Below are 57,671 nucleotides of genomic sequence, written 5' to 3' on the forward strand. Positions count from 1 at the left end.
TCGTCCCGCCCGGTTCCTGGGGATCGACGGTCCACGCTGGTTCCTGCGGGCGATCCTCACCGGCAAGGCGCTCGGCGACCCGGAGCAGTCGCGGACCTTCGAGACCCTGGTCTCCCGGCTCGTCGTCGTCCGCGGCGGCGAGGCCATGGCGCCGCAGGAGCTGATCGGGCTCCATCTGCCCGGCCAGCGCCCCGGACTGAGCCAGACCGCAGCCGGCCCGCTGGACCCGCTGGCCCGCGGGCCCGAGATCACCGAGGTCGGATGAGCTCCGCACCCGGGGGTGCCGGCTCCCCGAGCCCTTCGCGCGATCAGCACAGCGGTTCCGGCGGCGCGGCGGACGAGCCCGTCGCGCCGAGCACCGGGACCTCGGGCACCGGGACCTCGGACACCGAGACCTCGGGCACCGAGGTGCCGGACGCCGATCCGGCCGCGGGACGCGGGCTCGGCGGCGTCCTGCGCCAGGATGAGTTCTCGGTCGCCGACGCGATCGGCGGGCCCCGCGGGATCATCGAGTCGGCGCTGCCCACGCTGCTGTTCATCGTGCTGTTCGTCGCCACCGGCTCGGTGACGGTCGCCTCCGTGACGGCCGTCGCCGTCGTCGCCGTGTTCCTGCTGGTGCGCATCGTCCAGCGTCAGAGCCCGTCCACCGTGATCGGCGGACTGCTCGGGGTCGGCCTCGGCGCGGTGCTCGCGATCCGCTCCGGCGACGGCACCGACTTCTACGCGCCCGGCATCGCGATCAACGCCGTGACGCTGCTGATCCTGCTGATCTCCCTGATCGCCCGGCGACCACTGATCGGTCTGGTGATCGGTGTGCTGGACACCCGGGTGCAGGACTGGGCCGAGGACCGCGACGCCCGCACCGTCTACACCCGGGCGACGCTGCTGTTCGTCGTGCTGTACGCGGCGAAGCTCGCCGTCCAGGTGCCGCTGCTGCTGACCGGGCACGTCGCCGCCCTGGGCGTGGCCAAGCTCGCGATGGGCCTGCCCGCCTTCGCGGTGATCGCGTACCTGGTCTGGCTGATGCACCGCGCGCTGCTGGCGCGCCGCGACCGCGGGTGATCAGCCGGACCCGCCCGGGATATGCGGGTACGGACCGCCTGGTGAGACACTGGGACACGACGACGCCCCGCCCCCGGCCCCGGCCGCGGTCGGAGCACACCACGAGACCGAGACGCAGCGGTCCGCGCGGCAGGCCCGCCGCGGACCCAGAGGGAGCGGACCGATGAGCACGGACCCCCGACGAGTGCCGAGCACCCCCGCCGTGCCGGGCCGACATCTCACCCTCACCGTCGGGCCCCCCGCGGCGGGCGGCACCTTCGTCGCTCGGCACGAGGGTCGCGTCGTCTTCGTGCGGGGGACGGCCCCGGGAGAGACGGTCACCGCCCGTCTGCTGGACGACCCCGAGAAGCAGGCGGACGCCCGCTTCTGGCGGGCCGAGGCGATCGACGTGCTCGAGGCCGGGGTCGACCGGTTGCCGACCGTCTGGGAGGAGGCCTCCGTCGACGGCGTCGGCGGGGCCGAGTGGGCGCACATCGCCCTGCCCGCCCAGCGCCGGATCGCCAGCGAGGTGATGCAGGAGCTGCTGCGGCGGGCCGGCGTGACCAGCTACCCCATCGAGGACGTCCAGGTGGAGCCCGCTCCCCACGACATCGACGGTCTCTCCTCCCGCACCCGGGTGCGCTTCGCCGTGGACGGCGACGGCCGGGTCGGGATGCGCCCCTGGCGCTCCCACGAGGTCCGCGACGCCGGGGAGAATCCGCTCGCGGCCGCCGCGATCCGCGACCTGCGGCTGGGGGAGTGGACCGCCCCCGAGGGCACCGAGGCGATCGACGCCGTCGCCCCCTCGGCCGGGCCCGCCTCCGTGGTGCTGATCGGCCGGGAGCTGGACCCCTCCGCGATCGAGATCCCCGAGGCCTGGGGCGACGCCGACGTGGCCGTGCGCACCGGGCGCGGCCTGATCCCCCTGCGCGGCGACGGCACCGTGCACGAGCGGGTCGGCGAGCGGATGTTCACCGTGAGCGCCACGGGCTTCTGGCAGGGCCACCGTCGGGCCGCGGAGCTGCTGACCGACGTGGTCGAGACCACCCTGCGCGCTCCGCGCGGCGGCAGCGCCTGGGACCTCTACGGCGGGGTCGGGCTGTTCGCCGCGACCGCCGCCGAGCAGGTCGGCCCCGACGGCGCCGTGATCACGATCGAGGGCAACCGGCGCGCCTCCCAGCTCGCCGGGGAGAACCTCGAGGACCTGCCCCAGGTCTCCACGGCCACGGCCGACGTCGTCGACTGGGTGCGCGCGCGCCGCGGCGGCGTGGACGTCGTGGTGCTGGACCCGCCTCGCACCGGGGCCGGGGTCGAGCTGATGGGCCTGCTGGCCCGCGCCGTCCGCCAGCGCATCGTCTACGTCTCCTGCGAGCCCTCGACCCTCGCCCGCGATCTCGCCGCGATCGAGAAGGCGGGGTGGAAGATCGTCGACCTGCGCGCCTTCGACCTGTTCCCCCACACCCACCACGTCGAGTCGGTGACGGTGCTCGAACGCGCCTGAGGCGCCGACGCCGTGAGCGGCGGCACTGGGGCGCGCCGGCCGAGGCGCTGTCAGAAGAGCGCATCGGGTCGTGGTAGACTTTATCTTGACTTCAAGATAACTACCGGAGACCACTCCGGAGACCCCTCGGCCCCAGGTGCGTCCCGCATCCGATGGTCGTCGCGTTCGTCCGCCCGCCGTCGCGGGCGCGCCTACGATGAAGGGGTCATCCCACCACCCGAGGAGTTCGCCCCGTGAGCACAGCCGACTCATTCTCCGCGAAGCAGGATCTCACCGTCGGCGGGACCGACTACGAGATCTTCGCGCTCGACGCCGTCGAGGGCGCCGACAAGCTTCCCTACAGCCTCAAGATCCTGCTCGAGAACCTCCTGCGCACGGAGGACGGCGCCAACATCACCGCCGATCACGTGCGTGCGCTGGCGGCCTGGGAGCCGGCGGCGGACCCGTCGGTCGAGATCCAGTTCACCCCCGCCCGCGTGATCATGCAGGACTTCACCGGTGTGCCCTGCGTCGTCGACCTCGCCACCATGCGCGAGGCGATGCGGGACCTCGGCGGTGACCCCGAGAAGATCAACCCGCTGGCCCCGGCCGAGATGGTCATCGACCACTCCGTGATGATCGACGTGGCCGGTCGTCTCGACGCGCTCGAGAAGAACATGGAGCTGGAGTACGAGCGCAACCGCGAGCGCTACCAGTTCCTGCGCTGGGGACAGACCGCCTTCGACGACTTCAAGGTCGTTCCCCCGGGCACCGGCATCGTCCACCAGGTCAACATCGAGTACCTGGCCCGCACCGTCATGACCCGCGAGGTCCCCAGCAGCACCGGTGACGGCACCGTCCTGCGCGCCTACCCCGACTCCTGCGTCGGCACCGACTCCCACACCACCATGGTCAACGGCCTCGGTGTGCTGGGCTGGGGCGTCGGCGGCATCGAGGCCGAGGCCGCGATGCTCGGCCAGCCGGTCTCCATGCTCATCCCGCGAGTGATCGGTTTCAAGCTGACCGGGGAGATTCCGCCCGCCGCCACCGCCACCGACGTGGTCCTGACGATCACCGAGATGCTCCGCGAGCACGGCGCGGTCGGCAAGTTCGTCGAGTTCTACGGCGAGGGCGTCGCCCAGGTCCCGCTGGCCAACCGCGCGACCATCGGCAACATGAGCCCCGAGTTCGGCTCGACCTGTGCGATCTTCCCGGTCGACGAGGTCACCATCGACTACCTGCGGCTGACCGGTCGCAGCGAGGAGCAGCTCGCGCTGGTCGAGTCCTACGCCAAGCGCCAGGGCCTGTGGCACGACCCCTCGAAGGAGGCCGCCTACTCCGAGTACCTCGAGCTGGACCTCTCCACCGTGGTGCCCTCGATCGCCGGCCCCAAGCGCCCGCAGGACCGCGTCGTGCTCTCCGAGGCCAAGGAGTCCTTCCGGGAGGTGCTGCCCACCTACGCGGGCCACCACGAGCCCGCGGGCAACGGCGTGGACACCGCCGGCACCTTCCCCGCCTCGGACCCGGCCGCCCAGGACTCGGACAACGACTCCGGCGGCAGGGCCCCGCAGCATCAGCACGTCCTCGGCCGTGCCTCGAACCCGGCGCAGGTGCCCGGCCAGGACTACTCGATCGACCACGGCATCGTCTCGATCGCCTCGATCACCTCCTGCACGAACACCTCCAATCCCTCGGTGATGATGGCGGCGGGACTGCTGGCCCGCAACGCCGCCGACCGCGGCCTGACCTCCAAGCCCTGGGTGAAGACCTCGATGGCGCCCGGCTCCCAGGTGGTCACGAACTACTACACCCGGGCAGGCCTGTGGCCCGCGCTCGAGGAGCTCGGCTTCCACCTGGTCGGCTACGGCTGCACCACCTGCATCGGCAACTCCGGGCCCCTGGACCCGGAGATCTCCGAGGCGATCGCCGAGAAGGACCTCGCCGTCACCGCGGTGCTCTCGGGCAACCGCAACTTCGAAGGCCGCATCAACCCCGACGTGAAGATGAACTACCTGGCCTCGCCGCCGCTGGTCATCGCCTACGCGCTCGCGGGCACGATGGACTTCGACTTCGACAGCGACGCGCTGGGGCAGGACAAGGACGGCCAGGACGTCTACCTCCGCGATCTCTGGCCGAGCCCGACCGAGGTCGAGAAGGTCATCGGCGAGTCCATCTCCCAGGAGATGTTCACCGAGGACTACAAGGACGTCTTCACCGGCGATGAGCGCTGGCGGAGCCTGGACACCCCCGAGGGCGCGACCTTCGCCTGGGACCAGGAGTCCACCTACGTGCGCAAGCCCCCGTACTTCGAGGGCATGGGCCAGGATCCGGAGCCCGTCGAGGACATCGCCGGAGCCCGCGTGCTGGTCAAGGTCGGCGACTCGACGACCACCGACCACATCTCGCCCGCCGGCTCGATCAAGCTCGACTCCCCGGCCGGCCGCTACCTGCAGGAGAACGGGGTGGCGCGCAAGGACTTCAACTCCTACGGCTCCCGGCGCGGCAACCACGAGGTGATGATCCGCGGCACCTTCGCCAACATCCGCATCCGCAACCAGCTGCTCGACGGCGTCGAGGGCGGCTACACGAAGAACTTCCTGACCGGTGAGCAGGAGTTCATCTACGACGCGGCCCAGGCCTATGCGGAGCAGGACATCCCGCTGGTGGTGCTGGCCGGCAAGGAGTACGGCACCGGTTCCTCGCGTGACTGGGCGGCCAAGGGCACCAAGCTCCTCGGCGTCCAGGTCGTCATCGCCGAGAGCTTCGAGCGGATCCACCGCTCCAACCTCATCGGCATGGGCGTGCTGCCGCTGCAGTTCCCCGACGGCGAGTCCGCCGAGTCGCTGGGTCTGGACGGGACCGAGACCTTCTCGGTCTCCGGCGTGACCGCCCTGAACGAGGGAACGGTCCCGAAGACCGTGGAGGCCGTCGCCACCAGGGAGGACGGCACCGAGGTCCGGTTCGACGCAGTCGTCCGGATCGACACGCCCGGCGAGGCGGAGTACTTCCGCAACGGCGGCATCCTGCAGTACGTGCTGCGCCAGCTCGTCACCGCGGCCTGATCGCGACGCGGCGGCCGCTGTGACCAGCGGCCGTTGCGGCGACGGGGAGCGCCCCCGGACCCTGATGGGGTCCGGGGGCGCTGTGCGTCCTCGCTGCAGCGGGCGGTTCGGGCGCTCAGCCCAGCGAGCTGCGCGGGGCGGGATCGTCCGCGCGCGCGGTCAACACGACCGGCGCGCCGTCGGTGACCTGCAGCGTGTGCTCGGCATGCGCGCCGCGGGAGCCGTCGACCGACAGCTGGGTCCAGCCGTCCCGTTCGTCGACCACCAGCTCGCTCGTGGTGGGCACCAGGAACGGCTCGACCGTGATCAGCTGTCCGGCGACCAGCTCCGTGCCGCTTCCGGGGGTGCCGTGATTGGGCACGAACGGCGCCTCGTGCATGGTGCGCCCCACGCCGTGGCCGCCGAAGCGGTCGTTGATCGCGTAGCCGAGGTCATGGGCGGTGGTCATCACCGCGTGGCCGATGTCGCCCACGGTCGCGCCGGCGCGCACCTGGTCGATGCCCGCCCACATGACGAGCTCGGTGTCGCGGATCAGCTGCTGGTCCTCGTCGCGGGGCGTGCCGACGCCGATGCTCAAGCAGGAGTCGGCGACCCAGCCCTCGACCTCGACGGCGAAGTCCAGCGAGAGCAGGTCCCCATCGGCGAGCACGCGATCGTAGGGCCGGCCGTGGAGCACGCCCTCGTTGACCGAGGTGCAGATGACGTATCCGAAGGGGGAGGCGCCGAAGACGGGGTGGTAGTCGATGTAGCAGCTGGTCGCGCCGGCCTCCCGGATCAGCCGGTGGGCCTCGGCGTCCACGTCCAGGAGGTTCCAGCCGACGTCGACGACCCTCCGCAGGTGCGAGAGTACGGAGGCGACGAACTCGCCGGCCGGACGGGCCTGGTCGAGGGTGGGCAGCTCCTGCGTCGCGCTGCGACGGCGGCGGCCGAGGATCATCGCGAGGCCTTTCCGATGGGGGCGGGCGGCGTCGGGCGGTCCGTGCCGGTCGCAGGGTCGGCCGCACCGGCGACGGTCTCCGTGTCCTGCCACGTGTACAGGGAGACGGCGACCCAGGCGACGCCGGCGGCGAGCAGACCCGCACCGAGCATGTGGAGACCGACCAGGACCTCCGGCAGGCCGGTGAAGTACTGGGTGTAGCCGATGACGGCCTGCAGCGCGGTGACGACGACCAGGCTCCAGGCGGCCCGGCGCGTCTGCCGCGCCGCACCGATGAGGTGCAGCGCGATGAGCAGCCCGACCAGCAGGCCGCAGAAGAGCATCACGGAGTCCGCGTGCAGCCAGGAGATGGTCCGGGCGTCGAAGGGGAGACGCTCGGGGTGCACGTCGTCCCCCGAGTGGGGGCCGGTGCCGGTGACCAGGGTGCCGAGCACGAGGATCGCGAAGCCGATGACCGCGAGCGCCCCGCTCATCCAATGCATGGCGCCCGGGACGAGCGAGCGCCGCCCGGCGGCGTCCCCGTCGTACAGCCGGAACAGGAGCACGGTGGAGACCGCCACGAGGATCGGGGAGATGAGGAAGTGGGGGCTGACGACGCCCGGGTGGAGGTCCGCGTAGACGACCACCATGCCGACGATCGCCTGCACCGCGGTGCCGGCCAGCGGAACCAGGGAGAGCCACAGCAGGCTGCGGCCCTTGTGGCGCAGCCAGAGCAGGGAGACCAGCAGCAGGGCGACGGCGAAGACGCCCAGGACCCCGGTCAGGGTGCGGTTGCCGAACTCGATGAAGGGATGGATCCCGGCTTCCATGGTCAGCTCGGGGGTGAACTGGCCCGGTTCGCAGTTCGGCCAGGTCGAGCAGCCCAGCCCGCTGCTGGTCAGGCGGACGACGCCGCCGGAGACGATGATGCCGATCTGGCAGACCAGATTCCCCCAGAACACGACGGCGGCGATCCGGGCGCGGGCGGCCGCGGTCAGGCCGAGGGTGCGGTCTCCGGACAGGGAGATCCGTCCGACGAGCTCGCGACGTGGGGTGGGAGCCGGATGCTCGTCGACGGCCGGCGGAGAAGCGTTCATGGCATCGATTGTAGGAACGTCCCCTGGGCGTCTCCTCGTCGCGGCGACGGCTTTCACATCGGGGCCCGCCCCCGCCCCGGGGCCCGCCCTTCCGTCCGCGACGGCGAGGGCGCTCTCAGCTGTCCGTCCAGCGGAACCAGCGGATCACGGCGAGGGTGCCGAGCACGGCCCAGGCCAGCAGCACCAGCACCGATCCGATGCTGAACACGCCGCCGGCGAGGCAGGCGCGCAGCAGCTCACCGAGCGCGCCGGAGGGCAGCAGGTCCACGAGGCCGCGCAGGATCCGCGGATAGGTCTCGGCGGGGAAGGCGACCCCACCGGCGGCCACCAGCAGCACGAACACGAGGTTGGAGACCGCGAGCACGGCCTCGGTGCGCAGCAGCCCGGCGACCAGGAGCCCCAGCGCGCCGAAGGCGACGGTGCCCAGCAGCCACACCGGCACGGCCGCCAGCAGCTCGAGCAGGCCGGGCCGCCAGCCCAGGATCAGGCCGAACAGTCCCAGCACGAGCACCTGCACGGCGTGCACGAGCAGTGTTGCCAGCACCTTCCCGGCGAGGTATCCGTCCCGTCCCAGGGGGGTGGTCGCGATCCAGCGCAGCACCCCGTTGCGCCGGTCGAAGCCGGTCTGGATCGCCTGCGACGTGAAGGAGGTGGAGATCAGCGCGGTCGCGAGCGTCGCCGCCAGGGCGGTGTCGATCGGCTCGGCGCCCTCCAGGCGGCCGATCGGCAGCAGACGCAGACCGATGAGCACGAGCGCCGGCAGGACGATCGCGACCATCAGCTGCTCCCCGTTGGACAGCAGCACGCGGGCCTCGAGGGCGGTGTGGGCGAGGACGCGGCGCAGGCGCGGGGCCGGCGCGGGGCCGGGTCGGGGTGCCGCCGCGGGCGGGGCGGAGTCCGGGGGCGCGGCGGGACCGTCGGCGGTCGTGCTCATCGGTCCGTCCCTCCCGGGCTCGCGGGGGTCGGGGCGGCGAGGTCCGTGGCCCCCTGCTGCCCCGCGGGATCGGGCTGCATGAGGTCCAGCAGCACGGCCTCGAGGTCGGCGGCCCCGGCCCCGGTGAACTCGAGCCGCGCCCCGTGGCGGGCGGCCGCAGCGTGCAGATCCGCCTCGAGGACGTCGACCTGCTCCCGGGCGACGCCGTGGGCGACCGCGCGGACGGTGACCTCGCCCTCCTGCTGACGGTGCTCGGTGATCACCTCCTGCACCGACCCGGAGGCGACGCTGCGGCCCCCGGCGATGACGCAGACGGCATCGGCGAGGCCGACCACGTCGTCCATCATGTGGGTGGTCAACACGACCGCGCTGCCGGTGTCGGCCAGGGCCCGGATCAGCCGGCGCACCCGGCGGCGGATCGCCGGGTCCATGCCGGCGGTGGGTTCGTCGAGGAAGATCAGTTCGGGTCGGCCGATGATCGCCAGCGCGAGGGCCAGGCGCTGGCGCTGGCCACCGGAGAGCCGGCGCACGAGGGTGCCGGCGAAGTCGTCGATCCCCAGGTGCTCGGCGACCTCGTCGACGTCCAGCGGATGGGCGTGCAGGCTCGCCCCGTAGCGCAGCAGCTGCATCGCCCGGGCTCCGGAGGCGAGTCCGCCGTCCTGGATCATCACCCCGACCCGGGCACGGTGCTCGGGGCCGGCGCGCCAGGGGTCGCGGCCCAGCACCGTCAGGACGCCGCCGTCGGGGCGCAGCAGCCCGGTGGCGCAGGAGACGGCCGTGGTCTTGCCGGCACCGTTGGGGCCCAGCAGGGCGGTGACCTCTCCGCGGTGCGCCCGCAGCGAGAGGCCGTCGAGGGCGCGGACGGGGCCGTAGGAATGCGCGAGGCCCTCGGCGACGAGCGCCGGCTGTGGGCGGGAGTGGTCAGTCATGGCGGACCCATCGTAGGCGGCGACGGTGAGAAGGTCCCGAGCGCACGAGGGGCGGTCGCGGCCGATCGCGGCGAGCGGCGACCGGCCGCGGGGCCGGGAGGGTCAGCGCCCGGTCACGGACAGCGGGGTGTGAGCGGGATCGACGACCTCCGCGGCCGGCGGGGCCGCGGGGGCGGTGCCGCCGTCGCCCCAGGTGTTCGTGGTGAGGCGGTCGCGGTCGTGGGCCTCCAGCAGATGACTCATGTCCGGACCGAGCGGCACGACCTGAGTGGGGTTGATGTCCTCGTGCACGAAGTAGTAGTGCGTCTTGATCTGCGTCAGATCGACGGTGTCGCCGAAGCCCGGGGTCTGGAACAGGTCCTTGGTGTAGTTCCACAGGTTCGGCATCGTCGCCAACGGCTGACGGTTCGCCTTGAAGTGGCCGAAGTAGACGGGGTCGAAGCGGATCAGGGTGGGGAACAGACGCACATCGGCCTCCGTGATCGACGGCCCCATCAGGTAGCGACGGTCGCCCAGGCGCTCCTCGAGCTCATCCAGGGCCGCCCACAGCTCGCGGTACTCCCTCTCGTAGTCCTCCTGAGAACCGGCGAAGCCCACCTTGTAGACCCCGTTGTTCACCCGATGCAGCATCCACCGGTTCAGGGCATCGATCTCCTCCCGCTGACCCTCCGGATAGAGATCCGGGGCGCCGTCGCGGTGCAGCGCGGTCCACTCGGTGGCGAAGTCCAGCGTGATCTGCTGGAAGTCGTTGGTCACCACGGCCTTCGAGGGGATGTCCACGACGGCCGGAACGGTGATGCCGCGCGGATAGTCGGGGAACCGGGCGAAGTAGGCCTGCTGCAGGCGCTCGTAGCCCAGGACCGGGTCGACGCCGTCCTCGTCGAGGTCGAAGGTCCAGGAGCGACGATCGTGGGTGGGGCCGGGCATGCCGACCGAGATCGCATCCTCGAGCCCGAGCAGGCGCCGGGAGATCAGCGTGCGGTTCGCCCAGGGGCAGGCGCGGGCGGCGATCAGCCGGTAGCGGCCCTCCTCGACGGGCCAGCCGTCCCGGCCGTCACGGGTGATGCGGTCGTCGATGTAGGTCATGTCCCGATCGAAGGGCTTGCCCTTGTGGACGTAGGAACCCTCCGTCGAGTGCTCGGCGGTGGTGCGGTCCTCGGCGGTCATGGTGTCCCTTCTTCGTTCTCCGGTGGGGCGCGGTGGTGGCGGCGCTGAGGCCACCAGAGTAGTTGAAAGCGGTAGTAAATGGAAGCGACGTTCGTTGAACCGGCCCGATCCGGTTTGACCGGTTCGATCCGGTCTGCTCCGGTCCGACCTGGCCGACAGGATGATTTTGCAGGTAAGGGCAGCCTTGGTGCTGTGGTGCACACCTTGCGGGACCTATTTGGCAAGCCGTATGTTGTAAAATAACAAGTGGTCGACGGGAGAGGGTGATGACATGACCGCACCAGATCTGGATCCAGCGGGTCCGCCGGCCACGCGAGACCGTCTCGTCGAGGCGATCTCGGCGCACGGGCCGATCACCGCACGCCAGCTGGCGGAGCGTTTCGGGCTCACCAGTGCGGCCGTCCGGCGTCATCTCGCGGCGCTCGAGGCCGAGGACGTCATCGCCGAGCACGAAATGCCGGTCGTCAGTCGCGGACGCGGACGCCCCAGCAAGGCGTTCGTGCTCTCGAAGGCCGCGCACGAGAACCTCCCCGGCGGCTACGACGAGCTGGCCGTGATGGCGGTCGAGGAGCTCGCCCGTCGCGGGGGCGAGACGGCCGTGTCCGAGCTGGCCGAGCGTCGGGTCGCCGACTGGGAGACGGCCCTGGCCGAGGTCGTCGCCGCACGAGAGGCGGCGGGGGAGCAGGTCACCCTCGCCCGCAAGGTCGAGCTGCTCGCCGACCTGCTGACTTCCCGGGGGTACGCCACCACGGTGCGCCCTCTCCACGTCCCCTTGCCCACCCCGGGTGCACGAGAGGGCGCGACCCCGCGTACGCTCGTCACAGCGCAGCTGTGCCATGGTCACTGCCCCGTCCTCGACGTCGCCGCGGACCATCCTGAGCTGTGCGAGGCCGAATCCCGAGTCATCTCCCGAATCATCGGAGCGCCCGTCCAACGCCTGGCCACCCTGGCGCAGGGCGCCCATTGCTGCACGACACACATTCCGCTCACCGAGGGAAGGACACCATGACGACCGCACCAGAAAAGCTCTCCCAGGACGAGATCATCGATTCCATGGGCCAGTACGCCTATGGCTGGCACGACGAAGACACGGCCGGCGCCACCGCCCGGCGCGGCCTGAGCGAGGACGTCGTCCGCAACATCTCCGCGCTGAAGGACGAGCCGGAGTGGATGCTGAAGCGCCGCCTGAAGGCCCTGAAGCTGTTCGACAAGAAGCCGCTGCCCACCTGGGGCCCGGACCTGTCCGGCATCGCCTTCGACACGATCAAGTACTTCGTGCGCTCCACCGAGAAGCAGGTCACGGACTGGGAGGACCTCCCGGCCGACATCAAGGAGACCTACGACCGCCTGGGCATCCCGGAGGCCGAGAAGCAGCGCCTCGTCGCCGGTGTCGCCGCGCAGTACGAGTCCGAGGTCGTCTACCACCAGATCCGGGAGGACCTCGAGGAGCAGGGCGTCATCTTCGTGGACACCGATACGGGTCTGCGGGACTACCCCGAGCTGTTCGAGGAGTACTTCGGCACCGTGATCCCCGCCGGGGACAACAAGTTCTCCGCGCTGAACACCGCCGTGTGGTCGGGCGGCTCCTTCGTCTACGTCCCCAAGGGCGTCCACGTGGAGATCCCGCTGCAGGCCTACTTCCGGATCAACACCGAGAACATGGGTCAGTTCGAGCGCACCCTGATCATCGCCGACGAGGGCTCCTCCGTGCACTACGTCGAGGGATGCACCGCGCCGATCTACCAGTCGGACTCGCTGCACAGCGCGGTCGTCGAGATCGTGGTGAAGAAGGACGCCGATGTGCGCTACACGACCATCCAGAACTGGTCGAACAACGTGTACAACCTGGTCACCAAGCGCACCACGGTCGAGCAGGGCGGCTCCATGGAATGGGTCGACGGCAACATCGGCTCGAAGGTCACCATGAAGTACCCGGCCGTGTGGCTGATGGGCGAGCACGCTCGCGGCGAGACGCTCTCGGTCGCCTTCGCCGGCGAGGGCCAGCACCAGGACACCGGCTCGAAGATGGTGCACATGGCACCGCACACCACGAGCTCGATCGTGTCCAAGTCGGTCTCGCGCGGCGGCGGTCGCAGCTCGTACCGCGGCCTGGTCCAGGTGATGCCGGGGGCGGAGCACTCCGCCTCGACCGTGCTGTGCGATGCGCTGCTGGTGGACCAGATCTCCCGCACCGACACCTACCCCTACGTCGACGTCCGCGTCGACGACGTGCAGATGGGCCACGAGGCCACCGTCTCCAAGGTCTCCGAGGAGCAGCTCTTCTACCTGAGGAGCCGCGGCATGGAGGAGACCGAGGCGATGGCCATGATCGTGCGCGGGTTCATCGAACCCATCGCGCGCGAACTCCCGATGGAGTACGCCCTCGAACTGAACCGCCTGATCGAGCTGCAGATGGAAGGAGCAGTCGGTTGATGACCACCTCCGACATGACCGAACTCAAGGATGCGGAGTACGCAGGTGATCCTGCGGCCGACGAGAACGCCGGCCACGCCGCGGGCGCCGCGCCCATGGCCGCCCGGGATGCCCTGGCCGCCGGCGGCGAGGACTCCGCGGCCGCCGCGGAGCTCGAGGACGAGGGCATGACCCTGACGGACGAGCAGTCCGCCGCGCACGGCGCCCACAACCGCGGCGACCGCGCACGCTCCTTCGAGCTCTCCGACCACGAGCGGCCCACCAGCGACATCGAGGAGTGGCGCTTCACCCCGCTGCGCCGCTTCGCCCCGCTGCTGACGGACACCGCCACCGACGATCGCGAGGGCGACCCCGCGGTGGACTATCAGGTGGAGGTCCCCGAGGGGGCTCCCGAGGTGTCCACGCTCGCCGTCGGCGAGGCTCCCCGCGGCACCGTGCTGGTGCCCGAGGACCTTCCCTCCGCCGTCGCCTCGGTGCGCAGCGAGCAGGCCCTGCACCTGGTGGCCCCGAAGAACACGGACCTCGCCGAGCCGTTCCGGGTCGAGATCACCGGGCGCGGCGCCGACCGTCGGGCCAACGCCCACGTCGTGCTGGAGACGAAGGAATCCTCCTCCGCGACCTTCGTGCTGAACCACACCGGGTCGGCGCAGTACGCGCAGAACGTCGAGATGGTCGCCGGCGACAACTCGCAGATGACCGTCATCTCCCTGCAGGACTGGGACGACGACGCCCTGCACATCGCCACCCACCACGGGGCCATCGGTCGCGACGCGAAGATCAAGCACATCGTGGTCACCCTCGGGGGCAGCGCCGTGCGGGTGAACACGATCTCCGATCTCGTCCACCCCGGCGGCGAGGTCGAGAACCTCGGCCTGTACTTCTCCGACGAGGGCCAGTTCCTCGAGCACCGCCTGTTCGTGGACCACACGGCCCCGAACTGCACCTCGGACTCCGCCTACAAGGGCGCGCTGCAGGGCCGGAGCGCCCGCTCGGTGTGGGTCGGCGACGTGCTGATCCGCAAGGAGGCCGAGGGGACCAACACCTACGAGCTCAATCGCAACCTGGTGCTCACCGAGGGCGCACGCGCCGACTCGGTGCCGAACCTGGAGATCGAGACCGGGGAGATCGAGGGTGCCGGCCACGCCGCCGCCACCGGTCGCTTCGACGATGAGCAGCTGTTCTACCTGCGCGCCCGCGGGATCCCGGAGAAGGAGGCCCGCCGCCTGGTCGTGCGCGGCTTCTTCGCCGAGCTGATCCAGCGGATCGACGTCCCGGAGATCCGCGAGCACCTCACCGAGTCGATCGAGACCGAGCTCTCCCGGAGCATGAGCTGATGTCGGACGCCTTCCTCCCCGTCGCCACCCTCGCCCAGCTCGATGCCGGCGAGGCGATCGATGTCGTCGCAGGCGGCATCGAGATCGCCCTGGTGCGCGACGAGGACGGAGGCGTCCACGCCCTCGAGGACGTCTGCTCGCACGAGGAGATCCCGCTGAGCGACGGCGACGTCGAGGGCTGCACCATCGAATGCTGGAAGCACGGCAGCCAGTTCGACCTGGTCTCCGGTCGTCCTCTCCAGCTCCCGGCCGTCCTTCCCGTGCGGGTCTTCCCCGTGCGGGTCGACGAGAGCAGCGGCGAGATCCTCGTGGATCCGACCGCCGCCGCCGACACCTGATCACTGCGGGCGCCGCGCCGCGATGCCCGCCCCCGAACCCACCATTCCCTGGTCAAGGAGAACCGCACATGTCTGTTCTGGAGATCAAGAACCTCCACGCCACCGTCGAGACGCCCGAGGGCACCAAGGAGATCCTCAAGGGTGTCGACCTGACCATCCGCTCCGGGGAGACCCACGCCATCATGGGCCCGAACGGATCCGGCAAGTCGACCCTCGCCTACGCCATCGCCGGCCATCCCAAGTACCAGATCACCGAGGGCGAGCTGACCCTCGACGGTGAGGACGTGCTGGAGATGAGCATCGACGAGCGCGCCCGCGCCGGCCTCTTCCTCGCCATGCAGTACCCCGTCGAGGTCCCCGGCGTGACCGTCTCGAACTTCCTGCGCACCGCCAAGACCGCGATCGACGGCGAGGCCCCCTCGCTGCGCACCTGGGTCAAGGACATGAAGGGCTCGATGGAGGACCTGCGCATGGACCCGGTCTTCGCCGAGCGCAACGTCAACGAGGGCTTCTCCGGCGGCGAGAAGAAGCGCCACGAGATCCTGCAGATGCAGCTGCTGAAGCCCGCGATCGCCATCCTCGACGAGACCGACTCCGGCCTCGACGTCGATGCGCTGCGCATCGTCTCCGAGGGCATCAACCGTGCCAAGGAGACCACCGACGTCGGCATCATGCTGATCACCCACTACACCCGCATCCTGCAGCACGTGACGCCGGACTTCGTCCACGTCTTCGTGGGCGGCAAGGTCGCGGAGCAGGGCGGCCCGGAGCTCGCCGAGCGCCTCGAGGCCGAGGGCTACGACCGCTACCTCGTCGGCGCCGCCGGCTGACGCCATCTCCCGGACCGGCGCGGGAGCGATCCCGGCGCCGGTCCGGACCCACCTCATCCGCGGTCCGCGATCGCGGCCCGCACCTCATCGGGAGGAAGCCATGACCGACCAGCAGACCCCGGCAGCGACCGTGAGCGCCGAGGACGTCATCGAAGCGATGAAGGACGTGATCGATCCCGAGCTCGGGATCAACGTCGTCGACCTCGGTCTCGTCTACGGCGTCACCGTCGAGGACGGCAACGCCGTCGTCGACATGACGCTCACCTCCGCCGCCTGCCCGCTGACGGAGATGCTCGAGGAGCAGACGTTCGCGATGCTCGACCCCATCACCGAGTCCCACCGCATCAACTGGGTGTGGATGCCGCCGTGGGGCATGGAGAAGATCACGGAGGACGGCCGCGAGCAGCTGCGCGCGATCGGCTTCAACCTCTGAGGATCTGAGACCCCGCCACGACCGCCGCGCCCCGCGGTCCGGCGCAGGGATGTCCCTGGGACCGGTGCGACGATTCGCACCGGCCCCAGGGACATCTCTCGCTCTCGGCCCGGTCGGCTGTGCACCGCCTCGGCCGAGCACTGCCTCAGCCGAGCACTGCCTCAGCCGAGCACCGGCTCAGCCGAGGACCTGCTCCGTCGCGGTGACCTCGAGGCCGTGCGCCTCGCCGGTGCCCTGGTGCGTGAGGGCGCCCTCGTGGGTGTGCAGGCCCTTCGCCAGCGCCGGATCGGCGCGCAGGGCGTCGCGCCAGCCGGCGTCGGCGACCTTCAGCACGTAGGGCAGGGTCGCATTGGTCAGCGCCGAGGTCGCGGTCACGGGGACGGAGCCGGGCATGTTCGCGACGCAGTAGAACACGGTGTCGTGGACCGCGAAAGTGGGGTCGTCGTGGGTGGTGGGATGAGAGTTCTCGAAGCAGCCTCCCTGGTCGATCGCCACGTCCACCAGCACCGAGCCGGGCTTCATGGTTGCGACCATCTCGTCGGTCACCAGCTTCGGGGCCTTCTTGCCCGGGATCAGCACGGAGCCGATCACCACGTCGGCCTCGCGGATCTTCTGGGCCAGCTCCAGGGTCGTGGAGTAGCGGGTGAGGATGCCGCCGTGATGCATGGTGGCGATCTGTCCCAGACGCGAGACGTCGAGGTCCATGACCGTGACGTCCGCGTGCAGGCCGTGGGCCATCATGGCCGCCTGCTCGCCGACCATGCCGCCGCCGATGATGAGCACGTCGGCCTCGTCGGTGCCGGGCACCCCGCCCATCAGCATCCCGGAGCCGCCCACGGGAGCCATCAGGTGGTAGGCCGCGACCTGGGTCGCGAGGCGCCCGGCGATCATGGACATGGGGGCGAGCAGGGGCAGGGAGCGGTCCGGACGCTGGACCGTCTCGTAGGCGATCGCCGTGACGCCCGAGGACAGCAGCGCCTCGGTCAGCGCCTTGTCCGCCGCCAGGTGCAGATAGGTCAGCAGCACCTGGCCGCGGCGCAGCAGCGGATACTCGGCCTCCAGCGGCTCCTTGACCTTGACGATCATGCCGGAGCGCTCCCAGATCTCCTCGGCCGTGGCCAGGATCTCCGCGCCCGCCGCGCGGTAGTCCTCGTCGGTGATCCGGGCTCCCAGCCCGGCACTGCTCTCGACCGCCACCTGGTGGCCGCGGACGACGAGCTCATGGACCCCGGCTGCCGTCAGGCCCACCCGGTTCTCGTTGTTCTTGATCTCCCGGGGCACCCCGATGAGCATGTCGAAGCCTCCTCGCTCCACGCGTCGTGACCGGCCGCCCGCGGCGACCGCTGATCACCAGCATCGCACCTCGGTCCCGCGGATGGCGGACGGACACGGTGACCATCCCGTGTGGGCCGGCCGCCATGACTGCGCACTGTGGTCCGTGGCACCGTCGGGCGGAATTCGGAGGCTGTCGGGAGGCTGCGCACCTAGACTCGTCCCGGCTCCGTCCCGGGTCGCCACCGCTGCTCGGGCCTCGGGGCCTGCGGGCCACCGCCCGCTCCGACGACCTTGCGACCTCGAGGAGAACGATTCTGTGATCACCGTGCACGACCTCGCCATCCGCGTCGGTGCCCGGCTGCTCATGAGTGACGTCTCCTTCCGGCTCACCGACGGCGACCGCGTCGGCCTGGTGGGGCGCAACGGCGCCGGCAAGACGACCCTGACGAAGGTGCTCGCGGGCACCCTGGAGCCCTCGGAGGGCTCGGTCGAGGTGACCGGCGAGCTCGGCTACCTCCCCCAGGACACCCACAGCGGCGACGACGTCGAACCGGTGATCGCCCGCATCCTCTCCGCCCGCGGCCTCGACGGCGTGCTGCGCCGCCTGCGCCGCGCCGAGGAGGAGATGGGGGACATGAGCCTGACCGAGGCCCGCCGCGAGAAGGCCATGAACCGCTACCCGCGCCTGGAGGCCGAGCTGGATGCCGTCGGCGGCTACGCGGCCGAGGCCGAGGCCAAGCGGATGGCCGCGAACCTGGGCCTGCCCAACCGTCTGCTCGACCAGGAGCTGGGCACCCTCTCCGGCGGTCAGCGCCGCCGCGTCGAGCTCGCCCGGATCCTGTTCTCCCAGGCCTCGACCATGATCCTGGACGAGCCCACCAACCATCTCGACGCCGACTCCGTCATCTGGCTGCGCGAGTACCTGATGACCTACCGGGGCGGGCTGATCATCATCAGCCACGACCTGGAGATCGTCGAGCACGTCGTCAACAAGGTGTTCTACCTCGACGCGAACCGCTCCGTGATCGACATGTACAACATGGGCTGGAAGCTCTACCAGCGCCAGCGCGAGGACGACGAGAAGCGCCGCAAGCGCGAGCACCAGAACGCCGCGAAGAAGGCGACCGCCCTGACCGCCCAGGCGGAGAAGATGCGCGCCAAGGCCACCAAGGCCGTCGCCGCCCAGAACATGCTCAAGCGCGCCGAGCGGATGATGGACGGGGTCGAGGGGGAGCGGCAGCAGGACCGCGTCGCCTCTCTGCGCTTCCCCAAGCCCGCCTCCTGCGGCAAGACCCCGCTGATGGCCCAGGATCTCTCGAAGTCCTACGGCAGCCTCGAGATCTTCGCCGGGGTGGACCTCGCGATCGACCGCGGATCCCGCGTGGTGGTCCTGGGCCTGAACGGCGCGGGCAAGACCACGCTGCTGAGGATCCTCGCCGGCGTCGACCAGCCGGACACCGGCGGCATCCTGCCCGGCCACGGCCTCCGCGTCGGCTATTACGCCCAGGAGCACGAGACGCTCGACCTCGATCGCACCGTGCTGGAGAACATGATGACCGCGGCCTACGAGCTGCCGGAGGTCGAGGCCCGCAAGATCCTCGGCTCCTTCCTGTTCACCGGGGACGAGGTCCACAAGCCCACCCACGTGCTGTCGGGAGGCGAGAAGACCCGTCTCGCCCTGGCCGCCCTCGTGGTCTCCAGCGCGAACGTGCTGCTGCTGGACGAGCCGACGAACAACCTCGACCCCGCCAGCCGCGAGGAGATCCTCGGAGCGCTCGCGGCGTTCGAGGGCGCGGTGGTGCTGGTCTCCCACGACGCCGGCGCGGTCTCCTCCCTCTCCCCGGAGCGGGTGCTGATGATGCCCGACGCGGTCGAGGACCTGTGGAACGCCGAATACCAGGAGCTCGTCGAACTGGCCTGAGCCCGTCCGGCGGCCAGGGCGCACCACGTGTCCACGCGATCGGTTCCGGAGCGGTCGTCCGTCGGCGGCGGCATGCGGCAGGGAATCCCGCGGCTCAGCGGATCATCGCTGTATGATGGAGCACAGCCGGTTTCCGCTGATGCCAGCATGTCCAGAGCGCGTCGCGATCGCGGCGCCGAAGGGTGAGATCCGCATGTTCGTCCTGTCCTTCTCCGGCGCCGCGGTGCGCGCCTCCGCGGGCTCCGACCCGGTGCCGGCCCTGCTGGAGGCCCTGGGATCCGTCCCGCTCGCCCGCCCCGCCGAACGCACGGCGGGGCCCGAGGTCCTGGCGGCGGCCTCCCGGGCCGAGGACGCGCTCGACGCCCTGCTGCGCGCCCGCGAGGAGGGTCCGTGGCGGATCGGCCTCGGGATCGGGGCCGTCGACCGGCCGCTGCCCGGGTCCGTCCGCGAGCTGGCGGGACCGGCGGTCGAGGCCGCCGCCGCGGCGGTGGGCGGCGCCCGGACCACCCCCGGCGTGGCGATCATGGTGCGCGCCGCCGACGAGCGCCAGCGCGGGACGGCCGAGGACGCCGAGGCGGTGCTGCGGCTGATCGGCTGGATGATCCGCACCCGCAATCGCGGTCAGTGGCAGGCGGTGCGAGCGCTGCGCGAGGATCCGGCGGCGACCCAGGTGCAGCTCGCGCAGCGGCTCGGCGTGACGCAGCAGACCGTCTCCCGGGCCGTGCGCACCAGCGGCTGGCGCGAGGAGAGCGCGGCCCATCCGCTGGCCGTGCGCCTGCTGAGCATGATCGACCTCACGTCGACCCGGTGAGGTCCGCGCATCCGACGGAACGGGTCTGAGCGCGCTGTACCCTGGGGTCGCCCCGACGACAACCGAGGAGACTCATGGCGACGACGAACGATCTGAAGAACGGGATGGTCCTCGTTCTGGACAAGCAGCTGTGGAGCGTGGTCGAGTTCCAGCACGTCAAGCCCGGCAAGGGCCCCGCCTTCGTGCGCACCAAGCTGAAGAACGTGATGTCCGGCAAGGGCGTCGACAAGACGTTCAACGCGGGCACGAAGGTCGAGACCGCGACCGTCGACCGACGCGACATGCAGTACCTCTACAACGACGGCACCGACTTCGTCTTCATGGATGCCTCCGACTACGAGCAGATCAGCCTTCCGCCGGAGACCGTCGGCGACGCCAAGGACTTCATGACGGAGAACCAGGACGTCGTCGTCGCCTTCCACGAGGACGCACCGCTGTTCGTCGAACTGCCCGCGAACGTCGTGCTCACCGTGGCGACGACGGAGCCGGGCCTGCAGGGCGACCGCTCCAGCGGCGGGACCAAGCCCGCGACCCTGGAGACCGGGCGTGAGATCCAGGTGCCCCTGTTCCTGAACGAGGGCGACCAGGTCAAGGTCAGCACGGCCACCGGCGAGTACAAGGAACGAGCCTGAGGTGACCGGCACTCCCGACGCCGACGTCCCGGCCACGCGACGCGGCACCGGCCTGCCCCTCCCGCGGCGGGAGGGGGCCGAGGTCGAGTTCGAGCGCACGGTGCCGGCGGCCACCGACCGCCTCCACCGACGCTCGCGCGATCGCATCCGCGCCCTCGACGTCCTCTTCGAGGCCGACGCCCGGGAGCTGGACGTGCTCGACGTCCTCGCCGAACGCGTCCGGCGCACCGCCGCCCAGAGCCCGCTGCCGCAGACCTCGCGCGAGCTGGTCGAGCTCTACGCGCCGCAGGCGCAGGACATCGACGAGGACATCGCGACCCACTCGCGGGACTGGCCCCTGCACCGGATGCCCGCCGTGGACCGTGCCATCCTCCGCCTGGGCAGCGCCGAGGTGCTGTACGGGGCCGACGAGACCGGTCGGGGAGCGATCATCGGCGAGTACACGAAGATCGCCGAGGTGCTCTCGACCGACGACTCCCCGCGCTTCGTCAACGGGCTGCTGCAGCGTCTGGCCGATGTCCGCGGTCTGCTGACCTGATCCATCGTCCGAGGGGTGGTCGCCCCCGACGGTGCCCGTGCCGGGCCCGTAGACTCGACCCGGCTCCGTCGAGCATCCGCACCCTTTAACGACACGTCCCGTGAGGCGTGGAAGGGAGAGAAATCATGAACGATCAGCACCCCCCGGCGACGTCCGGCCCCGAGGACGCCTCCGCGGCGCAGCGCTCCCGAGTGCTCGGCGCGGACGAGATCCGCCGAGCCCTGACCCGCATCGCCCACGAGATCCTCGAGAGCGGCCACGGCGCCGACGACCTCGTGCTCCTGGGCATCCCGCACCGCGGCGTCCCCCTGGCCCACCGGCTCGCGGAGCAGATCATCCGTGCGGAGGGCGACGACCGTCCGCTCGACGCCCTGGCGGGCTCCCTCGACATCACCCTGTACCGCGACGACCTGCGGCACAATCCCACGCGCGCCCCGAGCCCCACCCGCATCCCGCGGGCGGGCATCGACGGCCGCACCGTGGTGCTGGTCGACGACGTGCTGTACTCCGGCCGCACCGTCCGCGCCGCCCTGGACGCCCTCGGCGCCATCGGCCGCCCGGCCGCGGTCCGGCTGGCCGTGCTCGTCGACCGCGGCCACCGGCAGCTGCCGATCCGGGCCGACCACGTCGGCAAGAACCTCCCCACCTCCCGCAGCGAGCGGGTGCAGGTCCAGCTCGCCGAGACCGACGGCACCGACGCGGTGGACATCGTCCGCCCCGACGCCAAGGCGACGGACCGGACCGACGTCACGGGCGGGGGGCTCGCATGAGGCACTTCATCTCCATCGCCGATCTCGATCGCGCCGAGGCCATCTCGGTGCTGGCCACGGCCGAGCACATGGCCGAGACCCAGTCCCGCTCGATCCGCAAGCTGCCCACTCTGGTGGGCACCACCGTGGTGAACCTCTTCTTCGAGGACTCCACCCGCACGCGGATCAGCTTCGAGGCCGCCGCCAAGCGGCTCTCGGCGGACGTCATCAACTTCTCCGCCAAGGGCTCGAGCGTCTCCAAGGGCGAATCCCTCAAGGACACCGCCCTGACGCTGCAGGCCATGGGGGCCGACGCCGTCGTGGTGCGCTCCGGCTCCGCGGGGGCCGCCCATCTCCTGGCCCACGCCGGGTGGATCGACCAGCCCATCGTCAACGCGGGCGACGGTGCCCATGAGCACCCCACCCAGGCGATGCTCGACGCCTTCACCCTGCGCCGCCATCTGCGCCCCGACGACCCCGGGGCGGGCCTCGACGGCCTGCACGTGGTCATCGTCGGCGACCTCCTGCACTCCCGGGTGGCGCGCTCGAACGTGCTGCTGCTGACGCTGCTCGGCGCCCGCGTGACCCTCGTCGCCCCACCCGCCCTGGTGCCGGTCGGGGCGGATGCCTGGCCCTGCGAGATCCTCTACGACCTCGACGTGGCCCTCGCGGCGGGCCCCGACGCGGTGATGATGCTGCGGGTCCAGAGCGAGCGCATGATCGGCGGCGGCTTCTTCCCCACGGCGGGGGAGTACTCCCGCCGCTACGGCCTGACCACGGCTCGGGCCGACTCCCTGCCACCGCACGCGATCGTCCTGCACCCTGGTCCCATGAACCGCGGCTTCGAGATCGCCGGCGACGTCGCGGACTCCCCGCGCAGCGTCATCGTCGAGCAGGTCGCCTCCGGGGTGTTCGTGCGCATGGCCGTGCTGTACCACCTGCTCGCCACCGACGCCTGGGAGGCGCCCCGTGAGATCTGAGACCGCACCCGTCGTGGATGGCGGGACCGCACCCGGCGCGGACGGCGCAGCCGTCCCCCTGCTGATCCGCGGCGGCCGCCCCTACGGCGAGGACGTGATGGACCTGCTCCTGGTCGACGGACGCATCGAGTCCGTCGGCACCGACCTCGAGGCGCCTGCCGGCGTCGAGATCGTCGAGGCCGACGGCTGCATCGTGCTGCCCGGCCTGGTGGACCTCCACACCCACCTGCGCGAACCCGGCGGGGAGGAGGCCGAGACGGTCGAGACCGGCACCCGTGCCGCCGCCCGCGGGGGCTTCACCGCGGTGCACGCGATGGCCAACACGATGCCCGTGGCCGACACCGCCGGCGTCGTCGAGCAGGTCGCGCGCCGCGGGGAGAGCGCCGGCTGGTGCGCCGTCCGGCCCGTCGGCGCCGTGACGGTGGGCCTGGCGGGCGAGCGCCTCGCCGAACTGGACGCGATGGCCAACTCCCGCGCCCAGGTCCGCGTGTTCAGCGACGACGGCAAGTGCGTGCACGACCCGGTGCTGATGCGCCGCGCCCTGGAATACGTGAAGTCCTTCGACGGGGTCATCGCCCAGCACGCCCAGGACCCGCGACTGACCGAGGGCGCCCAGATGCACGAGGGCGTCGTCTCCGCCGAGCTGGGGCTGTCCGGCTGGCCGGCGGTCGCCGAGGAGTCGATCATCGCCCGCGACGTGCTGCTGGCCCACCACGTCGGCTCCCGTCTGCACGTGTGCCACCTGTCCACCGCCGGCAGCGTCGACATCGTGCGCTGGGCCAAGCAGCGCGGCATCGCGGTCACGGCCGAGGTCACCCCGCACCACCTGCTGCTGACCGACGAGACGGTGCGCCGCTTCGACCCGGTGTTCAAGGTGAACCCGCCCCTGCGCACCGCCGAGGACGTCGAGGCGGTCCGCGAGGGTCTCGCCGACGGCACCATCGACATCGTCGCCACCGACCACGCGCCCCATCCCCGTGATGCCAAGGACCGCGAATGGGACCAGGCCGCGATGGGCATGACCGGTCTCGAGACCGCTCTCTCGCTCGTCCAGCACACCATGGTCGATCCCGGCCGGCTGACCTGGCGGGACGTCGCCCGGGTGCTGTCCGAGAAGCCCGCGGAGATCGGGCGCGATGCGGACCAGGGACGCCCGCTCGCCCCCGGCGCCCCCGCACACCTGCTGGTGTGGGACCCGCGCCCGGTGCGGCCCGCCGACCCCGCCGAGCACGCCTCCCGCGGTCGCAACTCGCCGTTCGCCGGTCTCGACCTGCCCGGGACGAACCGTCTGACCGTCCTCGCCGGCCGCGCCACCGTGCGCGACGGCGTCGTGGTGGTCCGCTGATGGAGCAGCTGGTGCCGGTCCTGGCCCTGGCCGCCCTGTTCGTGGTGATCCTGGCGCTGATGGCCCGGGGCTGGCGACGCCGAGGACGCTCCCAGCAGGATCTGCCCGCTCCGTCCGCGGCGACGCTTCCCCAGCTCGGCGAGGACACCGAGGTCGGGCCCCTGGCCGCGATCTACGTCAGCACGGTGCTCGCCGGCCGCCCGCTGGAGCGCATCGTCGCCCATGGCCTCGGCCAGCGGGCCGCGGCCGAGGTCACCGTCGGCTCCGGCGGCACCTGGCACATCGACCGGGAGGGGGCCCGTTCCCTCACCGTCCCCGCCTCCGCCGTCGACGAGATCACCGCCGGGCCCGGCATGGCCGGCAAGTTCATCGGCGGCGACGGCGTCCTCATCCTCCGCTGGCGCCTCGGCGACCAGCTCCTCGACACCGGTCTGCGTCTCGCCCGACGCGAGGACCACGACCTCCTGCTCTCCCGGAAGGAGCACTCATGACCGCCTCTGCCCCGCCCCCGTCCTCGACGTCGGCATCCTCCCCCCGCCCCCGGACCTCCCGCGCCCGAGCCGAGCGGGCGCTGCTGGTCCTCGAGGACGGCACCGTCCTGCGCGGCTCCGCCTACGGCGCCCGCGGTTCCCGTCTGGGCGAGGTCGTCTTCACCACCGGCATGACCGGGTACCAGGAGACCCTCTCCGACCCCTCCTACGCCGGGCAGATCGTGGTGCAGACCGCGCCGCACATCGGCAACACCGGGGCGAACGCCCAGGACATGGAGTCCCGGAAGCTCTGGGTGCGCGGATACGCCGTGCGCGATGCCAGCCGCATCGTCTCCAGCTACCGCGCCGAGCAGTCCCTCGACGACCTGCTGGCGAGCAGCGACGTCGTCGGCATCAGCGACATCGACACCCGGATGCTCACCCGCATCCTGCGCGAGGTCGGCTCGATGCGCGGCGGCATCTTCTCCGGGGCGGCTCTGGAGGCCTCCGAGCAGGAGCTGCTCGAGACGGTGCGCGAGCAGCCCACGATGAGCGGCGCGAGCTTCGTCGAGGAGGTGACCATCGCCCAGCCCGTCGTCCTGGAGCCCGAGGGGGAGGCGATCGGCACCGTCGCCGCGGTCGACCTCGGCATCAAGGGCGCCTCGCCGCGCAGCATGCTCTCCCGCGGCCTGCGGGTCCACCTGCTGCCGGCGACCTCCACCCTGGACGAGCTGCTCGCCACCCGTCCCGACGCCGTGTTCTTCTCCAACGGCCCCGGCGACCCCGCCGCGGCGGACGCCCAGGTCGACCTGCTGCGCGGCGTCCTGGACGCGGATCTGCCCTTCTTCGGCATCTGCTTCGGCAATCAGCTGCTGGGGCGGGCGCTCGGCTTCGACACCTACAAGCTGAAGTTCGGCCACCGCGGCATCAACCAGCCCGTGCTGGACCGCGAGACCGGGAAGGTCGAGATCACCGCCCACAACCACGGCTTCGCCGTCGACGTCCCGCTCCAGGGCGAGCACGTCGCCCCGCACCAGGGCGGCCGCTACGGCCGGGTCGTCGTCACCCACGTCGGTCTCAACGACGACGTCGTCGAGGGCATCCGGTGCCTGGATCGTCCCGCCTACTCCGTCCAGTACCACCCCGAGGCGGCCGGTGGACCGCACGACGCCTCCTACCTCTTCGATCGACTCGCGGACCTCGTGGCGGGGCGACGCGGCGGCTCCGCCGACTCCGCCGGCCCCGCCGGCTCCTCCGGCCTCCCCGGCTCCGCCGCCGACACCCTCCCGTCCTCGCAGAAGGAGTCCTGATGCCCCGTCGTCCCGACATCTCCTCCGTCCTCGTCATCGGATCCGGCCCGATCGTCATCGGCCAGGCCGCCGAGTTCGACTACTCCGGCACCCAGGCCTGCCGCGTGCTGCGCGAGGAGGGCCTGCGGGTCATCCTCGTCAACTCCAACCCGGCGACGATCATGACCGATCCGGACATCGCCGATGCCACCTACATCGAGCCGATCGATCCCGACATCATCCGCTCGATCATCGCCGCCGAGCGCCCCGACGCCCTGCTGCCCACCCTCGGAGGGCAGACGGCGCTGAACGCCGCGATCTCCCTGGCCCGCAACGGCACCCTGGCGGAGTTCGGCGTCGAGATGATCGGTGCGAGCCTCGAGGCGATCAACAAGGCAGAGGACCGCCAGCTGTTCAAGGAGGTCGTCGAGCGCGTCGGCGGCGAATCGGCGCGCTCGAAGATCTGCCACAGCGTCGAGGACCTGCTGGACGGCGCCGAGGAGCTCGGCTATCCCATGGTGGTGCGCCCCAGCTTCACCATGGGCGGCCTCGGCTCGGGCATGGCCTACGACGAGGCGGACCTGCGTCGGATCGGGGGCGACGGCCTGCACTACTCGCCGACCACCGAGGTGCTCCTGGAGGAGTCCATCCTGGGCTGGAAGGAGTTCGAGCTGGAGCTGATGCGCGACCGCAATGACAACTGCGTGGTGGTCTGCTCCATCGAGAACGTCGACGCCGTCGGCGTGCACACCGGCGACTCCGTGACGGTGGCCCCGGCGCTCACCCTCACCGACGTCGAGATGCAGACCCTGCGCGACCTCGGCATCGCCATCATCCGCGAGGTCGGGGTCGACACCGGCGGCTGCAACGTGCAGTTCGCGACCCACCCCGAGACCGGACGCGTGGTCGTCATCGAGATGAACCCGCGCGTCTCCCGATCCTCCGCGCTGGCCTCGAAGGCCACCGGCTTCCCGATCGCGAAGATCGCCGCGCGGCTGGCCATCGGCTACTCGCTCGACGAGATCCGCAACGACATCACCGGCACCACGCCGGCCAGCTTCGAGCCGGCGCTGGACTACGTCGTGGTCAAGGTGCCGCGCTTCGCCTTCGAGAAGTTCCCGGCGGCGGACCCGACCCTGACCACCACCATGAAGTCCGTCGGCGAGGCGATGGCCCTGGGGCGGAACTTCACCGAGGCCCTCGGCAAGGCCCAGCGCTCGATCGACGTGAAGGGGGCCGCGCCGACCTACGAGGGCACGCCGCCGTCCGTCACCGAGGTGGCGTCGCTGCTGGAGGAGGTGCGCACGCCCACCGACACCCGTCTGGTGACCGTCTCCCGCATCCTGTGGGCCGCGGCCGAGGGCGTCGTCGATCCCGCGGAGACGCTGGATCGCCTGGTGGAAGCGACCTGGATCGACCGCTGGTTCCTCGACCAGATGCTGCTGATGGCCGAGATCGCCGCCGAGGTGCGCGGCTCCGAGGTGCTCGATGCCCCGCTGCTGGCGCTGGCCAAGCGCCACGGCCTGTCCGACGACCAGATCGGCCGCCTGCGCGGCCAGCACGGCGACGTGGTCAAGGGCGTGCGCGAGGCCCTCGGCATCAACCCGGTCTTCAAGACGGTCGACACCTGCGCCGCGGAGTTCGCCTCGGCCACCCCGTACCACTACTCGACCTACGACCAGGAGACCGAGATCGAGCCGCGCGAACGCCCCGCGATCCTGATCCTGGGATCGGGCCCGAACCGCATCGGCCAGGGCATCGAGTTCGACTACTCCTGCGTCCACGCCGCGCTCGCCCTCGGCGACCGCGATCTGCCCGGCGGCGGCTACGAGACCGTCATGGTCAACTGCAACCCCGAGACGGTCTCGACCGATTACGACATCGCCGACCGGCTCTATTTCGAGCCTCTGACCTTCGAGGACGTCGTCGAGGTGTACGAGGCGGAGAAGGCGGCGGGCCCCGTCGCCGGGGTGATCGTCCAGCTCGGCGGCCAGACCCCGCTGGGACTGGCCGGACGGCTCGAGGAGGCGGGGCTGCCGATCATCGGCACCAGCCCCTCGGCCATCGACCTCGCCGAGGACCGAGGCCACTTCGGGGCCGTCCTCGCCGACGCGAACCTCCCGGCACCGCCCTACGGCACCGCCTGGGGGCTGCAGGACGCGCAGGATGTCGCGGCGGAGGTCGGATATCCGGTGCTCGTGCGCCCCAGCTACGTGCTCGGCGGACGCGGCATGGAGATCGTCTATGACCAGGCCGGCCTGGTCGACTACGTCAGCCGCAACCTGCCCGACGGCGGCCGTGCGGACGCGCCCATCCTCATCGACAGCTTCCTGGACACCGCCATCGAGATCGACGTCGACGCCCTGTTCGACGGCGAGGAGCTCTACCTCGGGGGCGTCATGGAGCACATCGAGGAGGCCGGCATCCACTCCGGCGACTCGGCGTGCACCCTGCCGCCGGTCTCGCTGTCCGACACGGTCCTGGAGCGCATCCGCACCTCCACCCTCGGGATCGCCGAGGGCGTGGGCGTGCGCGGGCTGCTCAACGTCCAGTACGCGCTGGCCCAGGGCATCCTGTACGTCCTGGAGGCCAACCCGCGCGCCTCTCGCACGGTGCCCTTCGTCGCCAAGGCCACCGGAGTCCCGCTGGCCCAGGCCGCGGCCCGCGTGATGGCGGGGGAGTCGATCGCCCAGCTGCGCGCGGCCGGGCTGCTGCCGGCCCACGGCGACGGCGCGGACCTCCCCGACGACGCCCCGATCGCTGTCAAGGAGGCCGTGCTGCCCTTCAAGCGCTTCCGCACCCCCGAGGGGCGCGCAGTGGACTCGGTGCTCGGCCCCGAGATGCGCTCGACCGGCGAGGTGATGGGCCTGGATGCCACCTTCCCCCTGGCCTTCGCCAAGTCCCAGCTGGCGATATCCGGCCAGGGACTCCCCTCCACGGGCAGCGTGTTCGTCTCCGTCGCCGACGCCGACAAGCGCGCCCTCGCCCTGCCGGTCGCGCGTCTGGCCGCCCTCGGCTTCGACATCCTCACCACCGCCGGCACCGGGCGGGTGCTGCGCCGCTCGGGGATCCCCTGCACGGTGCTGCGCAAGGCCTCGGAGACGGGGGACGGGGCGAGCGTCATCGAGCTGATCGAGACCGGCGAGGTCGCCCTGGTGCTGAACACGCCGTCGGGCTCGAACGCGCGCGTGGACGGGTACGCCATCCGGGCGGCTGCGACCAGCATGGACGTGCCCATGATCACGACCCTGCAGGAATTCCAGGCCGCGGTGCAGGCGATCGAGGCGCATCCCGTGGAGCCCTTCGAGGTGGGCAGCCTCCAGGAGCACACCCGTCGACTCGTCGAGGGCCGCGCCGCCCGGGCGGACGCATGAGCCGGTCGGCGGACGCCTTCGGGGCCCGGCTGCGCGAGGCGGTCGACGCCCAGGGGCGGATCGTCGCCGGCATCGATCCCCACGCCGCGCTGCTGCAGGCGTGGTCCCTGCCGGACACGCCCCAGGGGCTGGCCGCGTTCTCGCGCACGGCGCTGGACGCCGTCGCGGGCGAGGTCTGCGCGATCAAGCCGCAGTCGGCCTTCTACGAGCGCCACGGCGCCGCCGGCGTCGCGGTGCTCGAGGAGCTGCTCGCTGCCGCCCGCGCCCGCGGGGTGCTCACCATCCTCGACGTCAAGCGCGGGGACATCGGCTCCACCATGGCGGCCTATGCCGAGGCGCACCTGCGTCCGGGAGCCCCGCTCGAGGCGGATGCCATCACCGTCAGCCCGTACCTCGGGGCCGGGTCGACGGATCCTGCCGTCCAGCTCGCGCTCGAGCACGGCAAGGGAGTGTTCCTGCTCGCGCTGACCTCCAATCCCGATGGTCCGCAGGTCCAGCATGCCCTGACCCGTGATGACACGCCGGTGGCGCGCGAGATCGCGCGACACGCCGAGGATCTCGGATCCGGCGTGCCGGGGGAGTGGGGGAGCGTCGGCCTGGTGGTCGGGGCGACGGTCGGGGACGCCTATCGACGGCTCGGCCTCGACCGCGCCGCGCCCTGGGCACCCCTGCTCGCCCCGGGGTTCGGAGCCCAGGGCGCAGGACCGGCGCAGATGTCCGAGGTGTTCGGTGACAATGCAGGTCACGTGCTGGTTTCGCTGTCCCGTGGTCTCTTGTCCGCCGGGCCCGACCCAGCCGCTCTGACGGCCCGAGCACGGCAGCTGAGCGCGCAGTACCGCTGACCCGCGCGAGCCTCCGTCCCGGCCCCTCGGGGGCCGCCCGACGGGCCGTCCCGGAGGCCTGCGAAGGGGTCTCGACCCGGGTCCGAACCGCACCGGACCTGGGATTGTGCGTGTCAGAAGTGGGCTCGGACACGCCATGGGGGTTACGCTCTTCGAACAGCGGGGCCCTTCCGGTTCCCGCCCGTCACCAGCAAGAGAACAGAGGTAAGAACTGTGGCTCTCCCTCCCCTCACCCCTGAGCAGCGGGCCGAGGCCCTGAAGAAGGCCGCCGAGGCTCGTCGTGAGCGCGCGGCCATCAAGGCCCGGCTCAAGGACAGCGCCGGCCGTCGCGGCCAGGAGATCAAGAAGGTCCTGGACGAAGCCGAGTCCAACGAGATCGTCGGTCGTCTCCGCGTCGCCGCCCTGCTCGAGGCCCTCCCGGGCGTCGGCAAGGTGAAGGCCCAGCAGATCATGGAGGAGATCGGCATCTCCCCGTCCCGCAAGATCCGCGGCCTCGGCTCCCACCAGGCGGAGAAGCTCGTCGCCCACTTCTCCGAGTGACCGGACCCCACCGGGCCGGTGCCGGGACGGCACCGGCCCCGGTGACCGTCCTGGCCGGCCCCACCGCGGTGGGCAAGGGCACGGTCTCCGCCAAGATCCGCGAGCAGTACCCGCAGATCTGGCTGTCCGTCTCGGCGACCACCCGGCCTCCGCGACCCGGTGAGGTCGACGGGGTGCACTATCGCTTCGTGAGCGAGGACGAGTTCACCCGCCTGGTTCAGAGCGACCAGATGCTGGAGTGGGCGATCGTTCACGGCCGGCACCGCTACGGCACGCCCCGCGGCCCGGTCGACGAGGCCGTCGCGGCCGGTCATCCGGTGCTGCTGGAGATCGATCTCGCCGGTGCCCGGCAGATCCGGCGCACCGTCCCGGAGGCCCGCTTCGTCTTCCTCGCCCCGCCCAGCTGGGAGTCCCTCGTCGAGCGTCTCGTCGGCCGCGGCACCGAGACCGCCGAGCAGCAGGAGCGCCGTCTGCAGACGGCGCGCCGCGAGCTCGCCGCCGAGAGCGAGTTCGACGTCACCATCGTCAACGACGAGGTGCCGCGCGCCACGGCGGAGCTCGCCGGCCTGCTGGGCGTGCGCGACCTCACCTGATCCGTGCAGCGGTCCCCTCGCCCTGGGGCGTCTCGAGGGCGTATCCTGGGACGTCGCACGCCGAAACTCTCGAAGGGACATCCGTGGCCGGAACAGTCGCTCAGCCCGAAGGCATCACGAACCCCCCGATCGACCGTCTCCTGGAGACCGTCGACTCCAAGTACGCGCTGGTGCTCTACGGCTCCCAGCGCGCCCGCCAGATCAACTCCTACTACTCGCAGCTCTCCGAGGGCCTGCTCGAGTTCGTCGGCCCGCTGGTGGACGTCGAGAACCAGGAGAAGGCGCTGTCGATCGCGCTCCGCGAGATCGACGAGGGTCTGCTGACGGTCCGCGAGATCGACGAGGCCGAGTACGCCGCGCAGAACGAGCCCGACCCGAACGCTCCGGCTCCGCTCAAGCTCGGCGACGACGCCCCGGAGATCCCGCCGGCCGACTTCTCCTTCTGATCACCCTCTGATCCCTGCCTGCCCCTGGGAGGCCCGATGAGCTCCGTGCCGCGCACCCTCGACGGTGCCCGCGTGCTGGTCGGTGTCGGGGGCGGCATCGCCGCCTACAAGACCGCGCACCTGGTGCGCGGTCTTGTCGGTTCCGGTGCCGACGTCCGCGTGCTTCCCACCGCTGCGTCCCTCGAGTTCGTGGGCGCCGCGACCTGGGAGGCGCTCAGCCACCACCCGGTCCTCACCTCCGTCTTCGAGGATGTCGACGAGGTGGCGCACGTGCGCTACGGCCAGGAAGCCGATCTGGTGGTGATCGCCCCGGCCACCGCCGACCTCCTCGCCCGGATGCGCATCGGCCGCGCCGACGATCTGCTCACCGCCTCGCTGCTGGTCACCCGGGCCCCCGTGGTGGTGGCCCCGGCGATGCACACCGAGATGTGGGAGCACCCCTCCACGCTCGAGAACGTGAGCGTCCTGCGCGAGCGCGGGATCACGGTGCTCGAACCGGCCGTCGGTCGCCTGACGGGTCCGGACTCCGGGCCCGGGCGCCTGCCGGAGCCCGAGGCCCTGCTCGAGGCTGCCCGCGCCGCGATCGCCGCCCCCCGGGACCCACGGGGCGGCGTCCTGCGGGATCTGGTCGGCCGCGAGCTGCTGATCACCGCGGGCGGCACCCGCGAGGATCTCGATCCGGTCCGCTTCCTCGCCAATCACTCCTCGGGTCGGCAGGGCTGGGCACTGGCCCACGCCGCCCTCGTGCGCGGTGCCCGGGTCCGCCTCGCCGCGGCCTCGGTCGATCTCGAGACCCCGCCGGGCGCCCGTCGCCTCGACGTCCGCAGCGCCGACGAGCTCGCCGAGACCGTCGCCGAGCACCGCGGGCAGGTGGACGCCTTGGTCATGGCCGCGGCTGTGGCTGATTTCACGGCCGCCGAACGGGCCGCGGAGAAGATCAAGAAGGACGACGCCGATGAGGACTCGGTGCCCTCCATCGCCCTGCGACGGACCGAGGACATCCTGCGGCGCAGCGTCCTGGACCGCGGGGACGCCGCCCGTCCGGCGATCGTGGGCTTCGCCGCCGAGACCGGCGGTCACGGCGCCTCCGCCCTGGAGCTGGCCCGGGCCAAGGCCCGCCGCAAGGGGGCGGATCTGCTGGTCTTCAACGACGTGACCGCCGGGGTGTTCGGATCCTCGGACAACGCGGTGCGCATCCTGGACCGTGACGGGCAGGAGCGGTCCGAGGTCGCCGGGAGCAAGATCGCGGTCGCCCACGCCGTGATCGACGAGCTCGCCTCCGTGCTGCCGCCCGTATCCTGGTCGGCATGACCTCCAGCGAGCTGCGCACCTTCACCTCGGAGTCCGTCACCGAGGGACACCCGGACAAGATCTGCGACCAGATCTCCGACGCGATCCTCGACGATCTGCTGACCCAGGACCGAGGGGCCCGCGTGGCCGTGGAGACCATGGTGACCACCGGCCTCGTCCACGTCGCCGGGGAGGTCCGTACCACCGGGTACAGCGATGTGGCCACCATCGTGCGCGACGTGATCCGCGGCATCGGCTACGACTCCTCCGAGAAGGGCTTCGACGCGGACTCCTGCGGCATCGAGGTCTCCATCGGCGCGCAGTCCCCGGACATCGCCCAGGGAGTGGACACCTCCTTCGAGTCCCGCGGCGACGCGGCGGCGGAGGCCTTCGCCCGCCTCGGTGCCGGCGACCAGGGCCTGATGTTCGGCTACGCCTGCCACGACACCCCCGAGCTGATGCCGCTGCCGATCCATGCCGCCCACCGCCTCACCGCGAACCTCTCGACCGCCCGGCACGACGGCGTGCTGCCCTACCTGCGGCCCGACGGGAAGACGCAGGTCTCCATCGGCTACGACGAGGAGGGCGTCGCGCGCAGCGTCGAGGCCGTCGTCGTCTCGACCCAGCACAGCGAGGAGGTCGACTTGGGCAGCCAGCTCGCGCCGGCCATCTCGAAGGTGGTCATCGCCCCGGTGCTCGAGGACCTCGCCTCCCTCGGCCTGGACGTCTCGGACGTCACCACCCACATCAACCCCTCCGGCCGCTTCGTGCTCGGCGGGCCCAAGGGCGATGCCGGCCTGACCGGCCGCAAGATCATCGTCGACACCTACGGGGGCATGGCCCGTCACGGCGGCGGCGCCTTCTCCGGCAAGGATCCCTCGAAGGTGGACCGCTCGGGTGCCTACGCGATGCGCTGGGTGGCCAAGAACATCGTCGCCGCAGGTCTCGCGGACCGCTGCGAGGTCCAGGTCGCCTACGCCATCGGGGTCGCGGAGCCCGTCGGCCTGTACGTCGAGACCTTCGGCACCGCGCATCGGCCCGCCCACCAGATCGCCGCCGCGGTGCGGAAGGTCTTCGACCTGCGTCCCGCCGCCCTGATCGACGCCCTGGACCTGCTGCGCCCGATCTATGCCCAGACCTCGATCCACGGCCACTTCGGCCGCGAGCTGCCGGACTTCACCTGGGAGCGCACTGATCGCGCCCAGGAGCTGGAGCGCGCTCTGTGACCGCCGCGAACACTGCTGCTGCCGCGTCCGGCCTCGATCCGGAGCTGGCCGCGCGCCTGAAGCGTGACGGGGCCGGACTGATCACCGCCGTCGTCCAGGACGCGAGCGATGAGCGCGTGCTGATGGTCGGCTGGATGGACGACGAGGCCCTCGCCCGCACCCTGCGCTCCGGGCGGGCCACCTACTGGTCCCGCTCCCGGGGCGAGTACTGGCGCAAGGGAGACACCAGCGGACACGTCCAGTGGGTGCGCTCGGTCGCGCTCGACTGCGACGGCGACACCCTGCTGGTCCGCGTCGACCAGGTCGGCGCCGCCTGCCATCGCGGCACCGACACCTGTTTCGACGGCGGTGACCTCGGCGCCGTCGTCCTGGACCCCACGGAGCGCACCGCATGACCGACCGTCCCCTGACCGCTGCGGACGCCGTCCCGAGCGGCGAGGCGTACCCCGAACGGGTGGCCGGCCGCGAGGGCGATGCCCTCGGCCGCATCCATCCCGACCGCGAGACCTTCCGCGCTCTCGCCGCGCGCCAGCGCGTGGTCCCCGTCAGCGTGCGCCTGCTGGCCGACGAGGACACCCCGGTGTCCCTGTACCGCCGCCTGACCGCGGACGGCGACGCGCGGGGCACCTTCCTGCTCGAATCGGCCGGGGAGGGGGAAGCCTCCCGCTACTCCATCATCGGCACCCGCGCCCGCGCCGTGCTCACCGAACGCGAGGGCCGGGCCCACTGGAGAGGCGACGTGCCCGCCGGGGTCCCGACCGACGGCAGTCCCGTCGAGGCGCTCCGCGCGGTCACCAGCGCCTTCCGTGCCGCCCGCCAGGCGCATCTGCCACCGTTCTCCGGGGGCATGGTCGGCTTCATCGCCTATGACGCGGTCCGCCACTGGGAGAAGCTCGAGGACGCCCCGCCCGACGAGGTGGGACTGCCGGACGTCTCGATGCTCCTGGCCCAGGACGTCGTCGTCCACGACGCCCACGACTCCACGGTGGTGCTGGTCGCCAACGCGCTGAACCTCAACGCCACGGACGACGGCGTCGATGCCGCCTACGACGACGCCCTCGCCCGACTCGAGACGATGCGGGAGCGGCTGCGCACCCCGCTCAGCAGCTCGGCGATGGTCTACGAGACCGTCCGCGACCTCGACCCCGAGGTCCGCACCGCCCGGCTCGACTACGAGCGCGCCGTGCACGAGGCCGTCCGCGACATCATCGACGGGGACATCTTCCAGGTCGTCCCCTCGCAGCGCTTCTCCCTGCCCGTCGCGGCCGATCCGCTGGACGTGTACCGGGTGCTGCGACGGATGAACCCCAGCCCCTACATGTACCTGCTGCGCACGGTCGATGCCGACGGCACCGGGATCGACGTCGTCGGCGCGAGTCCCGAATCGCTGGTGACGGTGCGCGGACGGACGGCGACCACCCACCCCATCGCCGGCTCCCGCCCCCGCGGGGACACGCCCGAACAGGACGAACGGCTCGGCAGCGAACTGCTGGCGGACCCCAAGGAGCGCTCCGAGCACCTGATGCTGGTCGATCTCGCCCGCAACGACCTGCAGAAGTTCTGCGACCCGGGCACCGTGGTGGTGCGGGACTTCATGCACCTGCAGCGCTTCAGCCACATCCAGCACATCGTCTCCACCGTCACCGGGCACATCCGCGAAGACGCCCTGGCCTACGACGCGCTGCGCGCCACCTTCCCGGCCGGCACCCTCTCCGGGGCACCGAAACCCTCGGCGATGCGGATCATCGACCGCCTGGAGCCGGTGCGTCGCGGCGTCTACGGCGGGACGGTCGGCTACATCGACTTCGCCGGGGACATGGACATGGCGATCGCCATCCGCACCGCCGTGCTCAAGGACGGCACGGCCCACGTCCAGGCCGGCGGGGGAGTGGTGGCGGACTCCGACGCCACCATGGAGTACCGCGAGACCCAGTCGAAAGCGGCCGCAGCCCTCCGCGCCGTCGCCTCCGCCGACACTCTGCGCCCAGCATGAGCACACCGAGTTCCCCGACCTCCCCGGCTCCGTCGGACACGGAGGCCCCGCGCCGTCCCCGCCGGGCCCCGAGCCGCCGCGTGACCGTGCTCGCGGGGACCGTCGCCGGCGCCGCACTGGCCGGCGCCACCCGCACCACCTGGGCCCAGGCCACCGCCCCCGATCTCACCGGGTCCGCCCAGCAGGTGGCCGTGACCGGCTCGGACGCGGCCCCGACGGTGCTCGCCCTCGGGCTGGTCGCCCTGGCCGCCGCCCTGACCACCTCCCTGTCCTCGACCTGGGTCCGCTTCGTCACCGGCCCGGTGCTCCTGGCCGCCGGACTGGGCGCGGGCTGGTCCGCTCTCGCGGTGGTCCTGGACCCGACCGGCGCCTCCGGGTCGGCCACGGCCACGGCCACCGGGGTCGTCGGCGGGCAGGTGCAGGCCACGGCCACCTCCTGGCCGCTGCTGACGCTGATCCCGGCGCTGGCGGTCGCCGCGGTCGGGGCCCTCGTGCTGCTGGTCGGCCGCACCTGGCCGGTGCGCACCCGCTATCGCAGCGCCGCCGTCGCCGTCGCCGCGACCGCGGACCCGGAGACGGACCCGGCCGCCGCCTGGGACGCGCTGACCCGAGGAGAGGACCCGAGCACCGAGGACGATCCGGGCGACGAGGACGACCCGAGCGACGAAGACGACCCGAGCACCGGGCGGGACGAGACCGGTCCCACCGCCGCGCGGTGATCGCCCTCACGGCGCGTGCGAGCGCCCCCCGCCGTCCCGTGGCGCTTCGCCGATACTCACCCGATGACGTGGCACAATGGCCTCGACCGGGACCCTGACTGGAGAAGGATCATGACCAAGACCTACGCCGTGCCTCCGCCCCCGCCCCACAACGAGGGCAAGACCGTGGCCGCCTACACGCTCAACTACGGCGTGGTGCTCGGATCGGTCGTCCTGGCGTTCGGGATGGTCCTGTCCATGATGCTGCTGGTCTGGATCGGCGCCGGCGTGATCGCCGCCGCGATCGTGCTCGGCATCGTGCTGTCCCTGGCCGGACTCGGCCAGCCCCGCCGTCGACCCTCCGAGGCCGAAGCGCGGTGACCCAGGTCGTGGGCGACCGGCGCGGCGCCGCCGCGCAGGATGCCCCCGCCCGCGGCCCGCGCAGGGCGCTGCTGCCCCTGGCCGTCGTGGTCGGCGGCCTCGCGCTCGCCCTGACGGTCCAGCAGGTCTTCGACCCGTTCCGCACCGACATCCCGCTGTGCGCCGTCCACCACCTCACGGGGCTGTACTGCCCGGGATGCGGCGCGATCCGCGGCGTCCACGCCCTGCTCGCCGGCGACCTGCTGCTCGCCCTGCGCAGCAACGCGCTGATCATGGTGGCCATGCCCGTGACGGCCCTGCTCATCGGGATCTGGACCCGCCACCGCATCCAGGGCAGGTCGACCACCGTGCCGCTCCCGCGCCCGCTGGCCATCGCACTGCTGGCCGCGATCGCCCTGTTCACCGTGCTGCGCAACGTCCCGGCCTTCTGGTTCATCGCCCCGATCTCCTACATCGGCGCCTGAACCCACCACCCCGTCGGCCCGCCGCGGACGACCGACCCCACCGCTGCAGGAGGCATCCGTGATCACCACCGGAACCGTGCTCGATACGATCATCGCCGGAGTGCGCGAGGATCTCGAGTCCCGCCGGGCCCGCATCCCCGACGCCGAAATCGCCGAGCTGGCCCGCGCGGCCGCTCCCGCCCGCGACGCCCGCGCGGCACTGGTCGGGGACGGCACCACCCTGGGCCTGATCGCCGAGGTGAAGCGTTCGAGCCCCTCCAAGGGGGCGCTCGCGGACATTCCGGAGCCCGCCGACCTCGCCGGGATCTACGCCGACAGCGGCGCGAGCGCGATCAGCGTCCTGACCGAGCGGCGCCGCTTCCGCGGCTCGCTGGCGGATCTCGACGCCGTGCGCGAGCGCGTCGGCGCGCCGGTGCTGCGCAAGGACTTCGTGGTCGAGCCCTACCAGGTGCTCGAAGCGCGCGCCCACGGCGCCGACCTGGTGCTGCTGATCGTCGCCGCCCTCGAGGACGCCGCGCTGCGCGAGCTGCACGACCTGGTCACCGAGCTCGGCATGACGGCGCTGGTCGAGACCCACACCGACGCCGAGCTGGATCGCGCCCTCGCCCTGGGCGCCGACGTCATCGGCGTCAACGCCCGCAACCTCAAGACGCTCGACGTGGACCTCGACCGCGCCGCCGCCCTGCTGCGCCGGATCCCGGCCGGACCGCTGGCGATCGGCGAGTCCGCGGTCGCGACCGTCGCGGACGTGGAGGCCTACGCCGCCGCCGGCGCCGACGCGGTCCTGGTCGGGGAGGCCCTGGTGACCTCCGGGGACCCCGCCGGCTCCGTCGCCGCGTTCCGTCAGGTGGCCCGCCGCGGCCGCCCCGTCCCGCAAGGAGCCCAGGCATGAGCACACCCCAGCCCTCGGACCCCCGTCCCGTGGTCACCGATCTCGCCCGACCCGAGGGAGAGCTGCGCTCCGAGGAGGGCCCCTACTTCGGCGACTTCGGCGGCCGGTTCCTGCCCGAAGCCCTGGTCCCCGCGCTCGACGAGCTGCGCGAGACCTACGAGAAGGCCGTGCTGGACCCCGAGTTCGTCGCCGAGCTGCAGCGCCTGGCGCGCGAGTACACCGGGCGCCCCTCGCTGCTGACGGAGGCCCCGCGCTTCTCCCGCCTCGCCGGCGGCGCCCGGATCCTGCTCAAGCGCGAGGACCTCAACCACACCGGCAGCCACAAGATCAACAACGTCCTGGGCCAGGCGCTGCTGACGGTGCGCATGGGCAAGACCCGTGTGATCGCGGAGACCGGCGCCGGCCAGCACGGGGTCGCCACCGCCACCGCGGCCGCCCTGTTCGGCCTGGACTGCACGATCTACATGGGCGAGGAGGACACCGAGCGCCAGGCGCTGAACGTGGCCCGCATGCGTCTGCTGGGAGCCGACGTGGTGCCCGTGACGCAGGGGTCGCGCACCCTCAAGGACGCCATCAACGAGGCCTTCCGCGACTGGGTCGCCAACGTGGACACCACGCATTACCTCCTGGGCACGGTCGCCGGCCCGCACCCCTTCCCGGTGATGGTCCGGGACTTCCACCGCATCATCGGCGAGGAGGCCCGCGCCCAGACGCTCGAGGTGGCCGGCCGCCTGCCCGATGCCGTTCTCGCCTGCGTCGGCGGCGGCTCCAACGCGATGGGCATCTTCCACGCCTTCCTCGACGACGTCGACCCGCTGGTGCGGCTGATCGGCTGCGAGGCGGGCGGCGACGGCGTCGCGACCGGCCGCCACAGCGCGACCATCGGCGGCGGCTCCCCGGGCGTCCTCCACGGCGCCCGCAGCTTCGTCATGCAGGACGAGGACGGCCAGACCATCCCCTCGCACTCGGTCTCCGCCGGGCTGGACTATCCCAGCGTCGGCCCCGAGCACGCCTGGCTCGCCAACATCGGCCGCGCCGAGTACCGCGCCGTGGACGACGAGGCGGCCATGGAGGCCTTCGCGCTGCTGTCGATGACCGAGGGCATCATGCCGGCGATCGAGTCGGCGCACGCCCTGGCCGGCGCCCTCGAGCTGGGTCGCGATCTGGGCGAGGACGCCGTGATCCTGGTGAGCCTCTCGGGCCGCGGGGACAAGGACGTCGACACCGCGTCGCGCTGGTTCGGCCTGGTGGGGGAGGACCCCGCCCGCGCCGATCTCCAGGCGCTGCGCGAGAGAGCCCGCGCCACCAGTGATCTCACCGACCCGACGGAGAAGCGATGATCGCCCCCGACACCCACCGCCTGCGCGCGGCCGATGCCATCGATCGCGCCCGCGCCGAGGACCGCGCCGCCCTGATCGGCTACCTGCCCGTCGGCTATCCGGACGTCGCCGGTTCGATCGAGGCCGCTCGGGTGCTCATCGACCACGGCGCCGACATGATCGAGCTGGGCCTGCCCTACTCCGACCCGGTGATGGACGGCCCCGTCATCCAGCGCGCCGCCTCGGCGGCGCTGGCGGGCGGCGTGCGCACCCGCCACGTGCTCGAGGCGGTCGAGGCCCTCTCCGGCCGCGGCGCGGCGATCCTGGTGATGTCCTACTGGAACCCGGTCCTCGCCTACGGGCCCAGCGCCTTCGCCCGGGACCTGGCGGCCGCCGGCGGTGCCGGTCTGATCACCCCGGACCTGATCCCCGACGAGGGCGCGGACTGGATCGCGGCCAGCGAGGAGCATGCCGTGGACCGCGTGTTCCTGGTCGCCCCCAGCTCCCCGCCGGACCGTCTCGCCCATGTGGTATCGCACACACGCGGCTTCGTCTACGCCGCCAGCACCATGGGGGTCACCGGCACCCGGGCCAGCGTGTCCGCGGCGACCGAAGGCCTGGTCCAGCGCACCCGCGCGGCCGGGGCGGAGAACGTCTGCGTCGGTCTCGGCGTCTCCGACGGTGACCAGGCCGCTGAGGTGGGAGCGTATTCTGATGGAGTGATCGTCGGATCCGCCTTCGTGCGGCCGCTGATCGAGCACGAAGGCGACGCCCCGGCGACCCGCACCGCCCTGGCCGCGGTGGCCGACGACCTGCGCTCCGGCGTGGAGCGCGCCCGCACCCCCCGATGACCCCCGGCCCGCACCGCAGAACGATCGGACCACCCAGGACAAGGAGAGCCCGGCGATGATCCCCAGCCCGCCCATCTCCTCGATCTCCCTCGGCCCGCTCACGATCCACTTCTACGCGATCTGCATCCTCGCCGGCATCGGCCTCGCCCTGTGGTGGGCCACCAAGCGCTGGGAGGCCCGCGGCGGCAACGGCGACGACCTCTTCGACATCGTCTTCGTGGCCGTGATCGCCGGCATCGTGGGTTCCCGCATCTGGCACGTGCTGACCTCCCCGGAGCCGTTCTTCGGCCCCGGCGGCGACCCGCTCGCCGTGCTCTACATCTGGCAGGGAGGGCTGGCCATCTACGGCGGCGTCGCCGGCGGTGCCCTCGCGGTGTGGATCATGGCGCGGGTGAAGAAGGTGTCCTTCATCGCCCTGGCGGACACCATCGGCCCCACCCTCCTGGTCGCCCAGATCCTGGGCCGCTTCGGCAACTGGTTCAACCAGGAGCTCTACGGCCCCGAGACCGACGCCTGGTGGGGCTGGGACGTCACCTGCGTGACCAACGGACAGAGCATCGGCGGCTGCGTGCCGGGCACCTACCACCCCACCTTCCTGTACGAGCAGCTGTGGATGCTCGCCGGCCTCGGCGTCCTGCTGGTGATCAGCCGCCGCTTCCAGCTCGCCGGCGGACGCATCTTCTGGGCGTACGTCGGCATCTACTCCATCGGCCGCGCCGGGATCGACGCGATCCGCTCCGAGCCGGTGCTGATGGTCGGCCCCCTGCGCATCCACACCCTGGTCGCGATCATCCTGGCGCTGGTCGCCATCGCTGTGTTCACCCACCTCACGATGCGCAGGCGTCGCCGCGGCGGCGAGGTCGTCGCCGCCGACGGCTCCTTCGAGATGACCGCCCAGACAGCCGGGAACGGTCCCGACGAGGACGAGGTCGAGAAGTCCGGGACGCCCCCCTCCCGGGGCGAGGACCCTGCCCCCGGACCCTAGGCACGCAGCACCCCGCGCGAGAGAGATCGCCGGAACGAGGAGCGTGCCCGGGCCCGGGCACGCGTCCGCATCCGACGTCCTCGCACCGGCCGCTCACCCGGAAGGGCCTCGCGCTCATGCTGCCTCTCGATTCCCGCTTCTCCCGTCTGCCCGCCCCGCAGGGGCTCTACCGCCCGGAGTCCGAGACCGACTCCTGCGGTGTGGCCATGGTCGCCACCCTCCGCGGTCGCCCCGGCCACGACATCGTCACCCACGCGCTGACCGCATTGCGCAATCTCGAGCACCGTGGCGCCGTCGGAGCCGAAGAGGCCACCGGCGACGGAACCGGCATCATGGTCCAGCTGCCCGACGGCTTCCTGCGCGAGACCAGCGGTGTCGACCTGCCGCCGCTGGGTGCCTACGCGGCCGGGATCGCGTTCCTCCCGCGGGAGGGGGCCGGGCGGCAGGAAGCGCTGGACGCCCTCGCGGACGTCGTCTCCGACGAGGGCCTGACCATGATCGGCACTCGGGAGTTGCCGACCACGGACGGTCTGGTCGGACCTGCGGCAGAATCCGTCCGACCGGAGATGGTCCAGGTCTTCCTCGCCGACGCGGACGGGAGGCGCAGCGGGCTCGACCTGGAGCGCGCGGCCTTCGCCGTGCGCCGCCGTGTCGAGCATTCCACGGGTGCCTACTTCCCGTCGCTGTCCACCCGGGTGATGGTCTACAAGGGCATGCTCACCCCGGCCCAGCTGGACGAGTTCTACCCCGACCTGCGCGACCCCCGATTCGCCTCCGAGTTCGCGATCGTGCACTCGCGGTTCTCGACCAACACCTTCCCGTCCTGGCCGCTGGCGCATCCGTTCCGCACCCTCGCCCACAACGGCGAGATCAATACGGTCATCGGCAACCGCAATCGCCTGCGCGCCGCTGAGGGCAGTATGGCGACGGACGCCTTCGGCGCCGACTTCGAGCGGCTGCTGCCGGTGAACACCCCCGGGGCCTCCGACTCGGCCGGACTCGACGAGGCCCTCGAACTGCTGCACCTGTCCGGGCGTCCCCTGGCGCACGCACTGATGATGCTCATCCCGGAGCCGTGGGAGAACGCCGTCTCGATGGATCCGCAGCTGCGGGCCTTCTACGAGTACCACGCAGCGCTGCAGGAGCCGTGGGACGGCCCCGCCTCGGTGGTGTTCACCGACGGCACGCAGGTCGGTGCCCGGCTGGACCGCAACGGGCTGCGGCCGCTGCGCTACTGGATCACCGACGAGGACCTCGTGGTCCTCGGTTCGGAGACCGGACTGATCGACGTGCCGCACAGCTCCCTCGCTCGCACCGGGCGGGTCGCGCCCGGAGAGATCTTCCTGCTCGATCTCGACCAGGGGCGGATCGTCCCCAGCGACGAGCTCAAGCAGGCGATCGCTGCCGAGCATCCCTACGGCACCTGGGTGCGCGAGCAGAAGGTGCACCTGTCCCAGCTGCCCGTTCGCGAGCACATCCTCCATTCGCGCTCCTCCGTGGTCCGCCGCCAGCAGACCTTCGGATACACCGAGGAGGAGCTGCGGGTGCTGCTCGCCCCGATGGCCGCCAAGGGCGCGGAACCGCTCGGAGCGATGGGCACGGACACCCCGATCGCGGTGCTGTCCGATCGTCCCCGCCTGCTGTTCGACTACTTCACCCAGATGTTCGCCCAGGTCACGAATCCACCGCTGGACTCGCTGCGGGAGGAGGTCGTCACCTCGCTGGGCGTGTCCGTCGGGCGGTCACGGAACCTGCTGGACGCGACGGCGGAGCACACCCGCCAGCTCGCCCTGGAGTTCCCGATCCTGGACAACGACGAGCTGGCGACCCTGCTCGCGGTCGACGCCCATCCGGCCACCGCGGACTTCCACACAGTGCGCCTGCGCGGCCTCTATCCCGTCGGCGGCGGCACCGCCGCCCTCGAGCAGCGCCTGCACGAGATCTGCGAGGAGGCGGTCGCCGCGATCGACGAGGGCGCCACCTTCCTGGTGCTCTCGGACCGCGACGCGAACCAGGTGCTCGCCCCGATCCCCTCCCTGCTGCTGACCAGCGCGGTCCAGCATCACCTGGTGCAGACCGGGCGACGGACGGCCGCCGGGCTGATCGTGGAGGCCGGGGACGTCCGCGAGGTCCATCATGCGGCGCTGCTGATCGGCTACGGCGCCAGTGCGATCAACCCCTATCTCGCCATGGAGAGCGTCGAGGAGCTCGTCCGCCGCGGGGTGATCAGCGACCTCGACCCCGCCGAGGCGGTCCGCAACCTCCTGCGCGCACTGGGCAAGGGCGTTGCGAAGATCATGTCGAAGATGGGCATCGCAACCGTCGCGTCCTACCGGGGTGCGCAGGTCTTCGAGGCCGTGGGCCTGTCCGAGGAGCTGGTGAAGACCTGGTTCCCCGGCACCGTCAGCCGGATCGGCGGGATCACGCTGGATGTGATCGCCACCGAGAACGCCGCGCGCCACGCGCTCGCCTATCCCGTGGACGGCCAGCGCCCGGCGCACCGCAGCCTCCCCGTGGGCGGCGAATACCAGTGGCGCCGCGAGGGGGAGCCGCATCTGTTCACCCCCGAGGCGGTGTTCCGCCTGCAGCACTCCACCCGCACGCGGGCCTTCGAGGAGTTCCGCCGCTACACCGACGAGGTCGACGCCCAGCAGGAACACCTGATGACCCTCCGCGGTCTGCTGCAGCTGCGCAGCGACGAGCGCGTGGCCGTGCCGATCGACGAGGTCGAGCCGGTCGAGGAGATCACCCGGCGCTTCATGACCGGTGCCATGAGCTACGGGTCGATCTCCCAGGAGGCCCACGAGACCCTCGCGATCGCCATGAACCGCCTGGGAGGGATGTCCAACAGCGGCGAGGGCGGGGAGGATCCCGAGCGCCTGCGGGACCCTGAGCGCCGCAGCGCGATCAAGCAGATCGCCTCCGGCCGCTTCGGAGTCACCAGCGAGTACCTGACGTTCGCGAAGGACATCCAGATCAAGATCGCCCAGGGCGCCAAACCCGGCGAGGGCGGTCAGCTGCCGCCGGAGAAGGTGTACCCGTGGATCGCCCGCACCCGGCACTCGACCCCGGGCATCGGCCTGATCTCCCCGCCGCCGCATCACGACATCTACTCGATCGAGGATCTTGCCCAGCTGATCCACGACGCGAAGTCCGCGAACCCGGCGGCCCGCATCCACGTCAAGCTGGTCTCCCGCTTCGGCGTGGGCACGGTCGCGGCAGGCGTGTCGAAGTCCCACGCCGACGTCGTGCTCATCTCCGGGCACGACGGCGGCACCGGCGCCAGTCCGCTGAACTCGCTGAAGCACGCCGGGACCCCGTGGGAGCTGGGCCTGGCCGAGACGCAGCAGACCCTGCTCATCAATGGGCTGCGCGACCGCATCACGGTGCAGGTCGACGGGCAGATGAAGACCGGCCGGGACGTCGTCATCGCCGCCCTGCTGGGCGCCGAGGAGTACGGCTTCGCCTCGGCCCCGCTGGTGGTCTCCGGCTGCGTCATGATGCGGGTGTGCCACCTGGACACCTGTCCTGTCGGCGTCGCCACCCAGAACCCGGAGCTGCGCGAGCGCTTCACCGGCCGTGCCGAGCACGTGGTGACCTTCTTCCAGTTCGTCGCCCAGCAGGTGCGCGAGCACCTCGCCGCACTCGGCCTGCGCAGTCTGGACGAGGCGATCGGCCGCACCGACCTGCTCGCCCTGCGCGACGACCCGCGTGCCGCCTCCGCCCTCGGCGTCGCCAAGCGCGAAGGACTGGACCTCGCGGCGATCCTCACGCCCCCGGTCATCCACGAGGGCGACTTCCCGCGCCGGCGCCGCGACCAGGACCACCAGCTGGAGAGGGCCGCCGACCACCCCTGGATCGCCCGCGCCGCGGACGTCATCGACGGTCGCGAGGAGTCGATCCGCCTGACGGGCACCCTCCGCAACGTCCAACGGTCCGTCGGCACCCTGCTCGGCCACGAGGTCACCCGGCGCACCGGCGGGGACGGCCTGGCGGACGACTCGATCGTCCTGGACCTGACGGGCACCGGCGGGCAGTCCTTCGGGGCCTTCCTCCCGCGCGGGATCAGCCTGCAGGTGCGCGGAGACGTGAACGACTACGTCGGCAAGGGGCTGTCCGGCGGGGTGATCGCCGTCGGCCACGGAAGCGGGACGGAGCCCTCGCTGACGTCCGCGGCCATCGCCGGCAACACCTGCGCCTACGGCGCCACCAGCGGACGGCTCCTGCTCGCCGGAGCGGCGGGGGAGCGGTTCGGGGTGCGCAACTCCGGTGCCACCCTGGTGGTCGAGGGGATCGGCGACCACGGAGCGGAGTACATGACCGGCGGGGTCGTGCTCGTGCTCGGCCCCACCGGGACCAACCTCGGCGCCGGCATGAGCGGAGGGACGCTGTTCGTCCTCGACTTCGACGTGACGACGCTGAACCCCCAGGACGCCGCGACCTTCTCGATCACCCCGGTGCGCGAGGAGCATCGCGACTTCGTGCTCTCGGCGATCGCCGAGCACGCCCGCCGCACCGGCTCCGATCGAGCGACCGCGCTGCTGGCCGACGCCGACGAGCTCCTCGCCCGGATCACGGAGGTCTCCCCGCGAGCCTTCCTGACCATCACCGGGATCCGCGAGGACGCCCTGGCCCAGGGGATCGACCCCGATTCGAACGATGTCTGGAACGAGATCATGGAGAGCACTCATGGCTGATCCCCGAGGATTCCTCCGCTACCGCGACCGCGAACTGCCGCCGCGGCGGCCCGTGCCGGTGCGGCTGATGGACTGGCGCGAGGTGTACGAGGCCCGCGAGCAGGGCACTCTCGACGTCGTCTCCCGTCAGGCCGGCCGCTGCATGAACTGCGGCATCCCGTTCTGCCACCAGGGCTGCCCGCTGGGCAACCTGATCCCGGAATGGAACGACCTGGTCTACCGCGAGGACTGGCAGGAGGCGAGCGAGCGCCTGCATGCGACCAACAACTTCCCGGAGTTCACCGGCCGCGCCTGCCCCGCGCCCTGCGAGTCCAGCTGCGTGCTGGGCATCAACCAGCCCCCGGTGACCATCAAGAACGTCGAGGTCTCCATCATCGACCGCGCTTTCGCCGAGGGGTGGGTCCAGCCCGTCGAGCCGTCCCGGCAGACCGGGCGCGCGGTCGCCGTCGTCGGTTCCGGACCCGCCGGGCTGGCCGCCGCCCAGCAGCTGACCCGGGCCGGCCATTCCGTGGTCGTCCTCGAGCGCGACGACCGTCTCGGCGGACTCCTGCGCTACGGGATCCCCGAGTTCAAGCTGGAGAAGCGCCATGTGGACCGCCGGCTGCAGCAGCTGCGCGCCGAGGGCACGCGCTTCCGCACCGGCGTGGACGTCGGCGGCACGGGGGAGGGCGCGCTCTCGGTCGACGATCTCCGCTCCCGGTTCGACGCGGTGGTCCTGGCGACCGGGGCGAACGTGCCCCGAGAGCTGGCGGTGCCCGGCCGCGATGCGTCCGGCATCCACCCGGCCATGGAGTACCTGACCCAGGCGAACCGCCGGGTGGAGGGCGACTGGATCGCCGAACCCCTCTCGGCCGAGGGCAAGAACGTGGTCATCATCGGCGGGGGCGACACGGGCGCGGACTGCTTGGGAACCGCCCTGCGCCAGGGCGCCCGCTCCGTCACCACCCTCGCCATCGGCACCCAGCCCCCTGCGGAGCGCGACGAATCACAGCCCTGGCCGACCCACCCGGTGCTCTTCGAGGTCTCCGCCGCCCACGAGGAGGGCGGCAACCGCTCGTTCCTGGCCTCCACCACCGGATTCGAGGTCGGAGCGGACGGCGCGGTGACCGGACTGAAGGTCTCCCGCACCGAGTACCGGGACGGGCGTCGCGGACCGACGCCCGGGACGGAGACCGTCCTGCCCGCCACCCTGGTGCTGATCGCGATGGGCTTCACCGGGACCCGCGAGGACGGCCTGCTGGCGGATCTCGGGGTGGACCTCACCGCACGCGGCACCATCGAGCACGACCAGCAGTGGGCCACGACAGCCCCCGACGTGTTCACCGCGGGCGACTGCGCCCGAGGTCAGAGCCTGATCGTGTGGGCGATCGCCGAGGGTCGCGCCTGCGCGGCCGCCGTCGACCGCCACCTGATGGGCTCCAGCTCCCTGCCGACGCCGGTGCGCCCCGGGGAGAACCCTGTCACGGTGTGAAAGACTAGGGGCGACCACGCGATGCTGCGGCCCGTCCGGCAGTGCGCTTCGTGGTGCCCGCCGGAAGGCCGCGGCCCTTACTCGAACAACTGATGGGTTGACATGCGAAAAGCGAAGATCGTCTGCACACTCGGTCCGGCGACCAACACCTACGAACAGATCCGGACCCTGATCGAGGCGGGCATGAACGTGGCGAGGATGAACCTCAGCCACGGCTCGCACGACGAGCACGAGCAGGTCTACGCGAACATCCGCCGGGCCGCCGACGACCTCGGTCGCAACGTCGCCGTGCTGGTCGACCTCCAGGGACCGAAGATCCGCCTGGGCACGTTCTCCGACGGACCGCACCAGCTCGAGGTCGGCGACACCTTCGTGATCACCACGGATGACATCGTCGGCACCAAGGAGCGCGTCTCGACCACCTTCAAGGGCCTGCCGGGCGACTGCCGTCCCGGCGATGTCCTCCTGATCGACGACGGCAAGGTGTCCGTCCGTGTCACCGACGTCTCCGACACCGACGTCAGCACCGTCGTCGAGGTGCCCGGACCGGTCTCGAACAACAAGGGCATCAACCTCCCCGGGGTCGCCGTGTCGGTCCCCGCCATGAGCGAGAAGGACATCGCCGACCTGCGCTGGGGCCTGGCCCTCGGGGCCGACGTGATCGCCCTGTCCTTCGTGCGCGATGCCCACGACATGGACCAGGTCCTGCGCATCATGCAGGAGGAGGGCCGCCGGGTCCCCGTCATCGCGAAGATCGAGAAGCCGCAGGCCGTGCGCGCGCTGCGGTCCATCGTCGGTGCCTTCGACGGCATCATGGTCGCCCGTGGCGACCTCGGCGTCGAGCTGCCGCTGGAGCAGGTCCCGCTGGTGCAGAAGCGCGCCATCGAGCTCGCCCGCCGCAACGCCAAGCCGGTCATCGTCGCCACGCAGGTGCTCGAGTCCATGATCGAGAGCCCGCGCCCCACCCGCGCCGAGGCGTCGGACTGCGCCAACGCGATCCTCGACGGCGCCGACGCGGTCATGCTTTCGGGTGAGACCAGCGTGGGCAAGTACCCCTTCGAGGCGGTCCGGATGATGGCCCGCATCATCACCAACACCGAGGAGAACGGCGCCGACCGCATCCTGCCGCTGGGCACCATCCCGCACACCCGCGGCGGTGCGATCACCCGCGCGGCGTCCGAGATCGGCGATCAGCTCTCCGCGCAGTACCTGGTCACCTTCACGGAGTCCGGCGACACCGCGCGCCGCCTGTCCCGCCTGCGACCCTCCATCCCGCTGCTGGCCATGACCCCCTACCCGGAGGTCGCCCGCCAGCTGTCGCTGACCTGGGGGACCGAGGCGCACCTGGTGCCCATGCAGAAGGACTCCGACGCCATGGTCGCCGAGGTCGACGACCTGCTGCGCGAGCACAAGGGCCTGCAGAAGAACGATCTGGTCGTCGTCGCGGCCGGGTCGCCTCCCGGCGTCCACGGCTCGACCAACACGCTGCGCGTGCACCGCATCGGTGACCTCGACGGCACCGAGTCCGCGCGCATCGAGGCGGACAACATCGCCGCCGGCCCGCACGTGCAGGCCTGAGCCCGGCGCATCCCTCGGACGACGCCCGCGGCCCGTAGACCGTGGGCGTCGTCGTACGGTGGCCCGGACGCGAGGACCGCTGGTCACGGACGCCTGACGACGTGGTTGTCCAGATCCGGCGCGGCGGGATCAATCGAGGTGGCGCCTCTCCTCGATGCGACGTGCGATCGCCATCTCCACCGCAGTGCCCAGCAGGTAGGTCACGGATGCGGTGAAAGGGGCGAGCAGCCACGACAGGGCCGGCGGGAGCACAGCGCCGAGAGCGGCGGCCAGGCCGACGGCTGCGGCGATCGAGAGCAGATTCAACGAGGCACCCAGGGCGATGACCGTCGTGGTCTCGTCCTCCAGGGAGCGCGTGAAGGCGCGAGTGGCGATGACTTCGATCAGGGCGAAGCTCGCGACGGCGGCCAGCAGGAACAGGATGATGTGAGCAGGCCGCGGACTTCCCTCGATGCTGGTGAGCATCGCCATGGTGCTGGTGATCATGACCGAGTAGCCGAAGGCGCCGGAGTTGTTCCGCAGCGACAGGCGCAGCTCGCGGACGTACAAGCCCAGCTCCGGTGTCGGGTCGGTCGCTCGTCTCGGCATCGCTGCGTCTCCTCCGGTCCCCGATCGCCCTGGGTGGGCTGGCGTCCATGACGTGCGGTCCCCGGTCACGCCGGCGCCCGAGACGTGCGGGTGCCGAGGAGTCGTGGCACGGACTATACGGCCGCGCCGGCGTGAGGATGACGGGCGCGTCCCCTCGCGAAGCGTTCGTTCGATGCGAAAGCTCACCGGTGCATGACGTGACCTGGGGTGACATGATCGAGACCGACGCGGACGAGATGGTGGCCACTGTGTGTTCACACCATGTCCGGAACTGCGGTCCGGGCGGCCCGTCAGGTGCATCGATGCAGGCCATGCACACGTCGCTAGGGTGCCGGATGCGGGACTCGAACCCGCACGCCCTCGCGGACAGCGCATTTTGAGTGCGCCGCGTCTACCATTCCGCCAATCCGGCTGGCCCCCTCGCAGGAGGGCTGGACTAGAATACCGCTGATGACCACCGTCCTCGACCACGCGGGTGCAGACCACCCCCGGGCAGGGCACTACCCGAGACACAGGGCAACATGACAGACGAGAACGCTCCCCTTCCCGACGACCCGCAGGACCTCTCTGCCCCCGAGGAGGGCAGCCCCCGCCGCACCGCGGTGGTGGCCGAGGACGAGAGCCTCATCCGCATGGACATCGTGGAGAGCCTGACCGAGGCCGGATTCGAGGTCGTCGCCGCCGTCGGCGACGGCGAGAGCGCCGTGGACAAGGCCCGAGAACTGCGGCCCGACGTGGTCGTGATGGACGTGAAGATGCCGCAGATCGACGGGGTCACCGCCGCCGAGCGGATCGGCGAGGACAACCTCGCCCCCGTCGTCATGCTCACCGCGTTCTCGCAGGCCGAGCTGGTCGAGCGGGCGCGGGACGCCGGTGCCATGGCCTACGTGGTCAAGCCCTTCACGCCCGCGGACCTGCTGCCCGCGATCGAGATCGCGATCTCCCGCTTCACCCAGATCACCCAGCTCGAGTCCGAGATCGCCGACCTCGGCGAGCGGTTCGAGACGCGCAAGCGCGTGGACCGCGCCAAGGGCCTGCTGCAGACCAACATGGGGCTGTCGGAGCCGGAGGCGTTCCGCTGGATCCAGAAGACATCCATGGATCGTCGGTTGACGATGCGCGAGGTCGCCGACGCCGTGGTCGACCAGCTCGGCGGCGCCGGCAAGGAGTGAGGGACCGACGGGCGCCCTGAGGGCGTCGGGACCATCGATCCGGCGCCGGGGGAGCGCCGGGACGAGAGGGGAAGCACAGGGGAGATGACGATCTCACGGCGCACGCTGGTGCGCGGCCTCGGGGCGGGGGTCCTCGGTGCGGGGCCCCTTTCGGCCTGCACCGGAGGACGTCGCGGCGCCCCGCCGGAGACGACGGGGCCGACGGCAGAGGCCCTCGCCGAGCCGGACACTGCGCTGACCCTGGGCTCGATCGGCGCCTCCTTCGGGCGATCCGCCGCCTTCGAGACGCCGATCGGCCTCGCCCTCGGACAGGCGATGATCGACGTGAACAAGCGCTGGGGCGGTCTGTTCGGCCACGAGGTCACCCTCCTCGAGCGTCACGTGATGGCCGAGCCCGGTGAGGACCTCACCGACGTCATCGCGCAGTTCGCGGAGGCCGGGGCGAGCACGGTGATCACCTCGATCGACGAAGAGGCCCTGGTCGCCGCGATCCCCGCCTTCGTCGACGCGGGGATCGCGGTGATCGACCTGTTCACCTCCGGCATGAGCGTGCGCGCCCCCGAGGTGGTCTCCTCCAACATGCTGACCCGGCTGGCGCCGAACGACGTCGCCCTGGCCGCGCTGTACGCGGAGGCCTCCTGGGCGGCCAGCTCGGACGACGGACCCGCACCGGGGACGGTCGCCCTCGTCTCCGAGGACACCGCGCACGGCCACAGCCTGCACGAGGAGCTCGGCCGGATCCTCGATCCCGACGGCGGCACGGTCCTCGCCGAGCACTTCTACCCGGCCGGGAAGATGGGGGAGGTCGCCCCCGTCGTCGAGAAGATCCTGGCGACCCCGCCGGCCCTGCTGGTCGTCAACGGCGGCCCGGAGGCGGGGCCGCTGCTGTCCGCCCTGCACGAGGCCACGCTCGACGAGGAGGGGAAGCGCCCCACCGTCGAGTTCGCGCGCCGTCTCAGCCCGGCCGCGAGCGTGGACTACTCCGCCGCCGAGCTCGCCCCGGAGTCGCTGAGCGCGGCGACCGGGTATCTCCCCGGGGCCGAGCTGACGGTCGAGCACGTGAACATGATGCTCAACCTCGATGCGGACCTTCAGCGCACGGGCTACGGGTACTCCCCGCAGGCCTACGACGCCGCGGTGCTGGCCTGCCTGGCGGCCCAGGACGCGCTGTCCGTCGACGGGGTCGACATCGCCGCCTCCGTGGCCCGGGTGCTCACCGGGACCGAGGAGTGCACGAGCTACGGCGACTGCAGCTCGATCCTGCGCACCGGGGTGCAGTCGCAGGACCGGGCGACGGTCTCCTACCGGGGACGGATGGGTCCGCTGGAGCTGGGCCCGGCCAAGGACCCCCGCACCGGGACGCTGCGGACCTTCTCCTGGAACGAGGCCAATGAACGCCAGGGCGCCGGTGACGAGGACTTCGAGACCCCTGCGTGAGCGGCGCGCTCAGCGCGGCGGCAGCAGCATGGTCTGGACGGTGATGGTGCTCAGCAGCGCTCCCGATTCGTCGCGGACGTCCACCAGATAGCTCGCGACCTGACGTCCTGCATGACGGACGGCGCAGGTCGCGGTGACGGTCCCGGCGCGGGCCGAGCGGTGGTGCAGCGCCGAGACCGAGGTGCCGACCGCCTGCGCCCCCTCGCCGAGGACCTCGCGCGCCTGCAGCATCGCGGCGAAGGAGGCGATCGACTCGGCCAGCGCGATCGTCGCCCCGCCGTGCAGCAGTCCGGCCGGCTGGGTGTTCCCCGCCACCGGCATGGTCATGATCCCGCCCCGCGCATCCAGCTCGACCATCTCCATCCCGCAGCGCTCCACCATCGTGCCCCGGACCATGGGGGCGACCAGAGCGCGCAGGCGCTCCCCGCTCAGCGGGGCGGACGTGGTCTCGGGCAGATCGCTCAGGGGGCTCATGCCTCGAGCGTGCCACACCCGCCGCCGCCGGCCCGCCGGATCTGCGGACGTCGGCCCGACGTGCGAGACTTCTCCTCATGAGTGCGAGTGACACCGGTGACCAGCGGATCCTCCTGATCGACGGGCACGCCATGGCGTTCCGCGCCTTCTTCGCGCTGCCCGCCGACGGCTTCAGCGACGGGCGCGGGCAGGCGACCAACGCCGTCTACGGCTTCGCACGGATGCTCATCAATGTCGTGTCCTCGGAGCGCCCGACCCACGTCGCGGTCGCCTTCGATCTGCCCGGCGGCACCTTCCGCGACCGCATCTACGACCAGTACAAGGGCGGGCGCGACGTGACGCCGCCCGAGTTCATCGGACAGATCGACCTGATCATGCAGGTCCTCGACGCGCTCGGGGTGCGCTGGCTGACCGTCGAGGACTACGAGGCCGACGACATCATCGCCACGCTCGCCACCCGCACCGCCGCCGAGGGCGGCGAGGCGCTGATCGTCTCCAGCGACCGCGACGCGATCCAGCTGGTCGACGAGAAGGTCACCATGCTGCAGCCGATCAAGGGCGTCACCGAGATGCGCCGGATGACTCCCGCGGCCGTCGAGGAGAAGTACGGGATCCCGCCGGAGCGCTACAGCGATCTCGCCGCCCTGGTCGGCGAGGCCGCCGACAACCTGCCCGGGGTGCCCGGCGTCGGCCCCAAGACCGCCGCGAAGTGGATCGTGAAGTACACGGATCTGCCCGGCATCATCGCCCATGCCGATGAGATCCCCGGCAAAGCCGGCCAGTCGCTGCGCGACCACCTCGAGGACGTCGAGCGCAACCGGCTCATGAACGCCGCGGTCCTCGACCTCGACCTGCCCACCGACCCCGGTCACTACACGCTCGGCGGCGGGGACCGCGGGCGCACCGCCGCGGTGTTCGACGAGCTCGCCTTCGGCGACACCATCCGCCGCGACCTGCCGGCGGTGCTGTTCGGCGAGGACGCGGACGCTCCCGCGGAGCAGGAACCGGTGGCGGAGGTGCTCGAGCTCGACGGCGCGGCCGGCTTGCACGATCTGCTGGGGGAGGGCGCCGGGCCCCTGGCCCTGACCGTCGCCGACGACGTGCGGGGCGGGCCGATGCTCGGGATCGCGACCGGTGAGGCCCGGGCCGCGATCCGCCTCGAACAGCTCGACTCCGATGCCTCCGCCGTGCTGGCCGCGGCGCTCGGCGGCCCGCGGGAGGTCCGCACGGCCGACGTCCCCGCCGTGCGGTCGTGGATGCAGGTCAACGGTTATCCGCTCGGCCGGCAGGCCCGGGACCTGGCCCTGGAGGCCTTCGTGCTGCGTCCGGGGGCGCGCAGCTATGACGCCGAGGCGCTGGGCACCGAGCTCGGCGGTGCCCGCTTCGAACCGCGCCCGCGCAAACCTGCCGATTCGACCCTGGCGAAGGAGACGCCGGAGGTGCGCTCCGGCCACGTCGCCGTCGCGGCCGCCCGGCTCGCCGAGGCCGCCTCGGCGCTGCACCCGGCCGCCGAGGAGCTGGCGCGCCGACAGGGCGAGGAGCCCTGGGCCTCGGGCATCCTCGAGGACCTCGAGCGCCCCCTGCAAGAGGTGCTGGAGACCATGCACGGCCGGGGCATCGCGATCGACCGGGCGGCGCTGGCGGCGCTGCGCGAGGAGTTCGAGGGGTTCGTCGCCCAGGCGAAGCGGGAGGCCGGCGCGATCGTGGGCGAGGAGGTCAACCTCGCCTCGCCCAAGCAGCTCCAGGTGGTGCTGTTCGAGACCCTCGCGCTGCCGACCACGCGGAAGATCTCCTCCGGCCACTCCACCGACGCGGAGTCCCTCACCGACCTCCAGGAGAAGCTGGAGCCGGGATCCTCGGGCCACGACTTCCTGTCCTGGTTGCTGCGCTTCCGGGAGATGAGCAAGCTGACCGGCTACGTCGTCGGCCTGGACAAGGTCCACGACAGCTCCTCGCGGGTGCACACGACCTTCCAGCAGACCGCCGCGGCCACCGGACGGCTCGCCTCCACCGAGCCGAACCTGCAGAACATCCCGGTGCGCACCGCCGAGGGCCAGCGCATCCGTGACGTCTTCGTCGCGGGACAGGGCTACGAGACGCTGCTGACGGCCGACTACTCCCAGATCGAGATGCGCATCATGGCGCACCTGTCCGAGGACGCCGGACTGATCGAGGCCTTCCGGACGGGAGAGGACCTGCACAACTTCGTCGCCTCCCGCGTGTTCGGAGTCTCCCCGGACGCCGTCGATCCGGCGATGCGCTCCAAGACCAAGGCCGTCAGCTACGGCCTCGCCTACGGGCTGAGCGCCTTCGGGCTCTCCCGGCAGCTGCGGATCTCCCGGGCAGAGGCGACCGATCTGCGCGACGGCTATTTCGAGCGCTTCGGCGGGGTGCGGGACTACCTCCGCTCCAGCGTCGAGACGGCCCGGTCCACCGGGTTCACCGAGACCATCCTCGGCCGGCGCCGCTACCTCCCGGACCTCACCTCCGACAACCGCCAGCGCCGGGAGAACGCCGAGCGCGTCGCGCTGAACTCCCCGATCCAGGGCAGCGCCGCCGACATCATCAAGCTCGCGATGCTCGCCGTGGAGCGACGGATGCGCGGCCAGGAGCTCGACTCCAGGATGCTGCTGCAGGTCCACGACGAGCTCGTGGTCGAGGTCGCCCCCGGCGAGCTGGAGACGGTGCGGGAGATCGTGGTCGAGGGCATGGACCGCGCCTATGAGCTCTCCGTCCCGCTGGAGGTCGGCGTCGGCATCGGCGGGACCTGGCGCGAGGCGGCGCACTGACGGCGCGGATCAGGCGAGGACGGGGACGGACCTCACACGGTCCCGCTCCGTCCGGGTGCCCTGGTGCCTCGCGCATCGCGGGGACGGCTGGTAAGGTCGGGGAGGTCTGTGCGCGGGCTGTCCCGCCTGTCGGGAGCCGCCGTGCACGGATGCGCCCCTCGCGGGGCGCTGCACGTCCATCGTTCCTACTCATACCTGTCCCGACGGAGTCCATACCTACATGACCGACACCACGACCCCCCAGATCGCCATCAACGACATCGGCGGCGCCGACGAACTCATGGCTGCCATCGATGCGACCATCAAGTACTTCAACGATGGCGACATCGTCGAGGGCACTGTGGTGAAGGTCGATCACGACGAGGTCCTCCTGGACATCGGCTACAAGACCGAGGGCGTCATCCCCTCGCGCGAGCTGTCCATCAAGCACGACGTCGACCCCGGTGAGGTCGTCGAGGTCGGCGACGAGATCGAGGCCCTGGTCCTCCAGAAGGAGGACAAGGAAGGCCGTCTGATCCTGTCCAAGAAGCGCGCCCAGTACGAGCGCGCCTGGGGCTCGATCGAGCAGATCAAGGAAGACGAGGGCGTCGTCACCGGACGCGTCATCGAGGTCGTCAAGGGCGGCCTGATCGTCGACATCGGCCTGCGCGGCTTCCTGCCCGCCTCCCTCGTCGAGATGCGTCGCGTGCGTGACCTCCAGCCCTACGTCGGCCAGGAGATCGAGGCGAAGATCATCGAGCTCGACAAGAACCGCAACAACGTGGTCCTGTCGCGCCGCGCCTACCTGGAGGAGACCCAGTCCGCGGTCCGCTCCGACTTCCTGCAGACCCTGCAGAAGGGCCAGGTCCGCGAGGGCGCCGTGTCCTCCATCGTCAACTTCGGCGCGTTCGTCGATCTCGGCGGTGTCGACGGCCTGGTGCACGTCTCCGAGCTCTCCTGGAAGCACATCGACCACCCCTCCGAGGTCGTCGAGGTCGGGCAGAAGGTCAACGTCGAGGTGCTCGACGTGGACATGGACCGCGAGCGCGTCTCCCTGTCGCTGAAGGCGACCCAGGAGGATCCGTGGCAGCTGTTCGCCCGCACGCACGCCATCGGCGAGGTCGTCCCGGGCAAGGTCACCAAGCTCGTCCCCTTCGGCGCCTTCGTGCGCGTCGAGGACGGCATCGAGGGCCTGGTGCACATCTCCGAGCTGGCCCAGCGCCACGTGGATCTGCCCGAGCAGGTCGTCACGGTCGACCAGGACGTCTTCGTCAAGGTCATCGACATCGATCTCGAGCGTCGCCGCATCTCGCTGTCGCTGAAGCAGGCCAATGAGGGCGTGGATCCGGAGGGTGACGACACCACCTTCGACCCGGCCCTGTACGGCATGGCCGCGGAGTACGACGAGAACGGCGAGTACAAGTACCCCGCCGGCTTCGACCCGGAGACCAACGAGTGGCTCGAGGGCTACGAGGCCCAGCGCGAGGAGTGGGAAGGCCAGTACGCGGCCGCCTACGAGCGCTGGACCGCCCACAAGGCACAGGTCGCCGAGGCGATCAAGGCCGACGAGGAGTCCGCGAACGCGCCG

Annotated in this window: 50 protein-coding genes and 1 tRNA gene (2 of these 51 cut by a window edge); 42 read left to right on the top strand and 9 right to left on the bottom strand. The window is 71.6% G+C overall.

Going from position 1 to position 57,671, the window contains the following annotated elements; all coding sequences use genetic code 11:
* The 4 genes from JOF44_RS00500 to acnA form a co-directional block, all read left to right on the top strand.
* Positions 1-265, top strand: the end of a protein-coding gene (locus JOF44_RS00500) for a DUF3710 domain-containing protein (protein ID WP_209886010.1). Its footprint begins 524 nt before the window's first position; only the last 265 of its 789 coding nucleotides appear in the window; its start codon lies off the left edge, out of view; its stop codon occupies positions 263-265.
* Positions 262-1,062 carry a DUF3159 domain-containing protein gene (locus JOF44_RS00505; RefSeq protein ID WP_209886013.1) on the top strand — a complete coding sequence of 267 codons (801 nt, stop codon included), beginning with the start codon at positions 262-264 and terminating at the stop codon, positions 1,060-1,062. Before JOF44_RS00500 ends, JOF44_RS00505 begins: the two co-directional genes overlap by 4 nt.
* Before the next feature lie 163 nt (positions 1,063-1,225).
* Positions 1,226-2,542: a class I SAM-dependent RNA methyltransferase gene (locus tag JOF44_RS00510; RefSeq protein ID WP_209886015.1), complete on the top strand. Its 1,317-nt coding sequence runs from the start codon at positions 1,226-1,228 to the stop codon at positions 2,540-2,542.
* Positions 2,543-2,775: 233 nt separating this feature from the next.
* Positions 2,776-5,583, top strand: a complete 2,808-nt coding sequence (gene acnA, locus JOF44_RS00515; protein WP_209886017.1) for an aconitate hydratase AcnA — start codon at positions 2,776-2,778, stop codon at positions 5,581-5,583.
* Between the two features lie 115 nt (positions 5,584-5,698).
* Here the strand turns inward: acnA and map are convergent, their stop codons facing one another.
* The 5 genes from map to JOF44_RS00540 all read right to left on the bottom strand — a co-directional run bounded on the left by map (position 5,699) and on the right by JOF44_RS00540 (position 10,626).
* Positions 5,699-6,520, bottom strand: coding sequence for a type I methionyl aminopeptidase (gene map / locus JOF44_RS00520; RefSeq protein ID WP_209886020.1), 822 nt, complete (start codon positions 6,518-6,520; stop codon positions 5,699-5,701).
* The gene (locus JOF44_RS00525; protein ID WP_209886023.1) at positions 6,517-7,596 is read right to left on the bottom strand and encodes a COX15/CtaA family protein; all 1,080 of its coding nucleotides are present in this window, start codon (positions 7,594-7,596) and stop codon (positions 6,517-6,519) included. Before JOF44_RS00525 ends, map begins: the two co-directional genes overlap by 4 nt.
* A 115-nt stretch (positions 7,597-7,711) precedes the next feature.
* Positions 7,712-8,530 (bottom strand): ABC transporter permease, encoded by an 819-nt coding sequence (locus tag JOF44_RS00530; RefSeq protein WP_209886024.1) that lies wholly within the window; start codon positions 8,528-8,530, stop codon positions 7,712-7,714.
* Entirely contained in the window at positions 8,527-9,459 is a 933-nt protein-coding gene (locus JOF44_RS00535; protein ID WP_209886030.1) for an ABC transporter ATP-binding protein, read from the bottom strand. The genes JOF44_RS00530 and JOF44_RS00535 overlap by 4 nt, the downstream gene beginning before the upstream one ends.
* Before the next feature lie 102 nt (positions 9,460-9,561).
* Positions 9,562-10,626 carry a glutathione S-transferase family protein gene (locus tag JOF44_RS00540; RefSeq protein WP_209886032.1) on the bottom strand — a complete coding sequence of 355 codons (1,065 nt, stop codon included), beginning with the start codon at positions 10,624-10,626 and terminating at the stop codon, positions 9,562-9,564.
* Between the two features lie 271 nt (positions 10,627-10,897).
* On the opposite strand from JOF44_RS00540, the gene JOF44_RS20925 reads away from it, so the two are divergent.
* From JOF44_RS20925 to JOF44_RS00570, 6 genes are all read left to right on the top strand, one after another.
* Positions 10,898-11,635, top strand: coding sequence for a helix-turn-helix transcriptional regulator (locus JOF44_RS20925; protein WP_209886035.1), 738 nt, complete (start codon positions 10,898-10,900; stop codon positions 11,633-11,635).
* Positions 11,632-13,059 carry a Fe-S cluster assembly protein SufB gene (gene sufB, locus JOF44_RS00550; protein ID WP_209886038.1) on the top strand — a complete coding sequence of 476 codons (1,428 nt, stop codon included), beginning with the start codon at positions 11,632-11,634 and terminating at the stop codon, positions 13,057-13,059. Before JOF44_RS20925 ends, sufB begins: the two co-directional genes overlap by 4 nt.
* Positions 13,059-14,393, top strand: a complete 1,335-nt coding sequence (gene sufD / locus JOF44_RS00555; RefSeq protein ID WP_209886041.1) for a Fe-S cluster assembly protein SufD — start codon at positions 13,059-13,061, stop codon at positions 14,391-14,393. The genes sufB and sufD overlap by 1 nt, the downstream gene beginning before the upstream one ends.
* Positions 14,393-14,731 carry a non-heme iron oxygenase ferredoxin subunit gene (locus JOF44_RS00560; protein WP_209886043.1) on the top strand — a complete coding sequence of 113 codons (339 nt, stop codon included), beginning with the start codon at positions 14,393-14,395 and terminating at the stop codon, positions 14,729-14,731. Before sufD ends, JOF44_RS00560 begins: the two co-directional genes overlap by 1 nt.
* 68 nt (positions 14,732-14,799) lie before the next feature.
* Positions 14,800-15,561, top strand: a complete 762-nt coding sequence (gene sufC, locus JOF44_RS00565) for a Fe-S cluster assembly ATPase SufC (protein ID WP_209886046.1) — start codon at positions 14,800-14,802, stop codon at positions 15,559-15,561.
* A 100-nt stretch (positions 15,562-15,661) separates the two neighbouring features.
* On the top strand, positions 15,662-15,994 hold the full coding sequence (locus JOF44_RS00570) for a metal-sulfur cluster assembly factor (protein ID WP_209886049.1): 333 nt from the start codon (positions 15,662-15,664) through the stop codon (positions 15,992-15,994).
* Between the two features lie 177 nt (positions 15,995-16,171).
* On the opposite strand, the gene ald is transcribed toward JOF44_RS00570, so the two are convergent.
* Positions 16,172-17,287, bottom strand: coding sequence for an alanine dehydrogenase (gene ald, locus JOF44_RS00575; protein WP_209886052.1), 1,116 nt, complete (start codon positions 17,285-17,287; stop codon positions 16,172-16,174).
* Between the two features lie 298 nt (positions 17,288-17,585).
* Here ald and JOF44_RS00580 point away from each other — a divergent pair, with 298 nt between their 5' ends.
* The 28 genes from JOF44_RS00580 to pyk all read left to right on the top strand — a co-directional run bounded on the left by JOF44_RS00580 (position 17,586) and on the right by pyk (position 49,644).
* A complete protein-coding gene (locus JOF44_RS00580) occupies positions 17,586-19,190 on the top strand; it encodes an ABC-F family ATP-binding cassette domain-containing protein (protein ID WP_209886055.1) in 1,605 nt (534 codons plus the stop codon).
* Positions 19,191-19,383: 193 nt separating this feature from the next.
* Entirely contained in the window at positions 19,384-20,001 is a 618-nt protein-coding gene (locus JOF44_RS00585; RefSeq protein ID WP_209886058.1) for a MarR family transcriptional regulator, read from the top strand.
* Between the two features lie 74 nt (positions 20,002-20,075).
* Positions 20,076-20,633, top strand: coding sequence for an elongation factor P (efp, locus tag JOF44_RS00590; RefSeq protein WP_209886061.1), 558 nt, complete (start codon positions 20,076-20,078; stop codon positions 20,631-20,633).
* A gap of 1 nt (position 20,634) precedes the next feature.
* Entirely contained in the window at positions 20,635-21,171 is a 537-nt protein-coding gene (gene nusB / locus JOF44_RS00595; RefSeq protein ID WP_209886064.1) for a transcription antitermination factor NusB, read from the top strand.
* 125 nt (positions 21,172-21,296) lie between these two features.
* Entirely contained in the window at positions 21,297-21,941 is a 645-nt protein-coding gene (pyrR, locus tag JOF44_RS00600) for a bifunctional pyr operon transcriptional regulator/uracil phosphoribosyltransferase PyrR (protein ID WP_209886067.1), read from the top strand.
* Positions 21,938-22,900, top strand: coding sequence for an aspartate carbamoyltransferase catalytic subunit (locus JOF44_RS00605; RefSeq protein ID WP_209886070.1), 963 nt, complete (start codon positions 21,938-21,940; stop codon positions 22,898-22,900). Before pyrR ends, JOF44_RS00605 begins: the two co-directional genes overlap by 4 nt.
* A gap of 13 nt (positions 22,901-22,913) precedes the next feature.
* Positions 22,914-24,245 carry a dihydroorotase gene (locus JOF44_RS00610; protein WP_209895553.1) on the top strand — a complete coding sequence of 444 codons (1,332 nt, stop codon included), beginning with the start codon at positions 22,914-22,916 and terminating at the stop codon, positions 24,243-24,245.
* The gene (locus tag JOF44_RS00615) at positions 24,245-24,736 is read left to right on the top strand and encodes a PH-like domain-containing protein (protein ID WP_209886072.1); all 492 of its coding nucleotides are present in this window, start codon (positions 24,245-24,247) and stop codon (positions 24,734-24,736) included. Before JOF44_RS00610 ends, JOF44_RS00615 begins: the two co-directional genes overlap by 1 nt.
* Positions 24,733-26,025 (top strand): glutamine-hydrolyzing carbamoyl-phosphate synthase small subunit, encoded by a 1,293-nt coding sequence (carA, locus tag JOF44_RS00620; protein WP_209886075.1) that lies wholly within the window; start codon positions 24,733-24,735, stop codon positions 26,023-26,025. Before JOF44_RS00615 ends, carA begins: the two co-directional genes overlap by 4 nt.
* Positions 26,025-29,378, top strand: a complete 3,354-nt coding sequence (gene carB, locus JOF44_RS00625; protein ID WP_209886078.1) for a carbamoyl-phosphate synthase large subunit — start codon at positions 26,025-26,027, stop codon at positions 29,376-29,378. The genes carA and carB overlap by 1 nt, the downstream gene beginning before the upstream one ends.
* The gene (gene pyrF / locus JOF44_RS00630; RefSeq protein ID WP_209886080.1) at positions 29,375-30,220 is read left to right on the top strand and encodes an orotidine-5'-phosphate decarboxylase; all 846 of its coding nucleotides are present in this window, start codon (positions 29,375-29,377) and stop codon (positions 30,218-30,220) included. The genes carB and pyrF overlap by 4 nt, the downstream gene beginning before the upstream one ends.
* 213 nt (positions 30,221-30,433) lie before the next feature.
* A complete protein-coding gene (gene mihF, locus JOF44_RS00635) occupies positions 30,434-30,760 on the top strand; it encodes an integration host factor, actinobacterial type (protein WP_209886083.1) in 327 nt (108 codons plus the stop codon).
* Positions 30,757-31,353 carry a guanylate kinase gene (gmk, locus tag JOF44_RS00640; RefSeq protein ID WP_209886086.1) on the top strand — a complete coding sequence of 199 codons (597 nt, stop codon included), beginning with the start codon at positions 30,757-30,759 and terminating at the stop codon, positions 31,351-31,353. The genes mihF and gmk overlap by 4 nt, the downstream gene beginning before the upstream one ends.
* Positions 31,354-31,436: 83 nt before the next feature.
* Positions 31,437-31,799, top strand: coding sequence for a DNA-directed RNA polymerase subunit omega (gene rpoZ / locus JOF44_RS00645; protein WP_209886087.1), 363 nt, complete (start codon positions 31,437-31,439; stop codon positions 31,797-31,799).
* A gap of 36 nt (positions 31,800-31,835) precedes the next feature.
* Positions 31,836-33,110: a bifunctional phosphopantothenoylcysteine decarboxylase/phosphopantothenate--cysteine ligase CoaBC gene (coaBC, locus tag JOF44_RS00650; RefSeq protein ID WP_209886090.1), complete on the top strand. Its 1,275-nt coding sequence runs from the start codon at positions 31,836-31,838 to the stop codon at positions 33,108-33,110.
* Positions 33,107-34,315: a methionine adenosyltransferase gene (metK, locus tag JOF44_RS00655; protein WP_209886093.1), complete on the top strand. Its 1,209-nt coding sequence runs from the start codon at positions 33,107-33,109 to the stop codon at positions 34,313-34,315. The genes coaBC and metK overlap by 4 nt, the downstream gene beginning before the upstream one ends.
* Positions 34,312-34,710, top strand: coding sequence for a phosphoribosyl-AMP cyclohydrolase (hisI, locus tag JOF44_RS00660; protein WP_209886096.1), 399 nt, complete (start codon positions 34,312-34,314; stop codon positions 34,708-34,710). The genes metK and hisI overlap by 4 nt, the downstream gene beginning before the upstream one ends.
* Positions 34,707-36,308 carry an anthranilate synthase component I gene (locus JOF44_RS00665; RefSeq protein ID WP_209886099.1) on the top strand — a complete coding sequence of 534 codons (1,602 nt, stop codon included), beginning with the start codon at positions 34,707-34,709 and terminating at the stop codon, positions 36,306-36,308. The genes hisI and JOF44_RS00665 overlap by 4 nt, the downstream gene beginning before the upstream one ends.
* Positions 36,305-37,027 carry a Trp biosynthesis-associated membrane protein gene (locus JOF44_RS00670; RefSeq protein WP_209886102.1) on the top strand — a complete coding sequence of 241 codons (723 nt, stop codon included), beginning with the start codon at positions 36,305-36,307 and terminating at the stop codon, positions 37,025-37,027. The genes JOF44_RS00665 and JOF44_RS00670 overlap by 4 nt, the downstream gene beginning before the upstream one ends.
* Positions 37,028-37,138: 111 nt before the next feature.
* Complete coding sequence (locus JOF44_RS00675; protein WP_209886105.1) at positions 37,139-37,387, top strand: HGxxPAAW family protein; 249 nt, start codon at positions 37,139-37,141, stop codon at positions 37,385-37,387.
* The gene (locus JOF44_RS20575; RefSeq protein ID WP_209886108.1) at positions 37,384-37,851 is read left to right on the top strand and encodes a DUF2752 domain-containing protein; all 468 of its coding nucleotides are present in this window, start codon (positions 37,384-37,386) and stop codon (positions 37,849-37,851) included. Before JOF44_RS00675 ends, JOF44_RS20575 begins: the two co-directional genes overlap by 4 nt.
* A 58-nt stretch (positions 37,852-37,909) precedes the next feature.
* Positions 37,910-38,743 (top strand): indole-3-glycerol phosphate synthase TrpC, encoded by an 834-nt coding sequence (trpC, locus tag JOF44_RS00685; RefSeq protein WP_209886111.1) that lies wholly within the window; start codon positions 37,910-37,912, stop codon positions 38,741-38,743.
* The gene (gene trpB, locus JOF44_RS00690; RefSeq protein WP_209886114.1) at positions 38,740-40,083 is read left to right on the top strand and encodes a tryptophan synthase subunit beta; all 1,344 of its coding nucleotides are present in this window, start codon (positions 38,740-38,742) and stop codon (positions 40,081-40,083) included. Before trpC ends, trpB begins: the two co-directional genes overlap by 4 nt.
* Positions 40,080-40,913, top strand: coding sequence for a tryptophan synthase subunit alpha (trpA, locus tag JOF44_RS00695; protein WP_209886117.1), 834 nt, complete (start codon positions 40,080-40,082; stop codon positions 40,911-40,913). The genes trpB and trpA overlap by 4 nt, the downstream gene beginning before the upstream one ends.
* A 55-nt stretch (positions 40,914-40,968) precedes the next feature.
* Positions 40,969-41,898, top strand: coding sequence for a prolipoprotein diacylglyceryl transferase (gene lgt, locus JOF44_RS00700; protein ID WP_209886120.1), 930 nt, complete (start codon positions 40,969-40,971; stop codon positions 41,896-41,898).
* A 116-nt stretch (positions 41,899-42,014) separates the two neighbouring features.
* Positions 42,015-46,595: a glutamate synthase large subunit gene (gltB, locus tag JOF44_RS00705; RefSeq protein WP_209886123.1), complete on the top strand. Its 4,581-nt coding sequence runs from the start codon at positions 42,015-42,017 to the stop codon at positions 46,593-46,595.
* Positions 46,588-48,066, top strand: a complete 1,479-nt coding sequence (locus JOF44_RS00710; RefSeq protein ID WP_209886126.1) for a glutamate synthase subunit beta — start codon at positions 46,588-46,590, stop codon at positions 48,064-48,066. The genes gltB and JOF44_RS00710 overlap by 8 nt, the downstream gene beginning before the upstream one ends.
* Before the next feature lie 102 nt (positions 48,067-48,168).
* Positions 48,169-49,644: a pyruvate kinase gene (pyk, locus tag JOF44_RS00715; protein WP_209886129.1), complete on the top strand. Its 1,476-nt coding sequence runs from the start codon at positions 48,169-48,171 to the stop codon at positions 49,642-49,644.
* Between the two features lie 129 nt (positions 49,645-49,773).
* Here the strand turns inward: pyk and JOF44_RS00720 are convergent, their stop codons facing one another.
* Positions 49,774-50,232, bottom strand: a complete 459-nt coding sequence (locus tag JOF44_RS00720) for a hypothetical protein (protein WP_209886132.1) — start codon at positions 50,230-50,232, stop codon at positions 49,774-49,776.
* 329 nt (positions 50,233-50,561) lie between these two features.
* Positions 50,562-50,644, bottom strand: a tRNA-Leu gene (locus JOF44_RS00725).
* A 109-nt stretch (positions 50,645-50,753) separates the two neighbouring features.
* Here JOF44_RS00725 and JOF44_RS00730 point away from each other — a divergent pair.
* Positions 50,754-51,404: an ANTAR domain-containing response regulator gene (locus JOF44_RS00730; RefSeq protein ID WP_209886134.1), complete on the top strand. Its 651-nt coding sequence runs from the start codon at positions 50,754-50,756 to the stop codon at positions 51,402-51,404.
* 84 nt (positions 51,405-51,488) lie between these two features.
* Positions 51,489-52,841, top strand: a complete 1,353-nt coding sequence (locus tag JOF44_RS00735; RefSeq protein ID WP_209886136.1) for an ABC transporter substrate-binding protein — start codon at positions 51,489-51,491, stop codon at positions 52,839-52,841.
* A gap of 9 nt (positions 52,842-52,850) precedes the next feature.
* Here JOF44_RS00735 and JOF44_RS00740 read toward each other — a convergent pair whose 3' ends face one another.
* Positions 52,851-53,315 carry a PaaI family thioesterase gene (locus JOF44_RS00740; protein ID WP_209886138.1) on the bottom strand — a complete coding sequence of 155 codons (465 nt, stop codon included), beginning with the start codon at positions 53,313-53,315 and terminating at the stop codon, positions 52,851-52,853.
* A gap of 77 nt (positions 53,316-53,392) precedes the next feature.
* Here JOF44_RS00740 and polA point away from each other — a divergent pair, with 77 nt between their 5' ends.
* On the top strand, positions 53,393-56,104 hold the full coding sequence (polA, locus tag JOF44_RS00745; RefSeq protein ID WP_209886141.1) for a DNA polymerase I: 2,712 nt from the start codon (positions 53,393-53,395) through the stop codon (positions 56,102-56,104).
* A gap of 220 nt (positions 56,105-56,324) precedes the next feature.
* A protein-coding gene (gene rpsA / locus JOF44_RS00750) for a 30S ribosomal protein S1 (protein ID WP_209886144.1) crosses the window boundary here: on the top strand, positions 56,325-57,671 show its 5' portion. Its footprint extends 159 nt past the window's final position; only the first 1,347 of its 1,506 coding nucleotides appear in the window; it begins with the start codon at positions 56,325-56,327; the stop codon falls past the right edge of the window.

Source organism: Brachybacterium fresconis (assembly GCF_017876515.1).
Lineage (GTDB): Bacteria > Actinomycetota > Actinomycetes > Actinomycetales > Dermabacteraceae > Brachybacterium > Brachybacterium fresconis.

Bases quoted from the DNA above. Each gene is read 5' to 3' on its own strand.
- JOF44_RS00505 (WP_209886013.1), top strand. From the start codon at position 262: ATGAGCTCCGCACCCGGGGGTGCCGGCTCCCCGAGCCCTTCGCGCGAT.
- JOF44_RS00510 (WP_209886015.1), top strand. From the start codon at position 1,226: ATGAGCACGGACCCCCGACGAGTGCCGAGCACCCCCGCCGTGCCGGGC.
- map (WP_209886020.1), bottom strand. From the start codon at position 6,520: ATGATCCTCGGCCGCCGCCGTCGCAGCGCGACGCAGGAGCTGCCCACC.
- JOF44_RS00525 (WP_209886023.1), bottom strand. From the start codon at position 7,596: ATGAACGCTTCTCCGCCGGCCGTCGACGAGCATCCGGCTCCCACCCCA.
- JOF44_RS00530 (WP_209886024.1), bottom strand. From the start codon at position 8,530: ATGAGCACGACCGCCGACGGTCCCGCCGCGCCCCCGGACTCCGCCCCG.
- JOF44_RS00535 (WP_209886030.1), bottom strand. From the start codon at position 9,459: ATGACTGACCACTCCCGCCCACAGCCGGCGCTCGTCGCCGAGGGCCTC.
- JOF44_RS00540 (WP_209886032.1), bottom strand. From the start codon at position 10,626: ATGACCGCCGAGGACCGCACCACCGCCGAGCACTCGACGGAGGGTTCC.
- JOF44_RS20925 (WP_209886035.1), top strand. From the start codon at position 10,898: ATGACCGCACCAGATCTGGATCCAGCGGGTCCGCCGGCCACGCGAGAC.
- sufB (WP_209886038.1), top strand. From the start codon at position 11,632: ATGACGACCGCACCAGAAAAGCTCTCCCAGGACGAGATCATCGATTCC.
- sufD (WP_209886041.1), top strand. From the start codon at position 13,059: ATGACCACCTCCGACATGACCGAACTCAAGGATGCGGAGTACGCAGGT.
- JOF44_RS00560 (WP_209886043.1), top strand. From the start codon at position 14,393: ATGTCGGACGCCTTCCTCCCCGTCGCCACCCTCGCCCAGCTCGATGCC.
- sufC (WP_209886046.1), top strand. From the start codon at position 14,800: ATGTCTGTTCTGGAGATCAAGAACCTCCACGCCACCGTCGAGACGCCC.
- JOF44_RS00570 (WP_209886049.1), top strand. From the start codon at position 15,662: ATGACCGACCAGCAGACCCCGGCAGCGACCGTGAGCGCCGAGGACGTC.
- ald (WP_209886052.1), bottom strand. From the start codon at position 17,287: ATGCTCATCGGGGTGCCCCGGGAGATCAAGAACAACGAGAACCGGGTG.
- JOF44_RS00585 (WP_209886058.1), top strand. From the start codon at position 19,384: ATGTTCGTCCTGTCCTTCTCCGGCGCCGCGGTGCGCGCCTCCGCGGGC.
- efp (WP_209886061.1), top strand. From the start codon at position 20,076: ATGGCGACGACGAACGATCTGAAGAACGGGATGGTCCTCGTTCTGGAC.
- pyrR (WP_209886067.1), top strand. From the start codon at position 21,297: ATGAACGATCAGCACCCCCCGGCGACGTCCGGCCCCGAGGACGCCTCC.
- JOF44_RS00605 (WP_209886070.1), top strand. From the start codon at position 21,938: ATGAGGCACTTCATCTCCATCGCCGATCTCGATCGCGCCGAGGCCATC.
- JOF44_RS00615 (WP_209886072.1), top strand. From the start codon at position 24,245: ATGGAGCAGCTGGTGCCGGTCCTGGCCCTGGCCGCCCTGTTCGTGGTG.
- carA (WP_209886075.1), top strand. From the start codon at position 24,733: ATGACCGCCTCTGCCCCGCCCCCGTCCTCGACGTCGGCATCCTCCCCC.
- carB (WP_209886078.1), top strand. From the start codon at position 26,025: ATGCCCCGTCGTCCCGACATCTCCTCCGTCCTCGTCATCGGATCCGGC.
- pyrF (WP_209886080.1), top strand. From the start codon at position 29,375: ATGAGCCGGTCGGCGGACGCCTTCGGGGCCCGGCTGCGCGAGGCGGTC.
- coaBC (WP_209886090.1), top strand. From the start codon at position 31,836: ATGAGCTCCGTGCCGCGCACCCTCGACGGTGCCCGCGTGCTGGTCGGT.
- metK (WP_209886093.1), top strand. From the start codon at position 33,107: ATGACCTCCAGCGAGCTGCGCACCTTCACCTCGGAGTCCGTCACCGAG.
- JOF44_RS00665 (WP_209886099.1), top strand. From the start codon at position 34,707: ATGACCGACCGTCCCCTGACCGCTGCGGACGCCGTCCCGAGCGGCGAG.
- JOF44_RS00670 (WP_209886102.1), top strand. From the start codon at position 36,305: ATGAGCACACCGAGTTCCCCGACCTCCCCGGCTCCGTCGGACACGGAG.
- JOF44_RS00675 (WP_209886105.1), top strand. From the start codon at position 37,139: ATGACCAAGACCTACGCCGTGCCTCCGCCCCCGCCCCACAACGAGGGC.
- trpB (WP_209886114.1), top strand. From the start codon at position 38,740: ATGAGCACACCCCAGCCCTCGGACCCCCGTCCCGTGGTCACCGATCTC.
- trpA (WP_209886117.1), top strand. From the start codon at position 40,080: ATGATCGCCCCCGACACCCACCGCCTGCGCGCGGCCGATGCCATCGAT.
- lgt (WP_209886120.1), top strand. From the start codon at position 40,969: ATGATCCCCAGCCCGCCCATCTCCTCGATCTCCCTCGGCCCGCTCACG.
- gltB (WP_209886123.1), top strand. From the start codon at position 42,015: ATGCTGCCTCTCGATTCCCGCTTCTCCCGTCTGCCCGCCCCGCAGGGG.
- JOF44_RS00710 (WP_209886126.1), top strand. From the start codon at position 46,588: ATGGCTGATCCCCGAGGATTCCTCCGCTACCGCGACCGCGAACTGCCG.
- pyk (WP_209886129.1), top strand. From the start codon at position 48,169: ATGCGAAAAGCGAAGATCGTCTGCACACTCGGTCCGGCGACCAACACC.
- JOF44_RS00720 (WP_209886132.1), bottom strand. From the start codon at position 50,232: ATGCCGAGACGAGCGACCGACCCGACACCGGAGCTGGGCTTGTACGTC.
- JOF44_RS00730 (WP_209886134.1), top strand. From the start codon at position 50,754: ATGACAGACGAGAACGCTCCCCTTCCCGACGACCCGCAGGACCTCTCT.
- JOF44_RS00735 (WP_209886136.1), top strand. From the start codon at position 51,489: ATGACGATCTCACGGCGCACGCTGGTGCGCGGCCTCGGGGCGGGGGTC.
- JOF44_RS00740 (WP_209886138.1), bottom strand. From the start codon at position 53,315: ATGAGCCCCCTGAGCGATCTGCCCGAGACCACGTCCGCCCCGCTGAGC.
- polA (WP_209886141.1), top strand. From the start codon at position 53,393: ATGAGTGCGAGTGACACCGGTGACCAGCGGATCCTCCTGATCGACGGG.